Here is a 57,671-nt window from a genome sequence, read left to right as displayed (position 1 = left end):
CCGATGGATCGGTGACGTCGAGCTGGAAAGCAACGGCACGCAGCCCCTTGTTGTGAATAATCTCCGCCGTTTCCTGGGCGGTGGTCAGATCGAGATCCGACGCCACCACCTCCGCACCGCCCCTGGCGAATTGGATGGCGATGGCCCGCCCGATGCCGCTGCCGGCGCCGGTCACCACAACAAGATCTGGTTTACGTGCGGGGAGCAGCCTCATCCCACGACCTCCTTGTTGCGCTTACGCCGCGATGCCACCTTCACCACGGGCGCCACCGTCTCGCTGCCGTAGCGATAGTTGTCCAACCGGAAGTATTTGTTGTGGAAGTACATCTCGCCGAAACCGCCTGGCCGGAAAGGCGAATCACCGTGATTGTCGATGTAGTAAGTGTTGGCCGTCGAACATGCCGGCGAGAGCCACAGGTGATTCTTGTTGCGCTGGTGCATCTTGCGGAAGTAGGCCTGATGCACGTCCTGCTTGACCTCGGCGGTGGTGGCACCGCGTTTCTTGGCCTCCGCGATAACCCGGGCCGCGTGCGCGGTCGTCGATTCGATAAGCATGTGATACGGCCCGAACACATAGCCGTACGGTCCGAGAACAAGGAAGAAGTTAGGGTACTCGGGAATCGAAACACCCTGGTAAGCCTGATAGCGGCTCTCCTGGAAGAATCGTTTCAAGTCCTTGCCGCCTCGCCCGGCGGTCGGGAAGGCCGGCATGTGATCCCAGATCGCGAATCCCGTGGCACAGATCAATACATCTACTTCATGCTCGACGCCGTCCGCGGTCAGCAGACCCTTCTCGGTGATCCGCTGAATCGGTTCGGTCACCAAGTCCACATTGGGCCGGTTGAACGTCTTGAGGTAGGTGTTAGAGAACGACGGACGCTTACAGCCAAATCCGTAATAGGGCAGCAGCTTCTCGCGGGTCACCGGATCGTCGACCTGTGTACGCATCCAGGAGCGAATCCTGTTGGCCATGGCCATCGATGCCGATTCGACGTATTTGGAGTCGAGGTTGAAAACAGCATCCGGAATGTACGCGGTGCTGAGGTTGATCGCGTGGCGAATCCCCTTGGCGACACCAGGGAATCCGAACAGTGCCCGCCAGAACGCGTTGTACTTCAAGTCAGGTTTGGGCCCCACATAGATGGGCGTGCGCTGAAAGACGGTGAGGTGGCCAACCTCCGGGGCGATCTCGGGAACGAGCTGCAGCGAGGTAGCCCCGGTTCCGATGACCGCCACCCTCTTCCCGGCAAGCTGAACATCCTTGTCCCACAGCGCGGTATGCATCAGCACACCCTGATAGGAATCGATACCGTCTATTTCTGGGAGCTTGGGTTGCTCAAGTCCGCCGGTCGCGGCAATCACATGCCGAGCAGTGATGACGGTGTCATCGTCCAGGGTAAGAGCCCAGATATTTTGCGACTCATCAAATTCCTGACGAACGACGCGCGTATTGAACCGGATCTTGCGCCGCAGGTCGTGCTTGTCGACAAGCTCGTTGGCGTACTCCTCGAGTTCATTACCCGGGGTAAAGAACTTCGACCAGGTGGTCTTCTGGTCGTAGGAAAAACTGTAGATAAAGGTCGGGATATCAACGGCCACGCCCGGATACTTGTTCGCGTGCCAGGTGCCGCCGGCGGCCCCCCACTTCTCCAAAATCACGAAATCGTGAACTCCCCTTTTGGTGAGCTCAACACCTGCTCCGATACCGCCGAAACCGGCTCCGATAATCACGACTTCATGGTCGGGAACAACCCGTTCCCGACCGTTGGCTTCGCTACCCCGCGCACGTGTACTAGTCATTCGACGTCCTTGTCAGTCCGACCCAGTGATGTATCGGACCGAAAGTATCACGTATTATGAGTTACGGATACTGCGATTCGGCGTCACGCCACCAGGAAGTCCGGCAGTGGCCGCGGGTCATCGGCGGGCCCCACCTGTCCGTCCCGCTCGACATAGGTCAGGGTCGGGCCATGGTGGACAAGCTGACCGATCGCATCGACGAGGCGCGCGATGTCACCCGCGGTAGTGCCCAGCCCGACGCTTGCGCGTAGCGCTCCACCCGGAGCGCCCAATCTGGCCAGCAGCGGATGCGCGCAGAACCTGCCGTCGCGCACTCCGACTCCATGTTCGGCCGACAGATACGCGGCGGCCACCGACGGCGTGTATCCGGCGACCGTGAAGGACACAATGCCCAGTACATCTCGGCCACCTTCCCAAATGCGAAGAGTGTCAACGCCTTCGATCGCCTCGAGCCCTTCCCGAAGTTGGGCGGTGAGCGCTTCTTCGAGTTGACTTATCTCTCCCAGCGCGTCCAATGCCTCACATGCTGCCGCCACGGCGGCAACGCCGACCACATTGGGAGTGCCCGCCTCATGCCGCTGCGGTCCGACGAGCCACTCGGCCTCGTCGATACTGACATTGCGCACCGCACCCCCGCCCGCCAGATACGGTCGCGCGGCGTCGAGCCAGTCACTTTGTCCGACAAGGACTCCGGCACCAAATGGGGCGTACAGTTTGTGCCCGGAGAACGCGAGGTAATCGATTCCGGCTGCCGCCAGGTCGATGCGACGATGCGGAACCAACTGCGCACCGTCAACGGCGATCCTCGCGCCGTGCCGGTGGGCAACGGCAGCGAGTTCAGCCAATGGCAGCACCTCGCCGGTGACATTCGATGCGCCGGTAACGGCCAGCAGCGCGGCGGGCTGCCGGGAGAGTTCCTCATCCAGCGCGGCGACGGTGTCCGCGACGGTAGCCCGATGTGCTGCCACTCGAGCGCCATATCGCTGCCAGGTCAGCAGGTTTGCATGATGTTCGATATCAAGCACCACCACATTTGGGTGTCGCCGGCTTTCAGAATCCGCCCCACCCGGCACCGCCGAAGCGAGCAGATTAAGCGAGTCGGTGGTGTTGCGGGTAAAGATCACGTGCTGGCCGGGGGCTGCTCCCACGAAACGTCCCACCGTTTCCCGAGCACCCTCGTACACCGCCGTGCACACGCGCGAGGCATATCCGGCGCCACGGTGCACGCTGGCGTAATACGGCAGCAACTCGTTGACGCGGTCCGCGACATCGCCGAGCGCGGGTGCGCTCGCCGCGTAGTCGAAATTGGCGTACCTGATCCAACCACCTTGAGCCAGAGGCACTTTGACGTCTGCCCCGACGACGCGCGCGGCCGGTCGCTCAGCCCCAGATTGTGCGGACACTGACATGTGACATCCCATCTCACCGGACCCGCCCGGCGAGTCCACGCTTGCCACGCCCGGTTGAGCGCGGCCAGGTCGTCACCTGGAGCACCCCACCGTGGAGGAGGGTTGCCGACCAGCTAGCCAGGGCTTGTCGCTGGTTCTCATGACCTGAGGGCAGTGTGCCCACCGGGCACTGCCATCGTCAAGCGCATTGCGCAGGGTGATTTCAAATGCGCGATGTCACGTCGTTGATCCGGTCCGATTTTCCGATCCCCGCGCCGTAGGGCACACTGACTAGCGGAGGGGAGTATTCCTTCGCTGCGGTGTCGTCATCACATCGGCCATTGTCGGACCGGTCGGTGCCGCGGGCCGGTCACGTATCGGCGGAAGAGACCTCCGGCGTTTTGGCGACCGGAGGTTATTCAATGCAGGTATCCCAGCTCGAGTGGATCATCACGCTGGCCGTCACGGTCGCGATCTTGCTGGTCGATGTCGTGGTGATCGGTAGGCGCCCTCATGAGCCCACCGTCCGCGAGACCGCTACTGCCCTGAGCATCTATATAGGGCTCGCCGTGGCCTTCGGTCTGTGGGTGTGGTTCTTCCACGGCAGCCAGTTCGGGCTGGAGTTCTTCGCAGGCTGGCTCACCGAGTACAGCCTGTCGGTCGACAACCTGTTCATCTTCCTGATCATCATGGCCAGCTTCAAAGTTCCCCGTGTCTATCAGCAGGAAGCACTGCTGATCGGCATCATTTTGGCGCTGATCTTCCGCGGCATCTTCATCGCGCTGGGTGCGGTGGCCATCGAGCAGTTCTCCTGGATCTTTTATCTTTTCGGCGCGTTCCTGGTGTACACCGCGATCAACCTGGCCCGGGACACCGAGCACGACGACGACGCCGATAACGCCGTGGTGCAGTTCGCCCGCAAGCACCTGCGGACCACCGATAAGTGGGACGGCCTGCGACTGTGGGTCCGGGATAACAGTGCGAACGGCGCCAGACTCATCACGCCGATGTTCCTGGTGATCGTGGCGCTGGGCACCACCGACCTTCTCTTCGCCCTGGACTCGATCCCCGCGATCTACGGGCTCACCAAGGAGCCCTATCTGGTGTTCACGGCCAACGTGTTCGCCCTTATGGGTCTGCGCCAGCTCTACTTCCTACTGGGCGACATGCTCAAGCGTCTGGTGTACCTGTCTCAGGGACTGGCCTTCATCCTGTTCTTCATCGGCGTCAAACTGATCCTGCACGCGCTACACGAGAACGAGTTGCCCTTCATCAACGGCGGCGAGCCGGTGCACGTACCCGAGATCCCCACGCTGGCAAGCCTTGCGGTGATCGTCGTGACGCTGCTGATCACCACCGGCGCCAGCCTGTACAAGACTCGGCGCACTGCCAAAGAGGACTAGTGCCCAGCGCCTGCACGGTGAACGGCGCGGACCTCCGTGGCAAACTTGGCTGCGACGGGCTCACCGTGCCCGCGGGAGCGCCTCCGCGCGGCGGCGAGCCCAGCCGCAGCCGGACCGATAGGCTCGCTGCCGTACCCCTCCAGGCCCATAGATCCGACGCGGAAATTAACGAGGAGCAGCGTGACCGGCCCCGACGAGTCACCCACTAACCGCACGGGCGAAGAGGCTCCCCAGCCCGCCGTTCAGGAAGCCCCGGGCCATCCGGTGCCACCGCAGTACCTGCTCGGCAGGTCGGCCCCTCCGGCCCGGACACTGATCGACATCCTCTACTCAACGGCCGCGGAGCACCCCGATGCGCCCGCCATCGATGACGGCACCATCCAGCTCACGTATTCAGAGCTGATCGTCGACGTCGAGGCAAGCGTCGAGTGGCTCGGGGCACGCGGAATCGGGCGCGGTGATCGCGTTGGTATCCGAATGCCCTCCGGCAGCTACTCGCTCTACGTGGCGATCCTGGCCACCCTGGCCGCTGGAGCCGCGTACGTTCCGGTGGACGCCGACGATCCGGACGAACGTGCCGCGCTGGTTTTCGGCGAGGCACAAGTGGCCGCGGTGATCACCCCCGACGGTCTCGTTCGTGGACCCGGATCCTCGAGGGGCTGGCGCGCCGCCAAACCCACACCACGCGACGACGCCTGGATCATCTTCACCTCTGGTTCCACCGGCACCCCGAAGGGTGTGGCGGTGACACATCGCAACGCGGCGGCCTTCGTCGATGCGGAAGCGCAGATGTTCTTGCCGGACAATCCGATCGGTCCGGATGATCGGGTACTCGCCGGGCTCTCTGTGGCCTTCGACGCCTCCTGCGAGGAAATGTGGCTCGCCTGGCGCTACGGCGCCTGCCTGGTACCCGCGCCGCGTTCCCTGGTACGTAGCGGTATGGATCTGGGTCCGTGGCTGGTGTCCCGCGATGTCACCGTGGTGTCGACGGTGCCCACATTGGCCGCGTTGTGGCCGGCCGAAGCGCTGGAGGCGGTGCGGTTGCTGATCTTCGGCGGCGAAGCCTGCCCACCGGATCTGGCCGAACGACTGGCCACCGGCGAGGACGGTGCCGCACGCGAAGTGTGGAACACCTACGGCCCCACCGAGGCGACCGTGGTGGCCTGCGCCGCGCGGCTCGACGGAGTGAGCCCCGTCAGCATCGGGTTGCCCCTTCCGGGCTGGGATTTGGCTGTTGTGGATCCGCAAGGCAACCAAGTCGGCTACGGCGAGGTCGGTGAGCTCGTCATCGGCGGCGTCGGACTGGCCAAATACCTCGATCCCGAAAAGGACGCCGAAAAGTACGCTCCGCTGCAGACTCTGGGTTGGTCGCGGGCCTATCGCAGCGGTGATCTGGTGCGCTTGGAGCCCGACGGTCTGTACTTCCAGGGCCGTGCCGACGACCAGGTGAAGGTCGGTGGCCGCCGCATCGAACTCGGTGAGGTGGATGCGGCACTGGTCAATCTGCCCGGTGTGAGTGGTGGCGCGGCCGCGGTGCGCAAGACCGCCAGTGGCACCCCGCTGTTGGTCGGCTACATCGCCAGCGCCGATCCCAACTTCGATATCGCCGCGGCCCGCGCCAGCCTGGCCGAATCGCTTCCCGCCGCGCTGGTGCCGCGACTGGTCAAACTTGACGAGCTGCCCACGCGCACATCGGGAAAGGTCGATCGCAACGCACTGCCCTGGCCACCGCCGGGCGCGGATACCGACGACGACGCAACCGAATTGGGCGGCACCATGGGCTGGCTTGCCGGACTGTGGCGCGACATCCTGGCTGCCTCGATCGACGGACCCGAAGCCGACTTCTTCGCTCTCGGCGGCGGATCGTTGTCCGCCGCACAACTGGTCGCGGCGTTGCGGCAACGCTATCCGCAGGTGACCGTCGCGAACCTGTACGACCAGCCGCGGCTCGGATCGCTGGCCACTTATCTGGATGAGCTCGCCCCTCCCGTCGAGGTCGAACCCCGGATCGTGAAACCGGTGCCCCGGCTCACCGAGTTGGCGCAGTTGGTGGCGACCATCCCACTGACCACCCTCACCGGCCTGCAATGGGCCACATGGCTGGCCCTGGCCAACAACGTGTTCGCAGCATTCAGCAATGTGCCCTGGCTGGTCACGGTCAACTGGTGGGTGCTACTGGCAGCGTTCCTGCTCTTCATCACTCCCCTGGGTCGCATGAGTATCACCGTCATCGGGGCGCGACTGCTGCTCTCCGGGGTCAAGCCGGGGACGTACGAGCGCGGCGGAAGCGTGCACCTGCGCGTGTGGATCGCCGATCGCCTCGCCACCGCGAGCGGTGCCGAAAACCTCTCCGGCGCACCGTGGATGGTGTATTACGCCCGCGCACTAGGCGCCCGGGTAGGCAATGGGGTCGACCTGCATTCGTCACCACCGGTGACGGGCTGGCTGGAACTCGGCGACCGCAGTTCCGTTGAACCCGAGGTCGACTTGTCCGGGCATTGGGTTGACGGCGACAAGTTCCATGTCGGCCCGATCGTCATCGGCGAGGACGCCACTGTCGGGGCCCGCACCACCCTGTTGCCGGGAGCGGTCATCGGTAAGAACGCCGATGTGGCACCGGCTTCCGGTGTCGTCGGACGAGTCAAGAACGGTCAGTACTGGAAGGGCTCACCGGCCGTGAAGTCGGGCAAGGCCCGCCATCCCTGGCCTGATTACCGTCCGCCCCGCGCCGGGCAATGGGTACCGATCTATGGGGTGACGTCAATTCTGCTGGGCGGACTGCCCCTGCTTGCGCTGGCCGCCGGGCTAGGCGTGGTGGCCTTCGGCATCAGGAATACGGCAACGATCTGCCAGGCCGTGGTGCCCGCGCTCATCTGGACGCCGGGGGCGGCGCTGGTCAGCGTGGTTGTGTATGCCGCCATCACCGTTGTGCTGGTGCGGCTGCTGTCGATCGGCGTGCACGAGGGTTATCACCCCGTCCGCAGCCGGCAGGGCTGGCAACTGTGGGCCACCGAGCGCCTCATGGATGCGGCCCGGAACTACCTGTTCCCCATCTATGCCAGCCAACTGACCCCATGGTGGCTGCGCATCCTGGGGGCGAAGATCGGCAAGGACACCGAGATTTCGACGGCCCTGCTGGTGCCGAAGTTCACCGAGGTCGACGACGGTGCGTTTCTGGCCGACGACACTATGGTCGCGTCGTACGAGTTGGGCGGCGGCTGGATCCACATCGCCAAGGCCAGAATCGGCAAGCGCGCATTCCTGGGAAACTCGGGGATCACCCAACCGGGACGCAAGGTTCCCAATGACGCGCTGGTCGCCGTCCTGTCCGCCACTCCGCATAAGGCGAAGTCGGGCTCGTCGTGGATCGGTAGCCCACCAAAGCGGTTGCGAAGAAAGGCCGATGGTGCTGATTCCGCGCTTACCTTCGAGCCACCGTTCCGCCTTAAGGTGATGCGGGGAATCGTGGAGACCTGCCGCATCATCCCGATCATCGTGACGTTCGGGATCGGTGTCGGGGTGCTGCTGGCTCTGCAGACAATCGCCATCCGGTTCAACTTCTGGGTTGCCGGTGCACTGAGCGGCGTGGTGCTGCTGGTCGCCGGTGCCGTGGCTGGTGTGGTGAGCGTCGTGGCCAAGTGGGTTGTGGTCGGGCGCACCAAGGCCGTGGAAAAACCGCTCTGGTCCTCGTTCGTCTGGCTTAACGAGGTCGCCGACACCTTCGTGGAAACCGTTGCCGCCGTGTGGTTCGCACGTGCCGCGTCGGGGACGGTGATGCAGAACTGGTGGCTACGCGGCCTGGGCGCCAAGATCGGCCGCGGAGTGTGGTGCGAGACGTATTGGCTGCCCGAGGCCGATCTGGTGACCCTGGGCAAGGGAGCGACCGTGAACCGCGGCTGCGTGGTGCAGACGCACCTCTTCCACGACCGGATCATGCGGATGGACACCGTGACCCTCGGTGAGGGCGCCACCCTCGGCCCGCACTGCGTGGCACTTCCCGCCGCCGAGCTGGGTGCCGGCGCCACCGTCGGTCCGGCATCACTGGTCGTCCGCGGTGACGTCGTACCCCCGTCGACCAGGTGGCAGGGCAACCCCATTTCTCCATGGGGCAAACTGGATCCGATGGCACCGAAGAAGCCCAAGGGCGGCAAGGTTTCCCCCGGTAAGAATTCCGGGGCCGCATGACCAAACCAGGCAAGAAGGCGGCCAAGCGGCTACCCCCACGGCCTCCCGTCATCGATCCCTATCTGCCACAAAACGGCAACTACGGATATCGGGTGTCACGCTATGAGCTGGAGCTGGAGTACAAGGTCGCCATCAACCGGCTGACCGGTACCGCGACGATCACGGCCGTCACCCTTGCCACCCTCAAGGAATTCACCCTTGACCTTGCCGATGCCCTCGGCGTCTCAAAGGTGACCGTGAACGGCAGGCGTCCAGAGCATTTCGGGCACCGCGCCGGAAAGATCACCATCAAGCTGGTGACCGCCATCCCAGCGGGAGCTGCCATGACCATCGTCATACGGTATGGCGGATCACCTCGGGCCATCAACAGCGTGTGGGGCGACGTCGGATTCGAGGAGCTGTCCAACGGGGTGCTGGTGGCCGGGCAGCCTAACGGCGCGGCATCCTGGTTCCCCTGTGACGACCATCCCAGCTCCAAGGCAAGCTATCGATTCGTCATCAGCAGTGACAGCCCATATTGTGTTGTCTCCAACGGGGAGTTGGTATCCCGTCGAGTCCGGGCCGCGCACACAACCTGGACATACGAACAGCCCGAGCCGATGGCGCCGTATTTGGCGACACTACAGATCGGCGACTACCAGACGATCAAGCTCGCGAAGAACCCGATCTCGATGAATGCCGCGCTGCCCTCACGGCTGCGCGAACGGTTCGAGCATGACTTCGGCAGGCAGCCCCAGATGATGAAGCTGTTCATCAAACAGTTCGGCCCTTACCCGTTCGCGGCCGGGTACACCGTGGTGGTCACCGACGATGATCTCGAGATTCCTCTTGAAGCGCAAGGTATTTCAGTGTTCGGGGCAAACCATTGCGACGGGGAGCGACACTCCGAGCGCCTGGTGGCACACGAGTTGGCGCATCAGTGGTTCGGCAACAGCGTCACCGCCCGCCGCTGGCGCGATATCTGGCTCCACGAAGGGTTTGCCTGTTACGCCGAATGGCTCTGGTCTGAAGAGTCCGGGGGGCCGTCCGCCGATGCCCGCGCCCGCCACTATCACCAAAAACTGAAAGATCTCCCCCAAGATTTGATTCTGGCTGATCCCGGCCCACAGCTTATGTTCGATGATCGCGTGTACAAGCGTGGAGCGCTGACGTTGCACGCGTTGCGATTACGACTCGGTGACACAAAATTCTTCGCACTGCTGCAGGACTGGACCACCCGTTACCGGCACAGCACCGTCATCACCGACGACTTCACCGGCCTAGCGGCCGCCTACTCGGACGAATCGCTCCGGCCATTGTGGACAACGTGGCTGTACGAGAAGCAGCTCCCGGCCTTGGACCGGAAGTGACCGACGCCGGCCCCAGCACCCGCTCCAGCGTCGCACGGATCGGCGTGGCCACTGCTATCAGCGCTATCTGCGGGTACACCGTGCTGTACCTTGCCGCGCGCGAACTGGGCCCCTCCTTGTTTTCGGTGTTCGGAGTCTTCTGGGGCGCATTCGGTCTGGTGACTGGCGCCGCAAACGGGCTGCTGCAGGAGACCACTCGCGAAGTGCGGCTATCGCTGGCGCAGCGCGAACGTTCTCCACTGGACACCACCCTGCCGATCAGGATCGCCTTTGCCTTCGCCATCGCGTCCGCCGTAGGGGTCGTCGGCACCGCACCATTGTGGGCATCGCATGTGTTCACCGAGTTCCGTTGGCTCAGTGTGGCATTGCTTGCCGGCGGACTAGCCGGATTCTGCATGCACGCGACAACCCTAGGCGCGCTGGCGGGATCGAGCCGCTGGACTCAGTACGGCGTTCTGATGGTGACCGATGCAGGAATTCGTCTGGTGGTAGCGGTTGTCACGTTCGCGGCCACCCTCGGTCTCGTCGGCTATCTCTGGGCGACGGTGGCCGGATCGATGTCATGGTTACTACTCACCGCGATCTCCAAGCCGACCCGCGAGGCACTCAAGGTACCCGCACTCGTCGACACCATGGAATTCCTGCGCGGGGCCCGGCATTCGATCGCCGCAGCCGCCGCCAGTGCGGTGTTGGTGATGGGTTTCCCCGTGCTATTGCAGTCGACGGCAGGCGATCTGGGCCCCACCGGCGGGGTGGTGATCCTGGCCGTCACGCTGACCCGTGCACCGCTACTGGTGCCGCTGACTGCGCTGCAGGGCAACCTCATCGCCCACTTCGTCGATGCGCGGGACCGCCGCCTCACTGCACTCATCACGCCGGCCATCATCATCATCGGCGTCGGCGCGGTGGGCATTGCACTCGCGGCGTCCGTCGGCCCGTGGCTACTACGGACGGTGTTCGATCCGGCGTATCAGGCGGGCGGCCCGCTCCTGGGCTGGCTCACCGCCGGTGCGGTGATGATCGCGCTGTTGACGTTGACCGGGGCGGCCACCGTGGCACATGCCCGACACCTCGCGTACTCAGCGGGATGGGTTGGTGCGACAGTGGTCTCGGCGCTGCTGTTGCTGTTGCCGCTCGCTTTGGAGGAACGAACGGTCATCGCGTTGATCGGCGGACCCGTCGTCGGGATCGTGGTGCATCTGGCCGCGCTCGCATTCTGGCGGGACCCAGAAACCACCGACGAGATCATCGACTGAACGACCTCTGAACGAGCGCGTCAGATCCCCGCGGCGTGCTCCAGCTCTACCAGCGCGGCCTCGAGGCCGTCGGCCATCTCGTCGATGTCCGCGGCTACCTCCGGTGTGGTGACGAATCCGAAATCCAGATGCTCCAGATAGGAGAAGCAGGTGATGTTGAGGGCCACGTCCATGACGGGCGGGCCCAGCGGAATCAAAGACTCGAGCTTGGCACCGGCCATGTACAGCGGGAACGATGGACCAGGAACGTTGGAGAGCACCAGGTTGATGGGTGCCAGATTCCGGGATAGCCCGCTGGCGGTGTAGGCCCGCGCCGCCAGCTGCAGCAACCCGGGCGGCGTGGTGTCCGTCAATCCCATGATCTGGTGGGCCGACATCGCCCGCGCCATTTCCTTGGCGCCCTGGGTCCCCTCGTAGATGGCCCTGATCCGCTCGGCCGGGTCATCGATATCGGTCGCCAGGGTCACGGTCATCGAACTGACTTGATTGCCCACCACCCCATCGGTTTCCTCGGTGCGCACCGACACCGGAATCTGCACGATCAATGGCTTATCCGGCAGCTCGTCACGCTTGAGCAGGTAGTCGCGGACCGCGCCGGCAACGATCGCCAGCACCACGTCGTTGACCTTGACCCCGAACGCATCCTTGAGCGCCTTGACCCGCGCCAATTCGAGGCGCGCCCCGGAGACCCGGCGATGCGGTGACACCGGCGCATTGAATCGGGTGTGCGGCGCCTCGAAGTATCCGGGAGATTTGCGTTCCATACCGAAAACCGCCAGCTGCTGGCGGACCGTCTGCTGGACCAACCGGACCACCCGATAGGGCGTCTTGACACCCACGTTGACCAGGGCGCTCAGCAAGATGCGCTCACGACTGGGCAGGCCCAGCCCGACCAACGATCCCACGGTGTCGTCCGGCGCCGGGCGCGGCTCCGGGGCGATGTCGAGCAGAATCTCGCCCAAACCCGCGCCCGAGACGCCATCGACGATGGCGTGATGCATCTTGGTCAGCGTGGCAACGCGCCCGCCCTCAACCCCCTCGATGACCCAGAGCTCCCACAGCGGCCGCGACCGGTCGAGCTTGTAGGACATCAGCCTGCCGACCAGTTCTTCGAGTTCCTTGCGGCCGCCGGGGGCGGGGACGCCGATGCGGCGGATGTGGAAATCAGGGTCGAGTTCCTCGTCCTCCACGAACCACGGACGGTCCAAACCCAGCGGGACATCGGTGACCCGCCATCGCAACTGCGGCATCGACGGCAGCCGCTCCACGATGAGACCGCGCACCCGTTCAAAGCTGTAATCGGGGGCATCGCTGGGGTCGAAGATCGACAGTCCCCCAATGTGCATATGCCAACCCGACGTTTCGGCGTGCCAGAACGCCGCATCTACCCCAGACAGCCGCTGCATGGCCGAAACATTAGTGCCGCCGACCTTCCCTTCTGCCGGAATGGCCGGACTCGTCGGGGCCGGGCGGAGCCGACGTTCACCGGTGGGTTACCGGTGCTACCTTGATCCCAGTGAGCAACACCGGTAACAGCGACGTCTGGCTGGTCATCCCCGCCTACAACGAGGGACCAGTCATCGCCGACGTCATCGCCGCGGCGCTCGGCACCTTCCCCAACATCGTCTGCGTGGACGACGGCAGCGCCGACCGTACCGCCGCACTCGCGCACGGCGCGGGCGCACACGTGGTCCGCCACCCCGTCAATCTCGGCCAGGGCGCGGCGATACAGACCGGGGTCGAATACGCGCGTGCACAGCCCGGGGCTCAGATCTTTGTGACCTTCGACGCCGACGGCCAGCATCAAGTCAAGGACGTGGTGGCCATGGTGGACAGGCTGCGACTGGAACCCCTCGACATCATCGTCGGCACCCGCTTCGGTGCCGGATCGGCACCGGGCCACGTACCCCTCATCAAACGCATCGTGCTGAAAACCGTTGTGCTGCTGAGCCCGCGCACCCGCCGCCTCAACCTGACCGACGCTCACAACGGACTGCGCGTCTTCAACCGGACCGTCGCCAACGGACTCAACATCACCATGAACGGCATGGGCCACGCCAGCGAGTTCATCGCGATGATCGCCGAAAATCATTGGCGGGTGGCCGAACAGCCGGTCGATATTCTGTACACCGAGTATTCGATGGCCAAGGGCCAATCGCTGATCAACGGGGTCAACATCATGTTCGACACCGCGTTCCGCCGGAGGTTGCCGTGATCACCTGGATTCAGCCGCTGCTGATCGTCGCGGTCCTGCTGTTGCTGGTGTATCTCTTGCGTTCGCGCAGCACCGCGCAGGCCAAGGCCTGGGTGAAGCTCGGGTTCGTGGTCTTCGTGGTCGCGGGTATCTACGCCATCCTGCGGCCCAATGACACCACCACGCTGGCGCATTGGCTCGGCTTGGGCCGCGGCACCGACCTGATGCTCTACGCGCTGATCATCGCGTTCGCGTTCACAACACTCAGCACCTACCTGCGTTTCAAGGATTTGGAGCTGCGCTATTCGCGGCTCGCGCGTGCCGTCGCGTTACGCGGCGCCGAGCCCCCGACGGGCGACGTTGCTTCGGAGCTAGCTCCGGAAAAAGTCGACGGTCCTTCCGATTCCGTCCGCTAGCGCCACCTTCGGCTCCCATCCCAACACGCTCTTGGCCAGGCGGACGTCCAGGCAAGACTGACGCAGATCGCCCAGCCGGGGCGGATGAAACTCCGGATCGTCCGGTGCCCCGGCGGCCGCGGCCACCAGCGAATGCAGCTGCCGGTCGCTGGTTTCGACTCCGGTACCGACGTTGAACCGCTGTCCCCCGCCGTCCGGACCGGAGGCGCGCACGAAGGCGTCCACCACGTCGTCGACGAATACGTAGTCCCTGGTGTTTCCGCCGTCCCCGAACACCTTGGTGACGCGACCCGACAGCAGCGCCTGCGCGAAAATGGCGACGACACCCGCCTCGCCGTGCGGATCCTGGCGCGGCCCATAGACATTGGCCGGAGCGATATGTGAGCACTCCAGCCCGTACAGATGCCGGAAGGTGTTGAGGTAGATCTCTCCGGCCACCTTGCCCGCGGCATATGGCGAATGCGGATCGGTGGGGACGGATTCGCCGGTGGGGATCTGCTCGGGAGTGCCGTAGATCGAGCCGCCCGATGAGGTGTGCACGATCTTGCGCACGCCTGCCTTGCGGGCGGCGTCGGCCAGCCGCACCGTACCGACCACATTGACGGAGGAGTCGAACTGCGGATCGGCGACCGAGTGGCGCACATCGATCTGCGCGGCCAGGTGGAAGATCACCTCGGGCGAGAACTCGGCCACAACGGCATCCAGATCTGCCTCAACGATGTCGTCCTTGACGAAGGTGAAGGCGGAATGCGCCTCGGCGGCCTCCAGATTCGACACCTTGCCGGTGGCGAGGTTATCCAGGCCCGTTACCTCGTGCCCGTCCGCCAACAGCCGGTCGACCAGCGTCGATCCGATAAATCCTGCGGCTCCGGTAACCATTGCCCGCACGTGGCGACTCCCTCTTTATTCACATAGCTCGCGGCATTCGGCCCCACCCTACCGACCGTGCCTGATGTTCTTCCCGCAAGCGTTCATCGCTAGTCTCGGGCCCTGATGCCTTTCGCCAGAACCAACCGCGTTGCCGTTGCCGCAGCGGCTCTCATCGTGGTGCACCTCGTGGTGCGCAGCGTGCTGGCGTTCGGCGGAGATTTCTATTGGGATGACCTGATCCTGGTCGGCCGCGCCGGTACACAGGGCCTGTTCTCGCCCTCGTACCTGTTCGATGACCACGATGGACACGTCATGCCCGCAGCGTTCTTGCTGGCCGGCATCCTCACCAAGCTCGCCCCATTAAATTGGTTCTGGCCCGCGCTGAGCCTGGTGATCCTGCAGGCGTTGGCGTCCCTGTCGCTGCTGCGGGCGCTGCGCGTGATCCTGAGCTGGCGGCCCGTGTTACTTGTTCCGCTCACGTTCGCACTGTTCACGCCGCTGGCAATCCCCGGTTTCACCTGGTGGTCGGCCGCGCTGAATTCCCTGCCCATGCTGACCGCGATGTGCTGGTTCGTCGCCGACGCGGTGCTGCTGGATCGCACCGGAAACCGTCGGTACGCCGTGACGGCGATGTGTGCGTTCCTCGGGGGTCTTCTGTTCTTCGAGAAGTCGGTGGTCATTCCCTTCGTCGCGTTCGCGGTGGTGACGCTGCTGGCGTACCTGCGCGGCGACGGGTGGTCGGCGCTGGAGCGGACATGGCGCCGAGGTGCGGTGCTGTGGGGTCCGGCAGGAGCCCTTACCGGGGCATGGATCGCGCTTTACCTGGTGGTGGTGGACCAGAAGCGTTGGAGCACCGATCTGTCGATGACGTGGTCGCTGCTCCAACGCTCATTCACGCACGGGGTGCTTCCCGGATTGGTGGGTGGTCCGTGGCATTGGGATCGTTGGGTGCCCAGCTCCCCGTGGGCCGAGCCATCGTCATTCGTGATCTGGCTGGGGGCATTGGCGCTCGCCGCGACCGTGGCGCTGACCTGTTTCCGCAAGCATCGGCTTGGGCTGGTCTGGCTGACCTTGCTGGGGTATCTGGCGGCCAGTGAGGTGCCGATTTATCTCATGCGTTCGTCGGCATTCACGGCGCTGCTGCTCGCGCAGACCTTGCGGTATCTGCCGGATCTGGTGGTCGTCGCGACGCTGCTGGCGGCGGTGGGTCTCACCGCCCCGAACCGGCCGGGCAGTACGAGCCTGGACAGTTCTGCTAGACGCACCGCCGTGGTCGCGCTGACGCTGGCGTTGTTCGTGGGGAGCAGCCTGGTATCCACGGCCAACTACTTACGCAGCTGGCGCAACAATCCCGCCTCGCCGTACATCGCCACTGTGAAGGAGTCCCTGGCGGCGGTCGCGGACGGGCCGGCGGTGCTGGACCAGGAAGTTGATCCGCTGGTGCTGCAGAATGTGGTGCGACCGGAGAACCTGTTGAGTCATATGTTCGCCCTGGTGCGCCCCCGACCAGAGATCGGTTCCACCACAACGCAGTTACGGATGCTCGATCGCTATGGCCACCTACTCGACGCCCAGGTGACGTGGGTGCGGGCCCTCACCGAAGGCCCGGTTCCCGGATGCGGGTACCTGGTGCAGTCCACGCAGACCATGCCGCTGACGGGGCCGCTGCTCCCCGCAGATTGGATCGTGGAATTGAACTACCTGGCCAATACGGAGGGTGCTGTGTGGGCATCGTTCACCAACGGGCCCAGAATCAAGGTTCCCGTTCGGCCGGGACTCAATCGGGTGTTCATCAGACTCCCAGGTTCGGGTAATTCACTTACCCTGCAACCGATTACCCAGTCATTGTCACTGTGCGTCGCCGTCGGGCCGGTAGGGGCGCTCGCTCCCCGGTAGATTGGGCGCCATGCTCGGAGAACTGGCTTTGACCTGGACCGGACGACTCTCTGCACCCGTCCTGGAAAAGCTGCTCGATCTGCCCGAACCCCAGTTCACTCAGATACAGACGCGCCGCGACATCCCGGTGAGGATGCCCGACGGCGTCAAGCTCGCTACCGACCACTTCCGCCCGCCGGGGCAGGACCCCTTGCCTGCTGTCATCTTCCGCACCCCGTACGACAAGCAGGGCATCATCAGCCAACTCTGGGCAACGTTATTGGCCCGTCAAGGGTTTCAGGTGGTAGTGCAAGACACCCGGGGCCAATTCGGATCCGAAGGCAAATTCGACGCGTTTCGCCAGGAACGGGCGGATGGCCTTGCAACCGCCGCCTGGGTCCGTGAACAGCCGTGGTGCGACGGCACACTCGCTACCGCTGGACCGTCATACCTCGGGCATACGCAATGGGCGGTGGCGCCATACATCGAGCCACCCTTGGCCGCCATGTGCCCGGCAATCACCACCAGCAACTTCACCGAGCTCTTCTATCCGGGCGGGTCGTTCAACCTGCACAATCTGCTGACGTGGTCCGCGGCGGTCGGTTCACCGGAGATCCCGCAGGCGGTCCGCCTGCTGCGGGCGAACGCGCACGGCAAGCGGGTGCGCCGAGCGATGGATCACCTACCTCTCGCCGACGCCGACAATGTCGCGATCGGAAAGCCAGAACCCTTCTGGCGCACGGTGACCGATCACAACGACGACGACTATTGGGACGAGATCAACCACACCGCCCAGCTCGCGACGCTGGGCACACCCGTGAGCATGGTGACCGGCTGGTGGGATCTGCTTCTGGTAGGTCAACTCCGCGATTACGAGGAGCTACAGAAGGCCGACTGCCCCCGGCGTATCACCATCGGCTCGTGGGACCACGCGAAGTCGATCAAGACGGCGATAGCCGACAGCTTTTCTTGGCTGGCAGCACATCTACACGGCGACGCCTCATCAACGCATCGCGCACCGGTACGGGTCTACCTACAGAAGGCCGGTCAATGGCTGGATTTCGATCATTGGCCGCCGAAGAGTTCGACGCCCACACCGTTGTATCTGCAGGCCGATCACGGGCTTGATTGGCAAGCACCACAAGGTGATAGCGCCGTCGACACCTTCACATACGATCCAAAGAACCCGACCCCAGCGGTGGGCGGGCCGCTGCTTGACGCCAGGGTGTCCGGGCAGCGCGACAACGCGTCCATCGAAAGTCGCTCCGATGTGCTGGTCTTCACCACCGCGCCGCTGACAAAAGACCTTGATCTGGTCGGCCCGGTTTCGGCATCGGTGTACGCGACAACCGACAGTGGTCAGGGCGATTTGTTCGTCAGGCTCTGCGATGTTGATCGGAAGGGAGTTTCCCGCAACGTGACTGACGGAATCGTCAAATTAGACGGTGCCGCGCAGTCACCGGTCCAGGTGACCATGCATCCGACCGGTTATCGTTTCGCGCGGGGACATCGGCTGCGGGTCCAGGTCAGTGGGGGTGCGTTTCCGAACCACGCCCGCAACACCGGGTCCGGTGAACCGTTGGCGACCGCCAGCCGCATTGTTCCGATCCACTTCGAGATCCGCCATGCCGAGGGACATCCCTCGGCCGTGACATTGCCGGTGCTAAACGCTTCATGATCACCAAATACCTTTCCGCTCTTTGCCTTACCGGAATCTTGCTCACCGCATGCGGGGGCGGCCAGGCATCGGAGAGCCGCCCGACCCTGATCCACGTCGGCCCAACCGGCGGAGGGGCGGAGACCAAGGTGGTCACAGCGGAAGAAGGCAAGCCCGGCGCTCTTGGACAGCAGGTGCGCGATGGCGACCTCGCGTTTGTGGTGACCCGGGTGGGTGATGCCGGGACCGTTGGCGATGTGGCGAATCCTGCCCTGCAGGCGACCGCCGTCGGCACCTTCGTCGTGGTCCACGTCGAAGTCCTGAACCTCGGACAGACCACGCACTCCTTCCTCGGCGATGAACAAAGGCTCAAGGATGCCACCGGCAAGGAGTACACGCCCGATAGCATGGCAAATATCTTGGCGCGCAACGCCGAACAGCTGGAGCCCGGCGCAGAACTGGGACCCGGCGCGCAGAAGCGGTCAGTACTCGTCTACGACGTACCGGCCGGCACGGTACCCAAGGAGATCGACTTGCACACCGACTACCGATCCAAGGGCGCCAAGGTTCTGCTGGGCTAGCCGGTGGGCGGGAACAACGTGTAGGCGATCTGCGAGGCGATCGTCTTCGGATCGGCATCATGCGAATCAGCCAGTGCCCCAGTGGACCACAGTGAGACAAACCCGTGCACCAATGACCACGCGGCGCGAGCCGCGGTGACCTTGTCGGCCGAGGTCTGCCGTGGCGTCAACGTCTCGATTCCTGCATCCAATGCCGCCCCGGCACGCTCACGCGCCGCGGTCAATTGCGCGTCGGTGGCATCCAGGAGCGCGGGTTCGAACATCACCGAGTAGTGGCCCGGATGACTCAAGGCGAAGTCCACGTAGGCCAGCGCCGCGGCATGGAAGTCCGGGTGCGCGCCGTCTAGCGCCTCGGCCAGTTTGGTGAATCCGTCGGCGGCCAACGCGGTGAACAGTCCGCGACGATCGCCGAAATGATGGGCAGGTGCGGCGTGGGAGACACCCGCTTCGCGAGCTAGTTCCCGTAGTGACAGCTCGGTGGCGCCGCGTCGGGCCACCATGTCGGCCGCGCTGGCCAGGATCGCCGCCCGCAGATCGCCATGGTGATACGACATCGCCTCAGCATAGCGCGAATCTTGACAGTGACAAGTTTGGAGGTATCGTCTATCTAGTCAATGTCAAGATTGGAGATCTGTCATGGCACCGCTCATTGCCCTCCTCGCCGGGACGCTCCTGGCTCGTTTAGTCGGTACGCAGGGGTTGGCTCCCGTCAGTTCGTGGCCGGCCGCCGTGGCGGTCGGCCTCGCCGCGATGTTCACGCTGACCGGGATCGCGCATTTCGTCCCGAAAATGCGTGCCGCGATGATCGCGGTAGTTCCGCCACGGATTCCGGCACCCGGGTTCCTGGTGGCGCTCACCGGAGTCCTCGAGTTACTCGGCGCGATCGGTGTCCTGGTTCCCTCGACGAGTGCGGTGGCAGCGGGGTGCTTGGGAGTGCTGCTGGTGGTGATGTTTCCGGCCAATGTGTATGCCGCCAGTCAGCGGTCGAATCCGCTGTCCACTCCCCTTGGTTGGCGCACCGCCGAACAGCTGCTGTTTCTCGCGGCGACCGCGCTCGTCGTATGGGGCTAGACGAGATGCCAGACCAAGACTGCGGCCAGCACTCCCATCCCATTGAGCGACCAATGCAACGCGATCGGCGCTAAGAGGCTGCCACTACGACGCCGCAGCCAGGTGAAGACAAATCCGGCAAGGGCGGTGGCCACCACCGCGCCGGCCACGCCAGCGATCTGTGCCCAAAGGCCCACCCCGAGCAACTTGGTCAGGCCGACATTGCCGGTGGTCAATCCCAAGGACGTGGCGATGTGCCAGAAGCCGAACAACAGCGACCCGACTGCCGCGACTCCGCGAAAGCCCCAGGCTCGAGCCATCGTGCCGTGCAGAACCCCCCGGAAAGCGAGCTCCTCGGGAATCACGGTCTGCAGCGGGATCAGGACGAAGGAGGCGAGCAACGCACCCGAGACGGTCGTGGCGTAACTGCTGTTGAGGAACATCGGCCGGGTGACCGGCAGCAAGAGACCGATGCCGATCACTGCGCCGACGATGACAACCGCGACGGCTGCGTATTTGGCGCCCGAACGCCAGTGGTCCCGGCCCAACCCGAGCTCAGCCCACGAATGGCCGCGGTAGCGGATCAGTGCCAGCAGCCCGATCGCGGCGACCGGCACCACCACGAAATTGGCCCATGGTGTGGTGAAGTGCGCGATCAGATTCGTGGCCACGAGAACGGCGACCACGACGGCGATATCGATATACGTGCGCACGTCCCGCAATCCGTGCAGGGGCGCAACAGCGGCCGAGGTCTGAGTAGGCATCCGGTTCAGAGTACCGGCGGTGACGTTGGCCCAGGTCAGAGTGTGATCCAGTCGTGACTACCGTCCGGCGGGTCAGCGCACGAGCGACTGTGGCAGTCCCCACAACCCGGCCATGGCCGGAACACGATCCGGCTCACGTAAGTTCTGGAATCGTGCTCACCCTGTTGCTGGCGTTCGCAGGATTCGCCTGCCTGGACGCCCTCAACGTGCTCAACATCGGTGTCGCCACCACCATCGTCTATGTGACCCGGCTGGAACGCCGATCAGCATTTCCCGGCGGCCTCAGCTTCGTCACCGGCCTATTCGTAGCGCTGTTCACCTTTGGGCTGGCGACCGTGCTCGGTGTGCGCTCGCTGACCGATGTCGCCGGCGGCTCGGACATCACCCCGTCCACCCGATACTGGGCGCAACTGATCATCGGCATTCTGTTGATCGCCGTTGCGGCGCTGACCTGGTTCACCGAACCGGTGACGCCACCATGGATTCGCACTGTTGCGCGACGCCATCCCTGGCTTCTCGCGCTTGTGGGTCTCGCATTGGGCTACGCGGAGGCACCCACATCTGTTCCGTATCTGAGCGCGCTGGCGATGCTCGCCTCACGTCACCCGCTGCCGTCGATGTGGCCGCTGCTGTTGGTCGGCTATGGCTTGGTCGCGATTCTTCCCAGCCTGCTGATTCTCGTACTGTCGACACGACGATCCCCCCGCGCGCGGCGGGTGCAGCGAGGTCTGGTGCGAACGGTGACGCGATACGGCCCCACCGCGATTCGGGTCATATTCCTGGGCCTCGGGGGTGTTCTGATTGTCGGCGCGCTGCTGCATCACAGTGCTCTGGGGCTCCGCTGAGCAGCGGCAGGGCTCATACGAAAATCGGCTGACCATTCGCTGTGCTCAACCCCACGATGAGCACAGCGAATGGTCAGCCGAGCACGATCGACCTTGATTAGCCGAACGAACACCCCGGACATTACTGTCAGTAAATAGCCCTTGTCAATGACTTACCCTTCCGATAAGTTTCATACCGCTCAGACACCCGCAGACCTACGATGAGCAGCGCGGCATGTGCGTGTATCGTTGGACTGCGAAGTGAAAGTATGTGAGGGGGTGCTGTGCCAGACTTTTCGCAGCGCTTGAGCCATTTGTTTGCCACTGTGCATCCGGCCGGGCGCGGACCTTATTCCCTCAACGAGGTGGTCACCGCGCTGGGCGAGCGCGGGGTCGAGGTGTCTTCGCCCTATCTGTCGCTCTTGCGCAAAGGCGAACGATCGAACCCGGCGCCGGAGATCGTCGCGGCACTAGCCGAGTTCTTCCAGGTGAGCCCCGCCTACTTCTATGACGCCGACTACGCCGCGTCGGTGAATCGCGATTTGGATTGGCTTGTGCAGCTGCGTGACTCGAAGGTTCGTGAGATCGCGCAGCGCAGCTATGCGCTCTCCGAAAACAGTCGGCAGGCGATCGCCGACATGGTCGATCACTTACGCAAGGTTGAGGGCATACCCGACAAGGAAGCCGGCGCCTCCAAGTCTTCCTGACGTTCCCGGTAGGCGTCGGCGATAGCGAAGATCCATTCCTCGTCACTCGTGCCCGCCGGAGCGCGCAGCCATTCCGCGCTGAATCCCGGAACTGATTGGCCGGTAAGCCAATTCGTCACCGAGTCAATGTGTTCGACCCCATCCACAGGAATCTGCGCGCTGGTGTTCAACGGCACACCACGAGCCTGCGCAAGCAGCGTAAGCCCGTCCTGGATTTGTGTTATCCATTCAAAAGCTAAATCAGTTAGTCGCATTCGCGATGCTTTCGGCGGAAACAATCCCGGAAAGAGCCCAGCGAAACTGTCGTGAAGTGGGCGCAGCCTCCGTACATCTCGGTGCGCCTGTACGCGCAACATCACCGGAGGCCAGAGGAAACCCGCAACCATCAAGACCGCTGCGATACAACCCGACCAGGTCTGGAGCCAAAGCCCGAGCACACTGTCCGTGCCTCCCGTCCCCCGGCTCAGCGGACGCCAAACTCCTCCAAAAGAACTCGCAACAAGCTGAAACATCGCTCCGGTTGCCATCAAGCCAAGCCCTACCCCGAGGGGGGTGCGATCAGCGTGCCGAAACCCGATCCATACCAGTTGAATCGCCACGAACATTATGTAGATGTTGCCAACCACCAAAGCGGCTACAGCCCACGGATCATCCCCCGAAAGGAACGCCTCCGCGAGTGCATATGCATCCCCAGCGCCCATCAGAACCCGGCTGCGGCTCGCCAACACCGCCACCACGACGAGTGCAAGGGTCGCCGTGATTGCGGTTAGACGCAGCCCACGGCGTATCCGCTCCGGAGAAGCATCGCCGGCAATACCGATGACAAAGACCTGCAAGCAGGCGCCAATCGTGATCGCCGCCCAACCACCCGCGCTGGCGGCATGCACAATCGGCGGCAGTGCCGACCACACCGCATCAGTGAATTCCAGGATCCAAAACCACATTAGGACTCCGAAAGCCGTTGCCGCTACAGCCGGAACGGATGTCGGATGTCGCACTACGCGCCAAACTCGGTACAGTACGATCGGCAGAAAACAAACCAGAATCACAGGGCGAACAGCCGCCAGACTCTCCCAGGCTTCGCCGTTAGCGCTCATCGAGAGACACACACCTTCTCTTCCGGACCCACCCACGTTTCGACGCGATGGCGGTACGCATCAGCAATCGCCAATACCCAGACCTCGTCGCTCAGCCCGACGGGAGCATGAAGCCATTCAGAACTGAATTCCGAAACCGACTGACCTACAACCCAATTTGCTACCGCAAGAGCACGTCCAGACTCGTCCTGAGGTACCAAAGCATCGGTTTGGAGCGGCACCTGATTACTCTGCGCTAAGAGGGTTAGTCCATCCTGGATATGCGCACCCCGTTCGAACACCCTGTCCGACAGACATATTCGTGATTCCATGGGAGGGAACAGCTGCGGAAACAAGCGGACGAACTCGTCGTGAAGCGGGCGCAGTCGCCGCTCGTTTCGGCGCGCCTGAATACGCAGCACCACCGGTGGCCAGGAGAACCCCACGACCATGAGTACAGCGCCTACGCATCCGGGCAAGATCTGAAGCAATGGACCGTAGTCTCCACCAATCTGCGCTCCTCCACTTAACGGGCGCAAGACTCCTCCCATGGTTATGGCGACCAACTGCAGCAACGCCGCGGCCGCTAGCAATCCGAGCCCCACTCCGACCGGACTACGGTCTGCATGCCGGAGTCCGACCCAGGCGAGCTGAAGAAGCACCAATACCAAAAACCCGTTACTCACGAGTGCGGCGAAGGTCGCGCCGCGATCTCCGCCATCGAGGAGGACGTTGGTAAGCGTACGTATGTCGGCAGAAGCGGCCAGCATACGGCTCCGACTTACCGCAATCGCAACCACGACAAGAACGAGACCGGTGACGACGAGGGTTACACGCAGCCCACGGCGGATCCAGACCTGCGAGGCGTCACCGCTGATCCCAATTACGAAAATCTGCAAACAAGCGGCCATCCACACCGTCGCCCAGCCACCGATACTCACCGCATGCATATATGGCGGCATCACCGCCCACACCCAGTCGGTGAACAGCAACATCCAAAACCACACTGACACCCCAAACGCTGTAACAGCGATGGCCGGAATCGAAGTCGGATACCGCACCACTCGCCTGATCCGGTACAGCAATACCGGCAGAAAGCAGACGAGCACCATGACGCGCACAATCTGCATCAGCTCCCACAACGACTGTGTAATCACCTCCGCACCGGCAGACGCTCGCGTTCACTTCCCGGTGCGCTTAGGTTCTTGCGGTGCTCCCGATACATATCGGCAATAATGAGCACCCAAGCCTGATCACTCACACCCTCGGTAGGGCGGAGCCATTCACAGCTGAAGCCGGGAACCGGTTGATCAGTAAGCCAATTCGTCACAGCGAAAGCACGTCCCGAAATTTCTTCGGGGATCGGAACGTCAGTTATGGCCGGCACTTGACGGCCCTGCGCCAAAAGAGTGAGCCCATCCTGGATATGTGCCGTCCATTCGAACACCTTGTCCGACAACCTGATTTGCGACTCCATAGGTGGGAAAAGCTGCGGAAACAGGCGGACAAACTCATCGTGAAGCGGACGTAGCCTCCGCTCGTCCCGCCGTGCCCGCGCACGCAGCACCACTGGTGCCCACAGAAAGCCGACCGCCATCAAGGTCACACCAACGCTTCCGCCCACACTCTGGAGCACCAGCCCGTAATTGGCCGAGATCATGTCATGCCCGCCCGTTAGGGGACGCCAGATTCCCCCGAACACCACCGTGATGATCTGGAACGACGACGCGACGGAGAGCAAACCTAAACCAGTGCCGACCGGCGTCGAATCGGCGTGACGAAACCCGGCCCATATCAACTGCACAAGCGCGACAGCCAGGTATCCACTGCTCGCAACCGACGCCACGACCACCCCGCGATCAGTACCGTCGAGGATGGCGTTGAGCGCGGTCTGCAGATCTTTCGCCTGGAGCAGTTCCTGACTATGGCGCGTGGATACGGCGACCACGACAAGAACGATTGTCGTGGCCAAGAGGATGATTCTGCGGCCACGAATCAGCCGCGCCGGAGAGGCAGAACCGCTGATGCCAAGGACAAAGATCTGCGTACAGGCAGCCATCATGGTGAGGATCCACCCCCCTAAGGCGGCTGCACGCAACTGCGCGGGCAACACAGCCCACAGATCGTCGGACAACAGAACCAGCCAGAACCACATGACGATTCCAAAGCAGGTGGCCGCGACCGCCAGCGCAGATGCCGGATATCTCCACAGTCGCCAGATCCTGTACAGCAGAACTGGTAGAAAGCAGAATAAGAAGGCGAGGCGCGCAATCTGCATGACGTGCCAAACCCAGGGGCTGATCACCCCAGTGCGTCGTCCACGTACGGGCTCCACCTTGTACGGGCGCCCCGCCCGGCCCGCATACGGCGAATAAGCAGGCCCGCGAAACGCTCGGCGGCCAGTTCGTCCTCAGGCCAGCATTCATCGCCGTGAGCTAAATCGTCACTACCGCAGCTACGTTGCAGCATGCGCGCCACCAGCTCCGGTGGCACCGACTGAACATGCTCGGCCGCGAATTCGACAATTGGGAGTCCGCGGTGCCCCAGCACCATGTGTCCTAATTCGTGAGCGATCGTGCGATCACGGCCCACAACTCCCTGACCCACCTGCACGAGATCGCGGTCCGGAAAAGATATCCATTGTCCGAACACACCTGCTGACAACGGCGCGTCTTCGATATCCATGACCCGACCGTTGGCCTGAGCCCACGTCCGAGCAATGTCCTCCATCGAGGCTCGCCCAGCAGCGGCCACGGCCAGCACCTGATCGACCGCAGCAACGACCGAGCCATGACTGCTGGCATCGCGCCGCGCAAACCACATGAGCAATGATATTAGCGGCCTTGCGTTGCGCCCACAGCAGAAGTACCCGGCAGCGAAGTGATTTACGTCAAGTACCGGAGAAAGGCGACGAGCGCGGCATTCACAAGTTCGGGGGCATCCAACGTAACCACGTGACCGGCATCGGGAATGACCACCCCGGCGACGCCTTCTGCGATTGCCCACTGCGGCATTGATGTCGCGATGTTTCCGGTGCGATCCATTTCGCCACGCATCAGCAGCAGTGGCAACTGTGTGCGGTAATCGCTATCGGGCTCAACGAACTCGGTGGTCGCGCGCCATATCCTGAGAAACTCGGCCTTCGATATCGCCGCAAACGCCCGGCGCAGGTAGGCACGCGCGGGCTCGGTAACCGCTGAGGCATCCGCCATGACACCCGGCAAGGATCGTGCCGGTATGAGCCGCAGCAGCGGAGCAGCGAGCCGCAAAGATGACCTTTCGATCCAAGACAATGGACCGGTGTTCCAGGTCGAGTCGAGGACACCCAGCGCCCGATAGCCATTCGGCGCCTGCCTGACAAGACGCTGCGCGATGTTGCCGCCCAAAGAAAGTCCGATGAGCACCGGCCGGCTCAGGCCCAGGTGGGCGATCAACGCTTCCACGTCTGATACCAGCACGTCCGCTGTGATGGCGGCGGTATTAGGTCTCGAGGCTCCGTGTCCGCGCAAGTCGAAGAGCACAACGCGAAATCCGGCGGCCCGGAGGACATCGCGCTGGGATTCGAACATGGCATGGTCTGCGCCCGCTCCATGGATGAACACGACCGGAATGCCCGGACCAGTGGTATCGGAGTATCTGAGCACACAACCATCGCGACGAAGACTTCCGTCTAATTCCATAGGGGCCCGAACCACGTACTCCGCATGGAGCTGCCCGGGGGAATCGAACCCCCGACCTATTCATTACGAGTGAATTGCTCTACCGACTGAGCTAGGGCAGCACGCCGGGCGAACCCAGCGACCGAGAGTCTACGGCACCCCTGCCACGACGCCCAATCTCATTCCGAGGGACGAAGAGCCTGCCCCGCCGTCGCGACCAGGGCATCGATCGCGAACTTGGGTTTCACATTGACCGCCAGCGCCTCTCGGCACACCAGAACGGCCTCGATGCATTGCAGAAGCTGTTCGGGGGGCACCCGGTCCACCATCGGCCCGAGCCGGTCGGCCATATCGGGGTGATGCAGCGCCACCCGGCCCTCCTCGGCAGCGCCCACCGAAAGCACCAGGGCGTCTCGGAAGTAGGTGGCCAAATCGATGAGCGTGCGGTCCAGCGCATCACGCGACGCCCTGGTCTGACGCGATTTTTGTTTGCGCTCCAAGTCCTTCAAGACACCCGCTGCTCCGCGCAGCGCTGTCGCCGCACCCTTGCCGGTGCCGCCGGCCCCCAGCGCCGTCCTCAGCTCTTCCTCTTCGGCCTCGTTGCGGGCGGCCGTCTGTTCCTTCGCCTCGGTGTCGGCGCTGCTCACCAACTCCTCGGCCGCCGCATACGCCCGCGTCGGGGTCGCAGCCTCCCGGGCCAGCCCCAATGCTCGGAGCCGCCGGGCACGGGCCTGCTCATCGGTGGCGAGCCTGCGCGCGCGGCCGACATGACCACCGCTCACCGATGCGGCCCACTGCGCCTGCTCGGGATCAATCCCGTCACGGTCCGTCAGCACCTGTGCGATAGCAGTCACCGAGGGGGTGACAAGCGCCACATGACGGCAGCGTGATCGCAAGGTGATCGAGATGTCCTCCGGGTCCACCGAGGGGGCGCACAGCAAGAACACCGTTCGCGGCGGCGGCTCCTCCACAACCTTCAACAGCACGTTGCCGGCGCCCTCGGTCAACCGGTCGGCGTCCTCGATCAGCACCACCAGCCAGCGCCCGGTACTCGGACGGCGCCAGGCCGCCTGCACGATCGCACGCATCTCGTCCACACCGATCGACAATCCCTCGGGAACGACTCTGCGCACGTCAGCATGGGTCCCGGCCATCGTGGTGGTGCAGGCACGGCACTCCCCACAGCCCGCAGCCCCCTCCGATTCACACTGAAGGGCGGCGGCAAAACACAACGCGGCCACCGATCGGCCCGACCCCGGCGGCCCGGTGAACAACCACGCATGGGTCATCCGGCCCACGTCATCCCCACGCGCAGCCAATGCCGCAGATGAGAGCGTGGAAACCACCGCTCCCTGATCCACCAGGCGACCGAAAACCCCGCTCATCGTCACCAACCCTAGCTGCCGGATCAGACTCCCCGAACAGGCCGCATAGGCGTGTGAAACGCTGCCGTCACCGCCGACAGCTACGGTTAACGAGTGACTGGCGCGGAAGGAAGGGCAGACCAGCGCCCACTCGCACGCGCAGCCCGGTATTCACGATGGGTCATGCGTACCCCATGGCCTCTTTTCATCATGGGTATCGCACAGTCGAACCTGGTCGGGGCCCTGTTCGTCTTGGGCTTCCTGCGCTTCGGCCTGCCGCCGAGTGACAGGGTGGAACTGTCAGAGCTTGGCACCGCACGGCTCATCATCCTCGGCGTCTCGCTGTTCATCCTGTTCATTGCCGGCGCCATCGTCAGCACCTACCTGCTGTTACCTGTTCTGCGCTGGCAGTACAGCTCCCCGGACTTCGAATCCGAAGGATCGGAGTCTGTGCGCGTCCGTGCCCTGCAGATGCCCTTCTACCGCACCGTCATCAGCGTCGCGACCTGGCTCGTGGGTGGTGCGATCTTCGTCGCCGTCACCTGGTCATCCACCCATAGCTCGGTACTGGTCGCGGCATTCGCGACCGTGCTGGGCGCCACCACCACCAGCATCATCGGCTACCTGCAGTCCGAGCGCGTCCTGCGCCCGGTAGCCATTCAGGCATTGCGCCGTGGCGTGCCGGAAAATGTCACCGCCCCAGGGGTCATCGTCCGTCAGATACTCACCTGGGCACTGAGCACCGGCGTGCCGATCCTGGCGATCGTGCTCACCGTCGTGGGCCAACGCGCCGGATATCTGAAGTCCAATGCCGACAACCTCACCGGGTCCATCCTGATCCTGGCGATCATCGCGCTGGCGATCGGTCTGATGGGCACGCTGCTGGTGGCCACCTCGATCGCCGACCCGCTGCGCCAATTACGTTGGGCGCTCAGCGAAGTGCAGCGCGGCAACTACAACGCCCACGTGCCCATCTATGACGCGAGCGAGCTCGGACTGCTGCAGGCCGGGTTCAACGACATGGTGCGCGATCTCGGTGAACGGCAGCGCCTACGCGACCTCTTCGGCCGCTACGTCGGTGAGGATGTCGCACGCCGGGCACTCGAGTACGGCACCGAACTCGGCGGTCAAGAACGCAGTGTCGCTGTGCTTTTCGTCGACCTGGTGGGATCTACCCAATTGGCGTCGACACGCGGGCCGGCGGTGGTCGTCAGGGTTCTCAACGAGTTCTTCCGGGTCATCGTCGATACCGTCAACAAGCACGGCGGCTTCGTCAACAAATTCCAGGGTGACGCGGCGCTGGCCATCTTCGGCGCGCCTATCGACCACCCCGATGGCGCCGCGGCGGCGCTGGCAGCCGCCCGCGAGCTGGCCCATGAACTCACCAGCGTGCTGGGCTCCAACGACTTTGGCATCGGGGTCTCGGCGGGACGAGCCATCGCCGGCCACATTGGGGCACAGGCGCGTTTCGAGTACACCGTCATCGGCGATCCCGTGAACGAGGCTGCCCGGCTGACCGAGCTGGCCAAGAATGAACCCGGAAACGTGCTGGCGTCCGCCTCCGCGGTCATGGAGGCACGCGACCAAGAGGCTTTGCGCTGGGACGTCGGCGAAACCGTCGAACTGCGCGGCCGCAACGTATCCACTCAGGTGGCACGCCCGCGCCGCATCTAGGTCGCCTTCTTGGCGGCCTTCTTCGCCGGGGCCTTCTTGGCGGGGGCCTTCTTTGCCGCCTTCGCCGGCGCCTTCTTGACGCGCTTCACCGGGCCCCGCGCCCGACGGTCGGCAAGCAACTCCGAGGCACGCTCATCGGTGATCGACAGCACGTCATCGCCCTTACGCAGGCTGGCGTTGGTCTCACCGTCGGTGACGTACGGGCCGAAGCGGCCATCCTTGATCACCATCGGTTTGCCGGTCGCCGAATCCGCACCGAGCTCACGCAGCGGAGCCGCCGAAGCCGCCTGACCGCCGCGACGTTTCGGCTCGGAGTAGATCTTCAGCGCCTCGTCGAGGGTGATGGTGAACATCTGATCCTCGGTGGCAAGCGATCGAGAATCGGTGCCGCGCTTGAGGTATGGGCCGTACCGCCCGTTCTGGGCGGTGATCTCCTCGCCGTTGGCGGGATCGACACCGACCACGCGCGGCAAGGACAGCAGCTTGAGCGCGTCCTCGAGCGTCACCGTCTCCAACGTCATGGACTTCAGCAGCGAGCCGGTACGCGGCTTGGGCCCCTCCACCTTCTTGGCGCCGCGCTTAGGCTTCGCATCCGCCTCGGCGGCGTCCAGCTGCTCCGGCGGTGCCGGCAACACCTCGGTGACGTAGGGACCGAAACGTCCATCCTTGGCGACGATTTCGTGCCCAGACTCCGGGTCAACACCCAGCGTCCGGCCCTCCTGCGGAATCGCGAACAGCTGCTCTGCCATCTCGACGGTCAGTTCGTCGGGGGTGACGCCGTCCTTGACGTTGGCGCGCTGCGGGGTCGGTTCCCCGTCGTCGCCGGTGATCATTCGCTCCAGGTACGGGCCGTTCTTTCCGACCCGCACATAGATGGGGCGCCCCTGGTCGTCGTCGAACAGCTTGATCGAGTTGACCTCGCGGGCGTCGATCTCCTCGAGGTTCACACCCACCAGGCGCTTGAGTCCGCCGGCGCGGGCGACCGAACCTTCGACACCGTGCTCGCCACCAAAGTAGAAGGCGTTCAACCAGTTTGTGCGCCGTTCGTTGCCGGAGGCGATCTCGTCGAGGTCATCCTCCATCGCCGCGGTGAAGTCGTAGTCGACCAGCCGGCCGAAGTGTTGTTCCAGCAGTCCGATCACCGCGAACGCGGTCCATGAGGGCACCAGCGCACTGCCGCGCTTGTGCACGTAGCCGCGGTCCTGGATGGTCCGGATGATCGACGAGTAGGTCGACGGACGCCCAATACCCAACTCTTCCAACGCCTTGATGAGCGAGGCCTCGGTGTAACGAGCGGGCGGATTGGTGGTGTGTCCGTCTGCGGACAGCTCGGCGACCGTGACGGTCTGGCCCTGCTTGAGCTGCGGGAGACGACGTTCCTCGTCGTCTGCCTCGCCACCGGCCAGCTCATCCACGGTCTCGACGTACGCCGACAAGAAGCCGGGGAAGGTGATGGTGCGGCCACTGGCGGTGAACACCACCTGCTCGCCGGAAGTGGCGGTGCCGGCCAATCGCAGGCTCAGCGTGGTCCCGCGTGCATCTGCCATCTGCGAGGCAACGGTGCGTTGCCAGATCAGCTCGTACAGACGGAATTCGTCATTGTCGATCAGTGAATGCAATTGTCCCGGAGTTTTGAAAGTCTCGCCTGCGGGACGAATAGCCTCGTGCGCTTCCTGCGCATTTTTCACCTTGCGCGTGTATTGCCGCGGCGACGGGTGCACATATTCGCTTCCGTACAACTCCGCTGCTTGACTACGCGCGGCAGTCAATGCCGATTCGGACAGTGTCGTGGAATCGGTACGCATATAAGTGATGTAGCCGTTTTCATACAGCCGCTGCGCAATGCTCATGGTGCGCTCGGAGGAGAACCGCAGCTTGCGGCCGGCTTCCTGCTGCAGCGTCGATGTCATGAACGGCGGGTACGGCTTACGGGTGTACGGCTTTTCCTCGGCGGAGGCGACCGTCAGGGTGGCTTGAGCCAGTCCGGCGACCAGGGCGTTGGCGCGCACCTCGTCGAGAACCAGCACATCGTCGGCCTTCTTGACCTGGCCCAGCGAGTCGAAGTCGCGACCGGAAGCCACGCGCAGCGCGTCAACGCTCAGCAGGCGGGCGTTGAAACGTGGAGGCTTGGCCTCGCTGCCTGCGTCCAGTTCGGCACCCAGATCCCAGTACCCGGCGCTGCGGAACGCCATGCGATCGCGTTCACGCTGAACGATGATCCGGGTGGCCACCGACTGCACGCGCCCGGCGGACAGGTTCCGGCCGACCTTCTTCCACAGCACGGGGCTGACCTCGTAGCCGTAGAGCCGGTCCAGGATGCGGCGGGTCTCCTGTGCGTCGACGAGGTTGTTGTCGAGGTCACGGGGGTCCTGAGCGGCCGCAAGGATGGCTTGTTCGGTGATCTCGTGGAAGACCATGCGCCTGACGGGCACCTTGGGCTTGAGAGTCTCCAGCAGGTGCCAGGCGATGGCCTCACCCTCGCGGTCACCGTCCGTTGCGAGATAGAGCTCGTCAACGTCCTTCAGCAGGCCCTTGAGTTCGGTGACGGTGCCCTTCTTATCGGGGCTGACGATGTAAAGCGGCTCGAAGTCTTCGTCGACATTCACCCCGAGTCGAGCCCAGGGTTCGGACTTGTACTTGGCCGGAACGTCGGCAGCGGCACGGGGCAGGTCCCGGATGTGGCCACGCGAGGACTCGACGACGTATCCGTCGCCGAGGTAGCCAGCGATCTTGCGGGCCTTCGTCGGTGATTCGACGATGACGAGCCGTCGCACTGCTTCGTCTCCTTACCTGCGCATTCAGCCGCATATGTACGGTGTAGGGGCGGTCCACCGTGGTCACAAGATGACACCCCCGCGCCAATTGCGCAAACCTAGCCTTTCATATCGGCTTCGGTATTCCCGATGTCAGGGTGGCTAAAAGTGTGTCCGTGTCGCCGTTAAACCGCTGATAAAACCCGGTTATACCCTCGGCCAAACACGAAATGCATCGGTATCGCCGGGTGGTTCCCCGATGTTTTCGAGCAGCCGCCCCAGCCGGCGTCGCCCACTGATCCGTAACGCCGGATTGGCGCCACGTGTTCCGATCAAGGTCGGGGCAATGCCCACGCGCATCAGCGCGGCCGCCAGCGTCGAATGGGTATCGGGAGCGTGCGGGTCCAGTCCGAGGAGGTACCGATCGGCTTCCGGTGCGCCCGCCGCAAGCACCCAGGCCCGCAATTCACGAGCACCCGGTAACCATTGCGCTGGGACGGTTTTCACCGCGCCCCGAGTCCACTCACGCGCGATCGGGAGCACCGCGGGATCGATGGCGGTACGCACCAGCGGATGGTTCTCGTCGGTGTGACCGACCTCGGCCTGTAAACCGGTTTCGGTGATCATCTCGGCCAGTGCCAGCGCACGCCACGGCTGGTCCACGACCACCGAGATCCGGGCGCCCGCGCCACTGACCACAACCTGGCCCGGTCCGGCCAGCAGCCCTGCCAGATCGGTGACCTCGGGAGGTACCGATTCTGCGGAAAAGAAGGACAGCTGGCTCACAGTCACAGACAGTACTTTCTCCGCGCACCAGTAGGCCCTACCCGCGCGCGGAGAGATTCTTGGAACGAGAAACGCCCCCGGCCATGGCCAGGGGCGTTCCTTCGACGGATGTGGGTCAGACGGCGCGGACGCCGGTAGCCTGGGGGCCCTTGGGGCTCTGGCCTACCTCGAACTCAACCTTCTGGTTCTCTTCCAGGGTACGGAATCCGTTGCCCTGAATCTCCGTGTAGTGGACGAAGACGTCGGCGGAGCCGTCCTCGGGAGCAATGAACCCGAAGCCCTTTTCCGCGTTGAACCACTTCACAGTTCCCTGTGGCATTTCTTGATTTTCCTTCTCTTACACCGGGTGCGACGCGCCGTTCGGTACGTCGGGCCCCGTTCCGACCGCCATACCCCGTGAAGAAGACCCTCGCAGGAACCGCGACCGCAACGTCGATCCTGCGAGTGCAAAACACGAACACAGAAGCTGCGACCGCCCTAAGTAGAGCATGTTTAGAGCGTTGGCGATAGCGGTGAGCCAGATAATTGATAGGAAGTTCGGTGAACAGTGGCGAAACTTCGGCCCCCTTTTGGCCTGCCTTACCCTGGCATTATGGCCGGATGCGGTAGCGAACTCGACACCGTTTTGGCACAAGTGTGCAGGTCACGAGGGGTTTTGCGGTGACCGTCGGTTATGGCCGTGAACTGCTGGATCTCATCGTGGCCGGTACGCCCAGCGGCGAAACTCCGGTGCGGCATATTTGCGATATTCCTGCTCGAAATGCCGAGGTCGCGGTGTGGCCGCAGTGGGTACACCGCGACGCGATCACTGCTTTTGCCGCCCAAGGAGTGACCGATCCGTGGTCGCACCAGGTCGCCGCCGCCTCGCTGGCATTCGCGGGCCGCCATGTGGTGGTAGCCACCGGCACCGCCTCCGGGAAGTCGGTGGCCTATCAATTGCCGATTCTGACCGCTCTGGCCGCAGAGCCGCGGGCCCGTGCGCTCTATCTCGCACCCACCAAGGCGCTCGGCCACGACCAGTTGCGCTCGATACGCGAATTGATCACGGGGATCGACAGTTTCGATCGAGTGCTGCCCTGCGCGTATGACGGCGACAGCTCCAACGAGTTGCGGCGGTTCGCGCGCGAGAGCTCGCGGTGGATCTTCACCAATCCCGACATGATGCACGTGTCACTGCTGCACAACCACACCCGCTGGTCGGCATTCCTGCGCGGATTGCGCTATCTGGTGGTGGACGAATGTCATTACTACCGTGGAGTTTTCGGGTCAAATGTGGCTCTCGTGCTGCAGCGACTGCTGCGCTTGTGCGCACGCTATGGTTCGCATCCAACAGTGGTGTTCGCCAGCGCCACAACCTCTAATCCGGGCGCCGCGGCGCACGCGTTGATCGGTCAGCCGGTCGAAGAAGTCATCGCAGACGGTTCTCCACACGGGATGCGCACGGTGGCGCTCTGGGAACCGCCGCTGCTTCCGATCACCGGAGAGAACGGGGCACCGGTGCGACGCCCGGTAAGCACCGAGGCATCCCGACTGCTCGCCGATTTGGTCCAGGAGGGCGCGCGGACGTTGACATTCGTCCGATCGCGGCGGGGCGCGGAGATGACAGCGCTCGGCGCCGCCCATCGGCTCGCGGAGGTCGATCCGGCACTGGCGTCGCAAGTGGCGGCGTACCGGGCGGGCTATCTGCCGGAGGACCGCCGGGCGCTGGAACAGGCGTTGTCGACGGGCACGTTAACCGGTGCGGCGACCACGAACGCTCTTGAGCTGGGCGTCGATATCGCCGGTTTGGATGCCGTTGTGGTGGCTGGTTTTCCGGGCACCGTGGCCTCATTCTGGCAGCAGGCGGGACGCTCCGGGCGCCGGGGACAGGGGTCGTTGGTGGTACTGGTCGCTCGCGACGATCCGCTGGACACCTACCTGGTTCACCATCCGGGCGCGCTGTTGGACAAGCCGATTGAGGCGGTGGTGATCGATCCGACCAATCCACATGTGCTGCGCCCCCATCTGCTGTGCGCGGCAACTGAATTACCGCTGACAGAGGACGATGTGCGATCCCTGGATGCTGGAGATGTGGTCGCCCAGCTCGTTGACGACGGGCTACTACGCAAGCGGCCCGGCGGATACTTTGCAGCCCCCGGCCTCAACCCGTATGCGGCGGTGGATATCCGTGGATCTATCGGCGGGCAGGTGATGATCCTGGAGGCCGATACCGGGCGAGTGTTGGGAACCGTCGACTCCGGGCGGGCCCCCGCGACAGTTCATCCGGGCGCAGTCTATTTGCATTCCGGTGAGACCTACCTGGTCGATTCGCTCGATTTCGGTGATGGAATCGCTTTGGTGCACAACGCCACTCCAGACTATTCGACGTTCGCCCGGTCGACCATCGATATCGCGATCACCGGCGAGGGCGAGCGGATCGATCTGGGTGACATCCAGATAGGGCTGGTACCGGTGGACGTTACCCACCAGGTGATCGGCTATCTACGCAAGCTGGCGACCGGCGAGATCCTGGACTTCGTCGAGCTCGATATGCCCTCCTCAACGCTGAGTACCAAGGCGGTGATGTACACCATCACCCCGGAAACGTTGGCGGGCATCGACATCGAGGCACTGGCCACGCCCGGCGCCCTGCATGCGGCCGAGCATGCCGCGATAGGCCTGCTGCCGTTGGTGGCCAGCTGTGATCGTGGCGACATCGGCGGAGTGTCCACCGCGCTGCAAGCCGAAACCGGGCTACCAACGGTGTTCGTGTACGACGGCCACCCGGGTGGTGCAGGTTTTGCCGCCCGCGGATATCAGCAGCTCGCGATCTGGCTGGGCGCTACGGCTGACGCCATCGAGGCGTGTGAATGCGAGGCCGGGTGCCCGTCCTGTGTGCAATCACCCAAGTGTGGCAACGGAAACTCCCCACTGGACAAGGCCGCGGCCGTCAAGGTGCTGCGGTTGGTGCTGTCTCGACTACCCGGCTAGAAGGCGCGAGCATACTGCTTGGGAACCACCGGGCTCAGCTCAGCGCCCAGCTCCCGGGCCGCGCGCCGTGGCCAATACGGGTCGCGCAATAGTTCGCGGCCCAGCAACACCGCGGAGGCATCGCCGGCGGCGAGGATCGATTCGGCCTGGTGTGGCTCGGTGATCATGCCGACCGCGGCTGCGGGAAGCGTTGTTTCGGTCTGGATGCGACGAGCGAATCGCACCTGATATCCGGGCCCCGCAGGAATCCGGACATGTGGCACGTTGCCGCCCGTCGACACGTCGATGAGATCCACCCCACGCGCCTGCAGCAGCCTGGCCAGCTCGACGGTCTGGTCGGGCGTCCAGCTGTCTGCCTCCAGCCCGGGCTCCTCGGACACCCAGTCAGTGGCCGACACCCTGACGAAAAGCGGCAGGTGTTCGGGCCAGACCGTACGTACCGCCGCAACAGTGTCCAGGGTGAGCTTCACCCGGCCGGCGAAAGACCCGCCGTACTCATCGGTGCGGGTATTGCTTGCCGGAGAGAGGAATTGGTGCTGAATGTAGCCGTGGGCGGCATGCACCTCAAGCACCTGGAAACCCGCCCGCAACGCGCGCTGCGCGGCAACCACGTAGTCATCGATGATCGCGTTGAGATCAGCGGGCGTGGCCGCCACCGGCGGCTCGAAGTCACCATACGGCGCGTTGGTGGGTCCAATTGTCTCCCAGCTCAATGGATCTGAGGGGTTCAGTGAGAGGTGCCCGACCCATGGTGCGACGGTAGACGCCTTACGTCCGGCATGCCCGAGCTGTACCCCGGGAATCACACCAAACTCCTTGACGGCGCCGACGATGGAGGCCCAAGCCTGCTCTTGGGTGTCGTTCCACAGCCCGGTGTCGTACGGGGAGAGTCGCCCTCGCGCGTTGACGGCGGTTGCCTCGGTGAACACCAGCCCAGCACCACCGACCGCCCGGCTGATCAAGTGCGTGCGGTGCCAATCGTTGGGTGTACCGGTCAAGGGACCGGTGGGGTCGGCCGAGTACTGGCACATCGGCGACATCCAGATCCTGTTGGGAATGGTGATGTCGCGCAGCTGGTACGGCTCGAACAACAGGCTCATGGTGCGAAGGCTCCTCGCGTCGGGTCGACGGCCAGCCTGGCTGGCCCGGCACAATCCAACGCAGACAGGCGCGGGATGCTTCCCGCGCCCTATTTAGCCTGCCTGTTCGGTTGCCGGTCGCTGCTCGACCGCGGAGAGCGCCTCCCGCACGAAGTCGGCGGACAGCACGACCGCCTCAGCGGTATCGCGCGAGACCGCGATGGCCGGGAAAGCGTGCAGCTGCCACGAGTAGCTGTGCACCTTGGCAACCACGCCTGCGGTGGTGAGCTTCTCGGCGAGCTCCAAAGCATCCGGCTCCAGGAACTCGTCCTGCGCGGTGATGAGCAGCGTAGGCGGAAACGCCTCGACAGGCACCGAAATCACCCGCCGCTCGCCAGTGAATTCCACTGGGCCCCTGTCGAATTTGGGTGCGAGCTTGGCGAGCTTGCCCTTGGGTAAATATGCGTCATGGCGGCTGGTGCTGGCCGGATTGGACGCCAGGTCCAGATCCAGCAGCGGCGAATACCCGACATAGGCAACGGGTTTCGGAAGTCCATGGGCGTGCGCATACTCAATGACCTTGCCGCTCAGGTACCCGCCAGCCGAGTCACCGACGATGACCACCCGCGCGTAGTCCTGCAGCAGCACGCGATAGGCCTGCACCGCATCTGCCACCGAGGTACCCACCCCGGCCACCGGCAGCTGCCGGTAGTCGAGCACGTAGACCGGGATCTGAAGCTGGCGCGCCAGCAAGCCAGTGATCTTGCGGTGGGTGGCGGGCCCGCACGCGATGAAGGCGCCACCGTGCAGATACAGGATGGCCGTATCGGAATCACTTGCTTGCGTCCCCGCCGGCACCATCAGATCCGTAGGCCGGTCGGCCAGGGCGATCCGCGTCCGCTGGATGCCGGGTGCATCGGGTCCACGTTGGGCGCCCTGGTCCAGCCATTTGAGCTGGCGAAGACCGGCGTCAAGGATCGGAAACAGGATCAACAGCGGCTTGACGAACAGCAGCACAAACAAAAACGGCAACCGGGCCTTGAGACCCGACTTGGGGTGCAGGGTGACGACCATCCGCTAACGCTACCGCCAGGGGATCGCACACCCGTAACCTCGGTGGGTGCCTGAGACCAAGGGTCGACGTCAAGACCGCCGCACCGCCGTAACGACAGCGGCAATCCTCGACGCGGCCGAAGGACTCTTCGTGGAGCGCGGGTTCCATGCGGTCACCATGGACGCCATCGCCGATACCGCCGATCTCGCGGTTGGTTCGATCTATCACCACTTCAAGAACAAAGAGCGTCTCTATCTCGCACTCGTCGAGCGCGCCTTGCTGGTCAACGAGGAGGCGATGGCAAAGGCCTTCGGCAAGGGGCGCACGCCGATGGAGGAACTGCGCGCTGCCAGTGATGCCTACTGCGATTTCCATCTGCAGAACCCCGGGTACTTCCGCATGATCGCCCTGCGCACTCTCGACGTTCCCCCCGGAGATATGGCCGACGAAGTCGAACGCCGGATCGCCGACAAGGTCGAGTCGCTGGTCGGCGATATCGCTGATGTACTCCGCCGCGCCGACGCCGCAGGTGAGCTGTACTGCACAGATCCGGTCCGGACATCCATCTTTCTGTGGGGCGCATGGAATGGCGTCTTGTCGCTCAATTTGCGTCCTGACAGGCTGCGCCTCGAGCCCGCCGAGATGCAACGCGTCTTGGCCTTGGGGCGCGAAATCATCGAGCGCGGCCTCGCCCGCACCAAAGTCTTGTAGGAGCGTTCAGTTTTGTAGTAGCGTTCGGTTATGGTTCTGGCGGCGGCGATCCAACTCGAAGCAGTCATCGGCGATGTCGCCGCGAACCTGGACAGGTGCTCCACGCTCGCCGATAAAGCCGGCCAATCCGGCGCGCGCATCATCGCGTTACCCGAGTTCTTCACCAGCGGGATCGCCTTCGATCCCTCCTTGAAAAAGGCCACCCTGCCCTTCTCGGGAGAGGCCACCGAACTGCTGTGCTCACTGGCCCGTCGCTACGACGCGCTCGTCGGCGGCTCGTTCCTGTGCCGGGACGGAGACGGGCACGTCCGCAACGCCTACGTCGCAGCGGATGCGACGGGAGTGGTTGGGCGCCACGACAAGGACCTGCCGACCATGTGGGAGAACTCCTTCTACATCGGCGGCCGGGACGACGGGGTGTTCCGTGCGGGCGCGTATGACGTTGGGGCTGCCGTGTGTTGGGAGCTGATGCGCACCCGCACCGCGCAACGCATGCGTTCACGGGTCGACCTGGTGATGACCGGTTCTGGCTGGTGGTCCGTACCTCCATGGCATCCACGCTCGACATTCGAGGGGATGGAACGCCGCAACCACGAGACAGCCCGGGCCGCGGCGGGCACCTTCGCCAAATACGTTGGAGCACCGGTTGTTCACGCTGCACACGTCGGCGATTTGCGCTGCGCTATGCCTTGGATTCCCCTCGAGTACCGGGGGCATTTTGAGGGTTCCGCACTAATCACCGATGGTGCCGGGCATGTCATCGCCGAACGTCGCCCCGAACAGGGCCAGGGCATCCTCCTCGGTGAGATCGACCTCGGACGCCAGGCACCCACGGCCGAGATTCCCGACCGCTTCTGGCTGCATCCCCGCGGCGCACTCCCCACCGCCGCATGGCATTACCAACGGTGGCATGGCCGGCGGTGGTATCGCAGAAACATGGTCAGCGCATGAACCTCGTCGTCCGCATCGGCCTACTCGAGCTGGCATTCGGGGCAATGATGGGGTGGGCGGTGGCCGCCAACTTCCTTGCCCCGCAACTGCTCAAGCGCATCGGTGTAACGAACGGCCGCAGGTTTCTCCAGGCCCATCTGGACTACATCATGATGGGAATACTCCTGATCGCGGTGGGGCTCGCCGTGCCGGGAATGCCCGGCTGGCTGGCCGCCGTCGTGGTCTTTGGCGCGCTGCTGAACCCAACCCTGTTTCTACCGATGGCGTTCAAGGAGGATGTTACGTCCACCGCGGTTTTCAAGGCTGTCACGTTCGCCTCATTCGTGGCAACCAGTGGCGGTCTGGCTTTGGTTGCAGTCCAATAGGATTGGCAGCCGCAGCCCGTTTCAGGCCGTCTTCGTGGCCCTTATCGTGTACGTAAGGGGCATGACACCCGACCGCTCGCTCAGCGCCCATTCACCTCCGGGCCGCGGCGTCATATGGCCGGGAAGTGCCTCCCAGGGAACACTATCGTGCTCGGTCAGGAGATCGATGCGCAGACCGCTGGTGATCAGAGCCGTCACGATCTCGCCGAGAGAGTGGTTCCATTCGTAGGTCGTTGAAGCCTGAATGACCTTGTCCGTTGGGACGTATGTTTGACCGTCGTCCCATTCCAACGGTTCTTCGTGCTCGAAGTACGGGTGTCGCAGACGCAACTCGTCACCAACGGAATCATCCATCGACCACAAGATCGGATGACCTTCGCGGATCACTAGAGCCCCACCGGGAGCAAGGAGCGCCGAGACCACCTCCGCCCATGCGTCAACGCGAGGAAGCCAGCACAGCGCCCCAATCCCGGTGTAGACGAGGTCGAAGCTATTGCACGGCAGTACTTTTGCTGCATCGTGAACGTCTGCCTCTACGAAGGTCACGACATCACCCGTCTCGGCGGCCAGTGTCCGAGCCTCCCGGATAGCGTCCTGTGAGAAATCCAGGCCCGTCGCGACGGCACCCAAGCGGGCCAACGAAATCGTGTCCGTCCCAATATGGCACTGCAGGTGCACGGTGTTCTTGCCGACGATGTCACCGAGCACCGGCAGGTCGAAACTGACGACATCCGAGAGCAACGAGCCGTTGTCGACGAACTCCTGCACCTGATACCCCGAGCCATCACGTGCCGCGTGAATTGCGGCTCGCTCGTTCCAGTTGGCCCGATTCGCACCCAACCAACCAGCTCTGTCACTCATGGCTGCCATCCTATTGGCGCGTACAACCTATTTAGCTGTACGGACAATGATCAGGTCGGCAATCTATTAAACCGTTGCGCTAGTGGGCTCGTCCGGTTGCGGGCCACGTTCGGGCTCATCTCTAAACGTGGCGCGTTTCCGGGTGGGGAGTTTCTGCGGCCACCAGAACCAGGGCCCCAGGAGCCTGGCCAACGGCATGACCAGGAACAGCCGGACGATCATCATGTCGAAGATCAGGCCGATGCAGATAGTGGACCCCGCCTGGCCGATGTTGACGACATCGCTGGAGAGCATAGCCAGCATAGTGCCGGCGAGCACGAATGCCGCGGTGACGGCGACGTTGCCTGAGCCTGCGATGGTACGAATCAGACCGGTGCGTATTCCGGCAGAGAGCTCTTCGCGGTATCGGGAGAGCAATAGCAGGTTGTAGTCGCAGCCCACCCCCACTAGCACGATGAACGCAATAGGCAGCGTCAGCCAATGCAATTCGATACCGATCAAGGTCTCCCAGATGAATGCCGCCAAGCCAAGGGAGCCCAGGAAAGACAGCACCACAGTGATCAGGACAATCACCGAACCGGCCAGGGTACGGGTGATCACCATGACGATCAGGAACACCAGACCGAACGTCGCCAACATCATCGTCAAGATGTCGTTCATGGAGAATGCCTGCACATCACGGTAATTCGCGGATGCACCGGCTACCAGCAGATCGACATTGGACAGCGATGTCCCCTTGATCGCCTCGTGGGCGGCGGACTCGGCGCGCTGAATCTGATCAATGCCCTGGGGACTCATCGCTTCGCCCTCGTGGTAGATCAGAATCCGTGCACCCTTGCCGTCAGAGGTCATCATGAACTTCAACCCTGTCTGAAAGTCCTTAGTTTTGAACGACTCCGGCGGCATGAAGAAGAAGTCGTCATTCTTGGCGTTGTCGAAGGCCTTACCCATATCGACCATCGGGTCGATCATGGGCTCCAGCTGGGCGATGGTGGCGTGGAAGAGGCTTTGCATCGTCAGGGTCAGCTGCTGCATGACAGCCATGTTCTGCACCATGGCATTGAGCTGCGTGATCATCTGCGGAGTGGCCGCATCAACCATGCTCAGCCCGTCTACCATCGGGCCCAGTTGCGAGGTCGCTTCGTCAATGTTGTCGACCGATTCATTCAACGAGCGCATGGCCCAACAGATCGGAATGTCGAAACAGTGAGGCTCCCAATACAAATAGTTACGTATCGGGCGGAAGAAGTCATCGAAGTTGGACAGGTTGTCACGGGTCTTCTCCATCGCGGCCTTCAGACCCCGGGAAGCCTCCACGGACATCTGCGTACCCGCGGACAACTGGCCGGTGATGTTCGCCATGTTCTTGCTCAACTCCATCATGTCCCCCATCCGGGCGGCCATGGTGTCGATGTCGGTTACGCGGTCTTTCAGGAACCCCAGATTCTGACCGATCTTGGTTCCCATCGAACCCATCGCATACGGCAGCGAGGCGTGTTCCAGCGGCCGGCCATTCGGCCGGGTAATGCTTTGCACCATCGAAATACCCGGCGTACGAACAATGTTCTTCGCGATCCGGTCCAAACTGATCATGTCGGTGGTGTTGCGCATGTCGTGATCGGCCTTGATGTACAAGGTGTCGATCGAGAGCTGACTCGGCTGGAAATGCCGGTCTGCGGCGTCATAGCCGCGAGACGACTCGACGCTCTTGGGAGCGTAATCGCGATCGTTGTAGCTCACCGTATAGTTGGCCAGGTTCGCGATACACAGTGGAATCACCAGCGCTGCAACCGCAATCATCGCGACAGGCCACTTGGCGATCGCCGTGCCCAGCTTGCGCCAGACCGGGCTGGTCTTGGCCGGCTCGGAGAGCCAGGGGATCTTGCTACCCAGTGTCAATAGGGCCGGCCCCAGCGTGAGCGCCGCGATGACGGCGACGACCATTGCCACAAAACACGGTGGCCCCAACGTCCGGAAGTAGTCGAGGGTCGTCAGGCTCAGGCACAGGCACGCACCCGATATCGCAATGCCCGATCCCAGAACAACGTGGGCCACGCTGCGCACCGAGGTGTAGTAGGCGGACTCCCGGTCCTCCCCCGCACGCCGGGCCTCCTGAAAACGGCCCAGATAAAAGATCCCGTAATCGGTGGCGACACCGAGAACCAACGACACGGCCATGTTCATCGCGAACGACGAGATCCCGATGACGTGGTTTTCGACCAGAAGGGAGACCACGCCACGGGCCGTGGCCAGTGTGATCAACACACCGATCAACGGGATGATCGCCCGAGTAAACGAGCGGTAGGCGATGAGCAGCATCGCGATGATCACCACGATGGTGACGATCGTCAGCGTGACCATGCTCTCGTCGGCGGCATTGAGAGTGTCCGAGGCCAAAGGCGCCGGCCCACTCACATAGACCGTGAGCCCCTCGGGCTTGTCCTTGTCCAGCTTCTCGATGATGCCGCGGATGGCCTTGATCGACCTGTTCGAGTCGGCGTCACCCAAATCTCCGGCAGGACGCACCGTCAGCGTTGCGGCCTGCGCGTCGGCGCTCTGCTGACCCGACCTGGTGACGGGATCGCCCCACAGATTCATGAGCGACTGCACGTGCTCTTTGTCGTCGAGTAGACGGCGAACCATCTCGTCGTAGTAGCGGTGGTCCTGCTCGCCGAGCGTGCGGCCCTGAGCCTCCAGGACAACTACCGCCATGCTGGTGTAGTCGGACTCTTCGAAGTCCTGCCCCTGCGTGATGGCAGCGGCCGACGAGGGTGCGTCACGGGGAATCATCGCCTTGGCATTGGCCGCGGTCGTTTCTTCCAGGGTGGGCACGAAAATATTGAGGGCTGCGGCCGCCAGCACCCAGAAGATCACCACCGGAATAGCCAGCACGCGGAGCAATCGCGCAGGCCCAGGGCGCTTCTCGGGTTCCTGCGCCACCGGCGGTGCGGGCGCTACCAGTACCGGACCGGTCGTCGCGTCCTCCGGCGGCTGCTGACCCGACGTCATGCTGCCGTCACCGTGCACGCGACCGCGGCACTGGCATGGTTGACGACCTGTTCCTCGCGGACCTCGCCGTTGACCCGGATGCGGCAGCCCAGCGAGTCCCCGTCCACCTGGGCGACCAGGCTCAGCGACGCGGCCGACGACATCGTGGTTTCAGAGACCGACCACGGCAATGCGGTCAGCACGACGTCGACGGGTTCGCTGTTGAGGTTGGCATAGGACACCTTCCCGCTGGTTCCCAAATTGCCGAACACCTCGTAAGTGACGTTCTTGGGATTGATCTGAACAACCGTGGCCGGAATCGGACGGGTGGTCGGCGGATGGCTGATTGCCTGCGACTTCTCCCGAATCCGATTAACTCCGAAGCCAACGACCACGATGACGATGAGCGCCACCAAAGGCATCCACAACGTGCCGAGAAGTCGACCGGCACGGCCTCGCGACTGTTTGTGCCGACTCATAGCTGAGTACCCCTGACCTGGACGGGATGGATAGCGGACACGCGATCCTCCTTGCCGCTCGTGTCGTTGTTACCTTCGGTAACATAGCTCTTGTTACCAAAAGTAACAAGTCGGCTAGGCTGTTGAACTATGGAGGCAGCTTTGACGTCCGGCGTGGGCTCGCGTCGTCCGTGGGCAGAGCGCCACGCGCACCTGCTGGACACCGCCGAGCAGTTGTTCTTCGAGCGCGGCTTCGCCGCAGTGTCGTTGAGCGATATCGCCCAGGCCGCAGGCGTCACCAAACCCATTGCCTACCGTCACTTCACAACCAAAGACGGCGCATATCTGGCGTGCGCGCGGCGCGCACAGGCTGATTTCGCGCAGACGCTGATACAGCGGGTAGATCCCACGCTGACCGTGCGCGACCAGTTCGCCACCGCCGCCGACGTGTTCTTCGAGCTCTTGGAGACTCATCCCGAGCGGTGGGAACTTATTTACGGCAGCGCCGCGGTGTTGCCTGCCGAGTCACGTGAAGAACTCTCCGCCTTGCGGTTGGACAACATCGAGACGACCTATGCGCTGATCACCAAGGACCATCCCGACGTACCCAAGCTTTTCGCCGAAGGACTCTCGCACGCCATGTCCGGTGCAGCCGAACGCCTCGGGCATTGGTGGCAGTCCCGCCCCGACCTGGACCGCCAACACATGATCGACATCTACGTCGAAATCTTCTATGCCGCCGTGGCCCCCTATCTCGATTCACCGCCATCAACAGACAAACGCTGATCAGTACCGCCGTCACCCGTCGCCGGTGACCGGGCCTGCACGGGCCGCCGCCCGGGCCGGACCCACACCGAACCGGCCAAACATCGCCGGAACACTCACCCCGACAACAACATCGAGATCCTCAACTACGCAGCTGTTGACAGTGGCGCCCATCCTCCGGGCAACAACGGCAACCTTGTCGCAGGCGGAAGCCGCGCCGTACAGCGCACGCTGTGCACCAGCCAGCGCAGATAGATCAGCGGCGGCCTGCGCGCGATGCCGCGCCACCACCGCCGAGCCCACCGCGGCGCCTCCTGCGGTCAGCGCCAGCAGCACGACAATCATCGCCACCGCGACGATGGTCGCCGAGCCTTCCTCAGCCCTCGGGTTCCATCGCGGAAACCGACTCGGCGGCAATCGTGATGGCGGGCAACAACCGGCTTCTCGCGGTAACCCGCGCCACCACGTAATCACCGTCTCGCCGAACCTCGACCACTGCGCCTCGAGGAGCAAGGCGGTGTGCGACCCGTCTCCCACCGCCTTCGTCACCGCGGGCGACCAACCGTGCCACCTCACGCGAGGCGTCCACACAACGCACCTGCATCGACACCGCTTGAATACCCGCAGAACACAACACGAGTACGGCCACCAATGCTGCGATACCGAACGCGGCTTCGACGGTAACCGCTCCGGTGTCGCCGGCTAGACGGCGGTGTTGAGCGCGCGCGTGATGATGTTGGTAAGCGCACTGACAATCGAGTCCCCGGTGACCACCGTGTAGAGGATCGCTCCGAAGGCCGCCGCCGCGATCGTCCCGATCGCGTATTCGACGGTGGACATGCCGTCCTCTGACTCGACGACCACCACCATCCGCCGACGTAGCGTCGTCAAGATGTTGCGTATCAATGGATTCCCTCCCTATTAACCCCGCGGTCGGTCCGCGGGTCACAGCACGCCACTACTGAACACATCCCGCGCCAAACCCATGACGACAGGCACAATGCCCAGACAGACGAAGGCCGGCAGAAAGCACAGACCCAGCGGCGCCCCGATAAGCACACCGGCCCGTTCCGCAGTGGCCACTGCCGAATCCAGCGCATCCCTGCGACACTGAGTGGCCAACGAGGCGATGCCATCAGCCATCACCGCACCGGAGTCGGCTGATCGCCGCGCCAGCCTGGTCAGCGTCTGCCGCTGCTCATATCCCGGATCATCCGACGGTCCCGGGTCAGCCCAGGCCGCAGACGCCGGGGCCCCCAAGGCGAGCATCTCACCTGCGCGATTCAGGATGCGGGCCAGTTCCGACGGCGCGCACGACGACACCACTAACGCGGCGGTTGCGACCGGCATCCCCGATCGAAGACACACGCTGAGCACATCAAGACTGAATGCCATTCCCAATAAACCTTTTTCAGCCACGCGGCGATCAGCAGAGACAATTGCGTCGGCACGCGACAGCCTGACCCGAGCACGCAACGCTCCCGGCGCGGTCACAATCGCCGCGGCCAGCATCAGCAGCGCTGCGGTCATCGCAATGCCTTCCCCGTAATAGCGTCGGACCACAGCAGACCTGCACACGCCAGTGCCACCCCAACGACGAGCAGCACGCCACCGAACCCACCTGAGCTCAGCACGGCGAGCGGTTTGGCTCCGATCATCTGCCCCAACCCGATTCCCGCTGCCGGCAGACCGGTGAGCACTGCCGCGGTCGCGCGAGGCCCGGCAAGCCCGGCGTTAACACGTGAGGTAAATCGTTGCCGCTCTTGCAGGTCCGTCCTACATGCGTCAAGCAGATCGGCAACCGCGAGACCGTGCCGTTGGGCCAGTGCCCAGCCGCTGCCGATCCGATCCCACTGGCCCGCCAATGGCCCCAGTCTCGGCATCGCCGGATCCAGTTTCACCCCGAGACGTGCGCGTGCGGCCATTGCCGCGAACACCTCCCCGACCGTTCCGCCAAGCTCCGCCGCAGTGATTTCGAATGCGCGCACCGGATGCGCGCCAACCCTCAGCTCGCCGACGAGCACATCAAGGCCGGACTCCAAAACAGCCAGTTCCTTCGACTGGACCTTCAGCCGGGAGCGGCGACTCCACCACATGCACAGGGTTCCACCCACCACCCCCACCGCGATCACCACCGACAGAGGCAACAACCACAGGGCCGCCAGCACCAGCACTCCCACAGGGGCTGCCGCCAGTTTCCAGTTCCACCGCCGCGAGGAAGCCCTCCGCCGTAGGCGTGAATACCTTTGCGGTGCAACAAGTAACGCAACAGAGAGCAGCAGTAGGGCCTGCGGTGTCATGTAACACCCCGCGTGATCAATGCATCGAATCGCTCCGCGCCGGAACGAGGTCCACCATCTAGATTCCATGCGGGTATCACCCGCGCTATCCCGTCGTCGGCCTTGCACACCACCGCGATCTCAGTCAGTTTCCGAGTGTTTCCAAACCGCCTGATGTGACATACGCACTGATCACGTTATCTGTAGCTAAATCGGATCGATGTGCGAAACATTGAGCTCCATCTGCAGCTATACCATCAAGTACATGTCCCTTATGAGGGGGCCGAGCAATACAATCGCGGCAAGCACGCCGTTACGGCGTGTTGCTTGCGCAGGCAGCTTTGTTATGCGAAATTCGCATGGTGAACCTACAAGAGCGGCTGCGCAAGGCTGTGGTCGATCATGGGCCGTCGTTAGCGACGTTGCGCCTGGACCTGGAAGTCGTAATTCCCAAGGTCGGGCAGATGTGGCAGGAGTGGTTCACCGATCCGCGGGACATTCATGGTCAGGCGTTTTGCACGGATGTTCGGCAGATGATTTTGAGGATGCGCGAGTTACGTCCGCCGATTCCTGGGGACACTTTGTTGACGACGAGGGGCAGTGGACTGTCAGTGCGGATCGGCGATTGCCATGGCATGGATTTCCGGTCGAGGCGTTGGCCTTCAAGGGTTTTGCATGGCGAACGAGTGCGGGTTGTGACCAGTCCAGGCGGCGGCGAGCTGCCTCTGCTTCGGCCGAAGGCCGCAATCGGTGGTCAGTTGGCTTTGGACGAGGAGTTGCCGGAGCCGTTGTTTCCGGCGCCGATTGTGACTGCAGCGGGTGCACCGGATATCTTCGCGCTGTGGTGGCCGACCGAGGATGGATGGGGATTGTCGGAGGCGGTGTTGGCGTTCGTGGTGGACGTCGACAGTGCCTCACGAGTACAGATTTTGGCAACGGAGCCGCTTCCGCCAGTAACGCTGTCGCCTTTGATGTCTCAGGGGCCGCGCGAGCAACGTCCGGTCGACGACTTCGGCGAGTACGAGCCGCCGATGTTCGGCACGGGCGAGGATCCGGACGAGCCGGCGTAACTGGTTGGTTCGTCGGGGGGCGAGGTATTTGTCAGTGGGTGGTTGTTGAATCGGGGTCGCGATGAAGTCGACCGTGGATGTGTATGGATTGAGGGTCAATCAGGCCCGGGTCATGCGTTCCATGACTGCGACTGCTGTCATGGAAGCGTTGGGGTGGAAACATTCTCGGCTTAACCGGTTGGAGAAGTCGACTACTACGGCATTACAGGTGCAGGATTTTGAGCATCTAGTTGAAGTGTTGCGGTTTCCTGCCAGGTTTTTCACTACCGCGCCGGCCTCGCGGGTGCATCAAGGCGATCTGCTGTTCAGGGCGCCGCGATCGATCACGGCCACTGAACGCGAGTATCTGGCTCAGTTCGCAGCGTTGACCGGGGATTTCCTTGATGAGCTGAACGCACGTACGCAGTTGCCTCCGGTGAAGTTGCCGATACAGCCGCTGGATACCCCTGTCGTGCGGGCTGCTGAAACTGTGCGGCGCAGTTGGGGTTTGGATCCGCATGCGCCGATTGAGTATCTGACTCATGAAATTGAGCGCAGCGGTGTTGTGGTTGTGGTGCGCCGTTTGTTGACTTCATCGTCGCGGCGCATCCTTGGCGATAGCGACTCCACCGGCAAGCTCGATAAGCATCTGGGCTATTCGGTTCGGGTCGGAGAGTTCAACACTCGCCCATTAATAATTGTGCGACAGTCCAATTCATGGGAACGTACCCGATGGACACTGGCACATGAGATAGGTCATTTGACATTGCACGCCTCAGGTAATGTCACCGAAACCTGTGAGGAGCAGGCCTCACAGTTCGCCTCCGAGCTTTTAGCGCCAGCGGCAATGCTGGCCAAAGAGGTACCACGATCGCCGTCGCTAGCCGAGCTGTTGCCAGTGAAAGCCAAATGGGGTTTATCGCTGGGAGCCTTGCTCAGGCATCTGCACACCGCCGAGCTGTTGTCCGAGCCGAAGTTCGACGCACTGCGCCGCCAGCTATATACCCGAGCCAACCCCGAGACAGGCACAACCTGGGGACGGGTAGAGCCAGGATGGGATGACCGCGAGGTAGAGCGGCCCCGCCTGATCAGCAAGTGGCTGGAGATGGCGTTCTCGGCACGGTCAGCAGCCATGCTGGCGCCTTACGGTCTGCCGTGGCCCCAAGACTTGTTGGAGGACTTTATGGCCGGGCAGCGGCCAGCCCCCCAGGCGACGGTTGCTCCATCCATGCCGGACACTCTGCGGCCAGCGGTGCGAACGTTTCCGGCAGCGGTGGCGCAGGTGGGCGGCAACAATGTCATTGCGTTTTCGTCGAGAAGCCGCCGCGGCTAACCACGAATAGGGGTGGTGGCCGGTGGCACGTGTGCAGCGGGTGATCTTTCCCGATGGGTCGCTTACCCACACGGTGGTCGGTGCTGATCACCTGCCAATTGCGCCGGCGGCCCAGTATTTGACGTTTCTGCGCGACAGCGCGGCGTCGCCGAATACGGTGCGCGCGTATGCGGCGGGGTTGGCCGCATGGTTCACGGTGCTAGAACACACCGGCGATGCGTGGGATGACTTTCCCACCACCTTGTTCGGGGCGTACCTGCGGTATCTGCGCACCGGGGATCTGCCCGGTGCTACGCGCATCGGGCAGCCAGCGGCCAAGTTGGTGGCCTCCTCGCTGCAGCCGAGGGCTGCTGCGGTGTTGTCGATGTACCGGTTTCACGCCGACGCCGGCACCACCGACGTGCCTTACCAGCGGTTGTTCACCCAGCGCGGCCGGTGGCGCCGCTACCGACGCTATGTGGGTTTCCTTGACGGGGTAGGTCCGCGCGCGCAGACCGATCATCCGATCTACCCGGTGCGCGCCCCTAACCGCTCCACCACGCCGGTGTTATCCCCCGGACAGGTCGCCACGATCTTGGATGGCTGCACCGTACAGCGCGACGGAGACTGGCTGCACGGACCGGCCGCGCTACGCAACCGGCTGTTCTTCGCGACTCTTGCCGAAACCGGGATGCGCCTGGGCGAAGCGTTATCGCTGCGGCACAGCGATTTTCATATCGGTGCCGGCGCCACCCCGTGGATCGAGATCGTCGAACGCCAAGATCATCCGCACGGCGCCCGCGTCAAAACCGGGTCACGACGGCTATACATCGGCGATGACCTGGAAGCCCTGTATTCGGAGTACGTGTGGCAGCTGGTGTCGATGAACGCCGATATCCTCGTGGAGGATCTGGAGCATCATTTTGTGTTCGTGAATCTGCAACGCGGGAAACTGTTTTCCCCGATGCGCCAAGAAAACGTGTACGACAAAGTGCGGGCACTGCGCAAAGCCCACGCGAGCCTGCCGCCCGATTGGACCCCGCACTGGCTACGGCACACCCATGCCACCGCACTGCTGCTTAACGGGGTACCTGAGCATGTCGTGATGCGCCGCCTCGGGCACGCCGACGTGCAAACCACCCTGTCCATCTACGGGTGGGTGACCCAGGATGCGGCGATGCGTTCGCTGGCCGGATGGAAAAACTACGTCGCCGGATGGAAAGGCTTACACGATGGCCAACCATGACGATCACCCCGCCGCCCACACCACGCCACCGCGTCAAGGCAGGTGGGCGGCGCAATGGGCGCTGGTGCCGTTGCCGTGGCAACGGCCCATCTACCGCATCGCATCCGAACCGACTGACCGCGTGTTCAAACCCAACAGCTACTACCTGCACCAGCGCGGCGGCGCCGACGAGCACGACTTCACCCCCGCCGGCACCCCGGCCAGGTTCGCCGACGAAATCGCCTGGTGGGTTTGGGTATGCCACACGGAGGGACTGCGCCGGATTGACCCGTCGATGCTGCGGTGGGCCGTCGGGGCGGTCAGTGCCGCCAACACCGAATACCGCAGCCAACAGGGCCGCACGCCAACAAGTGTCGCCGATATACCCGCCGAGATGATCGTGCGGCAGGCGATGGTGCTCTTCGAACGGCGCAACGGCCGGCTGCCCGCCCCGGGCACCCGCCGCAACGTCACCGGCCTCATCGAGCACCTGCACCTGTACATCTGCGTACGCTGCACCGACAACGACTGGTGGAGCGCCAACACCTGGGATATGTGCGCCGACCCACGTATACCCCAACGCGAACACGAACCACGACACGAGCAAACCATCAAACTGGCTGGCATCGAACCGGCCTGGCTGCGCGAAGGGGTCCGGTTCTGGCTGCGCATCAGCCTGGACGCCGAACTGTTGCGCTGGTCCTCCGCGATCGGCCGCGCCCAAACCATGGGGCGGCTATTTGGGCGATTCGTCAACGATCGCGGCTACAGCGACCCGCCCCTGTCTTCCGACCCGGCGCAGCTGCGCCTGATTTTCGCCGCGTTCACCGAATACCTGAAAACCCCTGCCGCAGCCTCAGATCCAAACAAACCCCTAACACCGAACACGATCGATGCCACCCAGTCGATCGTGCAATCCTTCTACACCTTCATGGTCGACCACGGCCCCGAAGCCGCCGCAGCCACCGGTGATCGGCGATGGGAAAGCCTCAGTGCCGCCCACCTACGGCTGTGGGGACCGAAGTTTCATGCCCGCCGTACCCGCAACACCCGCGAGCTGACCTGGTACAGCACCGCCGATTTGCAGCAGATGCTGTCCTACCTCGACGTGCTGGCCGCCCAGCGCGGCGCGCGGGTACCCGTGACGCATCCGGACGGCACGGTGTCACTGGTCAAAGGTCTCGGTGATCCGCAGGCGGCGCGAATCTGGCTGCTGCAGGCCCTGACCGGGCGGCGCGCCTCGGAAATCCTGATGCTCGACCACAATCCACTTGCGGTGATCCCCGGGGCTGAGCGGCCCACTGAGTCCGATGACCCCGATACCTTCGTGGCCAAACTGCGCTATCAGCAGACCAAAGTCGACGGCGTGGCACCCTCCATCCTGGTCGAGCAAGCCGTGGTCAATGTCATTCGCGAACAACAACGCTGGCTCACCGACGCCCACCCGCACCTGTCGCCGAAGTACCTGTTCATCGGTGTCAAACAAAGTCTGGCCGGGCGCCGGCCCCGCCCCTATGCCACCTACCGTGCCTCGCTACGCAAACTCGACGACCTGCATGGACTAACCGATTCGGTAGGGAATCCGTTGCAGTTCACCCAAACCCACCGGCTTCGGCACACCCGGGCCACCGAGCTACTCAACGACGGTGTGCCGATCCACGTGGTGCAGCGCTACCTGGGACACAAAAGCCCCGAGATGACCATGCGCTACGCCGCCACCCTGGCTGCCACCGCCGAAGCTGAATTCCTCAAGCACAAGAAGATCGGTGCTCACGGCGTCGACATCGGGATCAGTCCCGCCGACATCCTGGACATGACCCAGCTGTCGGCACGTACCGACCGTGTCCTACCCAACGGCGTCTGTCTACTGCCGCCGCTGAAATCGTGCGACAAAGGCAACGCCTGTCTATCGTGCGGACACTTCGCCACCGACGCCACCCACATCGCCGAGCTCAAAGACCAGTACGCCAAGACCACCGCCTTGATCGAGCTGCGCCGCAACCAACACCGGCAGCGCACTGGCCGCGAACTGACCGACGACAACGTGTGGATCGCCGCACGCCTGCGTGAACTACATTCGCTGCAAGCAATCCTGGACCGCCTCACCAACGAGCAGAGCCTCGCCCATGAGGCCATTGCCGGGGCCGGGACCGCCAACCGCATCCCGATAGAACCGGTAGCCACCCGCGGCGCCCACGACTCCGCCCTTCGCAAAGCCGAACCCCAACGGCCGACATGACCGTAATGCCAGCAGCGCAACGGGCCCTCGATGCTCACACCCGAAAACGCCGCGAACACGCTGACGCACGCATCCAGCAAGCCATCAAACGGCTACGCCGACGCGGCGCAGCCATCAACATCAGCACCGTAGCCCGCGAAGCGGGAGTCTCACGCAGTGTGATTCACCGCCGCCCGGAACTACGTCAACAAATCAACGCGCTACAACTACTGGAAGCCGTCCCCGACGAACCGGCGCCCCTAACACCCACAGACATCGAAAGCAGCATTATCGCCGCACTACGCACCCGCCTGAAAGCCAAAGAAGCGCACATCGCCGACCTTAAAGGTCAACTCCGTGAGAAAGAGACCATCATCGCCACCCTGCACGGAGAACTCGCCTGCCGTCCACTAGCAGATTGAAGTTGCTGGATCTCAACTCGACAAGATGAGAACGAGGGGCCAATGTTGCCACCGAATCTGCGTCATTGCCCGACTGGGAGCGCACCGATCGCGGGCCGGCGAAAACCAGACGGTGCGAAGTGATGGCGCTTTGGTTTCGCGTCGTTCCGATCGCTCTGCGGTAGGTAGATGGCCGGTTAGATCCTTTCGGCCTGCGGTGCCTTCCAGGCGCCGTTGAGCGCCTCCTCCTTGGGCCAGTACAGCCGCAGGATCATCTGGAACGGCCCGTCCGGCGCGGGCAGCCAGTTGGTCCCCTCGTCGGCGCCGGGCGACTGGTTCTGCACATGGATCGTGATGCCACCGTCTGGATCGTGAATCAGGTGCGGCAACATCGGCGAGTTGATGAGGTATCGGTTGATGGGGTTGGCCACCAGCAGGCTCTGCGGCATCTTGTACATGGTGATCGACCAGAACGAGTTCACCGGCGGCAGCTGCCCGGGCGCGAACCGCAACGTGTACTTATCTGCCCCGGTCAGCGGCGCACCGGCGGAGTCGGTGGCGATCACCGGGTACATGGCTTCCTGTGCCACGTTGCCGTAGATGCCCAGCACCGAGCCGGCCATCCGGTAGAGGTATTTGTTGCCGAGCTCCGCGTGGGTGCCGAACAGCTGCCCGGAGGTCACCTCGCCGGTATTGAGCTTCTCCTTCTGGAACGTGGTCAGCTCTGCCCAGGCGTCGGCCATGCCGTCCTTGACAGCCCGCAGGGTCTCCGGGCTCATGGTGTCGGGGTTGAAGTCGCCGTCAAGTCCGATGCCGATGGTCGCGAACTTCTCCCGCAGTTGCTTCTCGTCGGGCAGCACGGGCGCCGTCTTCAACACGAAGTTGAGGATCTGGAAGAACCTCGGCGAGGTCTTCTGCTCGTCGGGGGTCAGCGGGGCGATGAAGTTCATCGCGGGAGCTGTTGCGGCGGGCTTGTTTTCGAAGGCCGACAGCGGTTCGACGACGTAGCCGGCCTGGATCTTCTTGACGTTGTCGATGTCAGCGGGGTCGAGCAGCTGGGTGCGGTAGATCACCAGCGAGAAGTCGGTGTCCGAGCGGATCACCTCGTTGATCCCGGCGGGTTTGTCGCCCTTCCAGCTCGGGCCGGCCAGCAGGTACTTCCCGCCGCCGTTGCCGGTGGTGCGACTGCCCACGTAGGCGTAGTCGTAGGTGTAGCCGTCGAAGAACTGCAACGAGTAGTAGCGTCCGGCCTCGATCGGTGGCACCGTCAGCACGAGAGGCTCAGCTCGCAGATCAGCACCCAGCATCGTGTACGGGGTGTCGGAGTTGGGGGTCTGGATCGTGGTGTCCGCAGGGGTGAAGACCCGCGCGATGCTGTGGGGATGGTTCCAGTCACCCTTGTACTGCGGGTTGGCTTTGTCCACGAAGTACGAGTGCTGGATGCGGTAGTTGTCGACCATCGGGAAGCCGTACGCGTAGGCCTCCTTGGCGATCTCGCGCACCTGCTGCGGCGTCGGCGCCCCTCTCGAAGCCGCGGGTGATTCGTCGGACTTGCCGCCGCAGCCGGCGGTCGCGGCCATCAGCAGCACAGCCAGCCCTGAAACCCAGACCTTCATTCGTTTCCCTCCATGGTGAGTCTGTTCAATCTCGCTCGTCAGCAGGGCTGCCCGGGCGGGGTGAAGTAGGGGACGTCTTCGACTGTGTAGCACGGGATCTCGCCCGGCACGTACGGCACGTGCTGGGCCGCGATCGCGGTGCTCACGGCGACGTCACCGGCGATGTTGGTGCAGCCGGCGGCCGAGAAATGCCTACCCCCGGCGCTGGCGCACACGTCCGCCGAAGCGGCAGGCGCCGCGACGACCGGCGCGAGGGCCAGCGGGGCGGCGACCAACGCTGCGGCCGCCAGCAAGGTGGTGGTGCGATTCTTCACAAGTCTCCTGTGGTTGATCGTCGCCGCGGCCCACCACCATCGGCCGGTCACAACGAGTCGTGGTCCCCCGACCGGGCACCACTCTGCAGCATCCGGCACCCATTCGTCTTGACTCCGCTGGACAGCTTCTTGATGATGCTGGACATGCAGCTAGTCCCCGGATCGTCGCTCACCGGGTTCGCGCCGCTGGTCCGCGCTCATGGCGGGGACCCGGACGCGCTACTGGCCGTGGCCGGCATCGACCCTGTCGACGCGGGACACGACGACCGATTCATTCCGCTGCGCAGCGCCATCACCGCGGTCGAAGCGCCGCCATGGTGCTCGACGTGCCCGACTTCGGGCGCCAACTCGGCCGGCGGCAAAGCATCGACATCCTCGGCCCCGTCGCCGTGGCCGCCCGCACCGCCGCCACGGTCGCCGTGGCGTTCGACGTCCTGCTCACCTACATGGACTCCCACAGCCCCGGCATCACCGCGCGCGTCACCGATCACGCCGATCCGGCGCTGCGGCGGTTCGAGTACGGGTTCCTGCTGCACCCGCCGCCCCCGCAGGCCCAGGCCCTCGAACTGGCCCTCGGTCTGACCCTGCAGGTGCTGCGATTGTTCCTGGGCGGCGCCTATCGGCCGGTGGCCGTGCACATTCCGCACCCGCCGCTGGAGGCCGGCGCCGACTACCGCGTCTACTTCGGTTGCACACCCCACTTCACCGAGCCGGTCGCCGGGTTCACCCTGCGCGCCAAGGATTTGGAGCGCCCGCTCTACCACGATCCGCTCGCGCACCGGCTCGCGCTCACCTACCTGTCCGAGGCCCACGGCCGGCGAACCCAGGACGTCGCCGACACCGTCCGCAGCGTGGTGCGCCAGCTGCTGCCTACCGGGGAACTGTCGGCCACGCTGGTCGCCCGCCAGTTCGGCATCCACCCCAAAACGTTGCAGCGGCGCCTCGCCGCGAAAGGCACCACCTTCCCGGAACTGGTCGACCTAACCCGCCGCGAGCTGGCCCACCGGCTGCTCACCGGAACTGACCTGCCCGTGTCCCAGGTAGCCCGTCAGCTGGGATACGCCGAGCACAGCGTGTTCACCCGCGCCTGCAGGCGCTGGTTCGGGTTGGCGCCGACGGGGTACCGCGACAGACCCGACTCGACCGCTGGAATCCGCGACGATGCACCGGACCCACGGCGAGGACTCCGGATGTGACACGGGCAACCCCCGACGACAAGCTGCCTCCGCGAGAACTCGTGGCACGTGAGGCGCCCTCGAGATAGATGGTGCTGGGGCGCGCATCCAGTAGGCGATTAGCCGTGCTCCGCATCTCCACAAACCACCGAATCCACGCGTGACTGCAATCCTCGACAAGTCCACCGGGGGCACGTGGCGTTGAAGGTGCCCGCAAGCCTTGAACCTCCCAACGGTAACGAGTCCCGT

52 protein-coding genes, 1 tRNA gene and 1 riboswitch (1 of these 54 running past the window's edge) are annotated in these 57,671 nt (G+C 63.7%); of the genes, 24 read left to right on the top strand and 29 right to left on the bottom strand.

The features are described from left to right. The 3 genes from AOT83_RS01775 to AOT83_RS01765 all read right to left on the bottom strand — a co-directional run. A protein-coding gene (locus AOT83_RS01775; protein ID WP_030095844.1) for an SDR family NAD(P)-dependent oxidoreductase crosses the window boundary here: on the bottom strand, positions 1-214 show its 5' portion. 746 nt of this gene lie to the left of the window's left edge; the window shows 214 of its 960 coding nt (coding positions 1-214); it begins with the start codon at positions 212-214; its stop codon lies off the left edge, out of view. Continuing rightward, entirely contained in the window at positions 211-1,800 is a 1,590-nt protein-coding gene (locus tag AOT83_RS01770) for an NAD(P)/FAD-dependent oxidoreductase (RefSeq protein WP_030095845.1), read from the bottom strand. Before AOT83_RS01770 ends, AOT83_RS01775 begins: the two co-directional genes overlap by 4 nt. Before the next feature lie 83 nt (positions 1,801-1,883). Beyond that, complete coding sequence (locus tag AOT83_RS01765; protein WP_057965724.1) at positions 1,884-3,209, bottom strand: aminotransferase class V-fold PLP-dependent enzyme; 1,326 nt, start codon at positions 3,207-3,209, stop codon at positions 1,884-1,886. Positions 3,210-3,241: 32 nt separating this feature from the next. Next, a riboswitch (SAM riboswitch) is annotated at positions 3,242-3,354 on the bottom strand. A 256-nt stretch (positions 3,355-3,610) separates the two neighbouring features. On the opposite strand from AOT83_RS01765, the gene AOT83_RS01760 reads away from it, so the two are divergent. The 4 genes from AOT83_RS01760 (at position 3,611) to AOT83_RS01740 (ending at position 11,381) form a co-directional block, all read left to right on the top strand. Then, a complete protein-coding gene (locus AOT83_RS01760) occupies positions 3,611-4,591 on the top strand; it encodes a TerC family protein (RefSeq protein ID WP_030095847.1) in 981 nt (326 codons plus the stop codon). A gap of 180 nt (positions 4,592-4,771) precedes the next feature. Then, the gene (locus AOT83_RS01750; RefSeq protein WP_057965722.1) at positions 4,772-8,776 is read left to right on the top strand and encodes a Pls/PosA family non-ribosomal peptide synthetase; all 4,005 of its coding nucleotides are present in this window, start codon (positions 4,772-4,774) and stop codon (positions 8,774-8,776) included. Further along, the gene (locus tag AOT83_RS01745) at positions 8,773-10,125 is read left to right on the top strand and encodes a M1 family metallopeptidase (RefSeq protein ID WP_030095849.1); all 1,353 of its coding nucleotides are present in this window, start codon (positions 8,773-8,775) and stop codon (positions 10,123-10,125) included. The genes AOT83_RS01750 and AOT83_RS01745 overlap by 4 nt, the downstream gene beginning before the upstream one ends. Continuing rightward, positions 10,122-11,381: a hypothetical protein gene (locus AOT83_RS01740; protein ID WP_057965721.1), complete on the top strand. Its 1,260-nt coding sequence runs from the start codon at positions 10,122-10,124 to the stop codon at positions 11,379-11,381. Before AOT83_RS01745 ends, AOT83_RS01740 begins: the two co-directional genes overlap by 4 nt. A gap of 20 nt (positions 11,382-11,401) precedes the next feature. Here the strand turns inward: AOT83_RS01740 and AOT83_RS01735 are convergent, their stop codons facing one another. Beyond that, complete coding sequence (locus AOT83_RS01735; protein WP_030095851.1) at positions 11,402-12,787, bottom strand: wax ester/triacylglycerol synthase family O-acyltransferase; 1,386 nt, start codon at positions 12,785-12,787, stop codon at positions 11,402-11,404. Positions 12,788-12,897: 110 nt separating this feature from the next. Here AOT83_RS01735 and AOT83_RS01730 point away from each other — a divergent pair, with 110 nt between their 5' ends. Together AOT83_RS01730 and AOT83_RS01725 are read left to right on the top strand one after the other, a co-directional pair. Next, positions 12,898-13,596, top strand: a complete 699-nt coding sequence (locus tag AOT83_RS01730) for a glycosyltransferase family 2 protein (protein WP_030095852.1) — start codon at positions 12,898-12,900, stop codon at positions 13,594-13,596. Further along, complete coding sequence (locus tag AOT83_RS01725) at positions 13,593-13,991, top strand: DUF2304 domain-containing protein (RefSeq protein ID WP_078313574.1); 399 nt, start codon at positions 13,593-13,595, stop codon at positions 13,989-13,991. The genes AOT83_RS01730 and AOT83_RS01725 overlap by 4 nt, the downstream gene beginning before the upstream one ends. On the opposite strand, the gene AOT83_RS01720 is transcribed toward AOT83_RS01725, so the two are convergent. Further along, positions 13,947-14,879: an NAD-dependent epimerase/dehydratase family protein gene (locus AOT83_RS01720; protein ID WP_030095854.1), complete on the bottom strand. Its 933-nt coding sequence runs from the start codon at positions 14,877-14,879 to the stop codon at positions 13,947-13,949. The genes AOT83_RS01725 and AOT83_RS01720 overlap by 45 nt on opposite strands. Positions 14,880-14,984: 105 nt before the next feature. On the opposite strand from AOT83_RS01720, the gene AOT83_RS01715 reads away from it, so the two are divergent. Genes AOT83_RS01715 through AOT83_RS01705 form a run of 3 tightly spaced genes read left to right on the top strand, consistent with a single transcriptional unit; the run spans position 14,985 to position 18,974 of the window. Then, positions 14,985-16,757, top strand: coding sequence for a hypothetical protein (locus AOT83_RS01715; RefSeq protein ID WP_057965720.1), 1,773 nt, complete (start codon positions 14,985-14,987; stop codon positions 16,755-16,757). Between the two features lie 10 nt (positions 16,758-16,767). After that, a complete protein-coding gene (locus AOT83_RS01710; RefSeq protein ID WP_057965719.1) occupies positions 16,768-18,414 on the top strand; it encodes a CocE/NonD family hydrolase in 1,647 nt (548 codons plus the stop codon). Next, positions 18,411-18,974 (top strand): DUF4352 domain-containing protein, encoded by a 564-nt coding sequence (locus AOT83_RS01705; RefSeq protein WP_057965718.1) that lies wholly within the window; start codon positions 18,411-18,413, stop codon positions 18,972-18,974. The genes AOT83_RS01710 and AOT83_RS01705 overlap by 4 nt, the downstream gene beginning before the upstream one ends. On the opposite strand, the gene AOT83_RS01700 is transcribed toward AOT83_RS01705, so the two are convergent. Then, the gene (locus AOT83_RS01700) at positions 18,971-19,528 is read right to left on the bottom strand and encodes a TetR/AcrR family transcriptional regulator (RefSeq protein WP_057965717.1); all 558 of its coding nucleotides are present in this window, start codon (positions 19,526-19,528) and stop codon (positions 18,971-18,973) included. The genes AOT83_RS01705 and AOT83_RS01700 overlap by 4 nt on opposite strands. Before the next feature lie 82 nt (positions 19,529-19,610). Between AOT83_RS01700 and AOT83_RS01695 the strand changes: the two genes are divergently transcribed. Then, positions 19,611-20,045: a hypothetical protein gene (locus AOT83_RS01695; RefSeq protein WP_057965716.1), complete on the top strand. Its 435-nt coding sequence runs from the start codon at positions 19,611-19,613 to the stop codon at positions 20,043-20,045. Here the strand turns inward: AOT83_RS01695 and AOT83_RS01690 are convergent. Then, on the bottom strand, positions 20,042-20,737 hold the full coding sequence (locus AOT83_RS01690) for a CPBP family intramembrane glutamic endopeptidase (RefSeq protein ID WP_030095860.1): 696 nt from the start codon (positions 20,735-20,737) through the stop codon (positions 20,042-20,044). The genes AOT83_RS01695 and AOT83_RS01690 overlap by 4 nt on opposite strands. 203 nt (positions 20,738-20,940) lie before the next feature. On the opposite strand from AOT83_RS01690, the gene AOT83_RS01685 reads away from it, so the two are divergent. Both AOT83_RS01685 and AOT83_RS01680 read left to right on the top strand, forming a co-directional pair. Further along, positions 20,941-21,633, top strand: coding sequence for a GAP family protein (locus AOT83_RS01685; RefSeq protein ID WP_030095861.1), 693 nt, complete (start codon positions 20,941-20,943; stop codon positions 21,631-21,633). A 263-nt stretch (positions 21,634-21,896) separates the two neighbouring features. Continuing rightward, positions 21,897-22,319 carry a helix-turn-helix transcriptional regulator gene (locus AOT83_RS01680; RefSeq protein ID WP_030095862.1) on the top strand — a complete coding sequence of 141 codons (423 nt, stop codon included), beginning with the start codon at positions 21,897-21,899 and terminating at the stop codon, positions 22,317-22,319. On the opposite strand, the gene AOT83_RS01675 is transcribed toward AOT83_RS01680, so the two are convergent. The 7 genes from AOT83_RS01675 to AOT83_RS01645 form a co-directional block, all read right to left on the bottom strand. Beyond that, a complete protein-coding gene (locus AOT83_RS01675; protein WP_234797661.1) occupies positions 22,259-23,263 on the bottom strand; it encodes a hypothetical protein in 1,005 nt (334 codons plus the stop codon). The two genes, AOT83_RS01680 and AOT83_RS01675, sit on opposite strands and share 61 nt — an antisense overlap. A 149-nt stretch (positions 23,264-23,412) precedes the next feature. After that, a complete protein-coding gene (locus AOT83_RS01670; RefSeq protein ID WP_070943110.1) occupies positions 23,413-24,552 on the bottom strand; it encodes a hypothetical protein in 1,140 nt (379 codons plus the stop codon). Continuing rightward, on the bottom strand, positions 24,549-25,673 hold the full coding sequence (locus AOT83_RS01665) for a hypothetical protein (RefSeq protein ID WP_057965737.1): 1,125 nt from the start codon (positions 25,671-25,673) through the stop codon (positions 24,549-24,551). The genes AOT83_RS01670 and AOT83_RS01665 overlap by 4 nt, the downstream gene beginning before the upstream one ends. A 23-nt stretch (positions 25,674-25,696) precedes the next feature. After that, the gene (locus AOT83_RS01660) at positions 25,697-26,218 is read right to left on the bottom strand and encodes a hypothetical protein (protein ID WP_057965714.1); all 522 of its coding nucleotides are present in this window, start codon (positions 26,216-26,218) and stop codon (positions 25,697-25,699) included. Positions 26,219-26,280: 62 nt separating this feature from the next. Further along, a complete protein-coding gene (locus tag AOT83_RS01655; RefSeq protein WP_198530419.1) occupies positions 26,281-27,039 on the bottom strand; it encodes an alpha/beta hydrolase in 759 nt (252 codons plus the stop codon). A gap of 61 nt (positions 27,040-27,100) precedes the next feature. After that, positions 27,101-27,176 (bottom strand) — tRNA-Thr (locus AOT83_RS01650). A 57-nt stretch (positions 27,177-27,233) separates the two neighbouring features. Beyond that, on the bottom strand, positions 27,234-28,439 hold the full coding sequence (locus tag AOT83_RS01645; RefSeq protein ID WP_030095866.1) for a DNA polymerase III subunit delta': 1,206 nt from the start codon (positions 28,437-28,439) through the stop codon (positions 27,234-27,236). A 162-nt stretch (positions 28,440-28,601) separates the two neighbouring features. Here AOT83_RS01645 and AOT83_RS01640 point away from each other — a divergent pair, with 162 nt between their 5' ends. Then, positions 28,602-30,092 (top strand): adenylate/guanylate cyclase domain-containing protein, encoded by a 1,491-nt coding sequence (locus AOT83_RS01640; RefSeq protein WP_044104857.1) that lies wholly within the window; start codon positions 28,602-28,604, stop codon positions 30,090-30,092. Here AOT83_RS01640 and topA read toward each other — a convergent pair. The 3 genes from topA to AOT83_RS01625 all read right to left on the bottom strand — a co-directional run bounded on the left by topA (position 30,089) and on the right by AOT83_RS01625 (position 33,950). Next, complete coding sequence (gene topA / locus AOT83_RS01635; protein WP_030095868.1) at positions 30,089-32,866, bottom strand: type I DNA topoisomerase; 2,778 nt, start codon at positions 32,864-32,866, stop codon at positions 30,089-30,091. The two genes, AOT83_RS01640 and topA, sit on opposite strands and share 4 nt — an antisense overlap. A gap of 186 nt (positions 32,867-33,052) precedes the next feature. After that, a complete protein-coding gene (locus AOT83_RS01630) occupies positions 33,053-33,631 on the bottom strand; it encodes a hypothetical protein (protein ID WP_030095869.1) in 579 nt (192 codons plus the stop codon). A gap of 115 nt (positions 33,632-33,746) precedes the next feature. Beyond that, on the bottom strand, positions 33,747-33,950 hold the full coding sequence (locus AOT83_RS01625) for a cold-shock protein (RefSeq protein WP_005064941.1): 204 nt from the start codon (positions 33,948-33,950) through the stop codon (positions 33,747-33,749). A gap of 341 nt (positions 33,951-34,291) precedes the next feature. On the opposite strand from AOT83_RS01625, the gene AOT83_RS01620 reads away from it, so the two are divergent. Then, positions 34,292-36,601, top strand: coding sequence for a DEAD/DEAH box helicase (locus AOT83_RS01620; RefSeq protein ID WP_057965712.1), 2,310 nt, complete (start codon positions 34,292-34,294; stop codon positions 36,599-36,601). On the opposite strand, the gene AOT83_RS01615 is transcribed toward AOT83_RS01620, so the two are convergent. Together AOT83_RS01615 and AOT83_RS01610 are read right to left on the bottom strand one after the other, a co-directional pair. Further along, complete coding sequence (locus AOT83_RS01615) at positions 36,598-37,701, bottom strand: NADH:flavin oxidoreductase/NADH oxidase (RefSeq protein WP_057965711.1); 1,104 nt, start codon at positions 37,699-37,701, stop codon at positions 36,598-36,600. The two genes, AOT83_RS01620 and AOT83_RS01615, sit on opposite strands and share 4 nt — an antisense overlap. Before the next feature lie 93 nt (positions 37,702-37,794). Continuing rightward, positions 37,795-38,754, bottom strand: a complete 960-nt coding sequence (locus tag AOT83_RS01610) for an alpha/beta hydrolase (protein ID WP_057965710.1) — start codon at positions 38,752-38,754, stop codon at positions 37,795-37,797. Between the two features lie 46 nt (positions 38,755-38,800). On the opposite strand from AOT83_RS01610, the gene AOT83_RS01605 reads away from it, so the two are divergent. Genes AOT83_RS01605 through AOT83_RS01595 form a run of 3 tightly spaced genes read left to right on the top strand, consistent with a single transcriptional unit; the run spans position 38,801 to position 40,761 of the window. Beyond that, complete coding sequence (locus AOT83_RS01605; protein ID WP_057965709.1) at positions 38,801-39,445, top strand: TetR/AcrR family transcriptional regulator; 645 nt, start codon at positions 38,801-38,803, stop codon at positions 39,443-39,445. Positions 39,446-39,475: 30 nt separating this feature from the next. Further along, on the top strand, positions 39,476-40,396 hold the full coding sequence (locus tag AOT83_RS01600) for a carbon-nitrogen hydrolase family protein (protein WP_057965708.1): 921 nt from the start codon (positions 39,476-39,478) through the stop codon (positions 40,394-40,396). Continuing rightward, a complete protein-coding gene (locus AOT83_RS01595) occupies positions 40,393-40,761 on the top strand; it encodes a hypothetical protein (RefSeq protein ID WP_057965707.1) in 369 nt (122 codons plus the stop codon). The genes AOT83_RS01600 and AOT83_RS01595 overlap by 4 nt, the downstream gene beginning before the upstream one ends. A gap of 21 nt (positions 40,762-40,782) precedes the next feature. Here the strand turns inward: AOT83_RS01595 and AOT83_RS01590 are convergent, their stop codons facing one another. From AOT83_RS01590 to AOT83_RS01580, 3 genes are all read right to left on the bottom strand, one after another. Next, complete coding sequence (locus AOT83_RS01590; protein WP_057965706.1) at positions 40,783-41,622, bottom strand: class I SAM-dependent methyltransferase; 840 nt, start codon at positions 41,620-41,622, stop codon at positions 40,783-40,785. Between the two features lie 66 nt (positions 41,623-41,688). After that, on the bottom strand, positions 41,689-44,631 hold the full coding sequence (locus tag AOT83_RS01585) for an RND family transporter (RefSeq protein ID WP_057965705.1): 2,943 nt from the start codon (positions 44,629-44,631) through the stop codon (positions 41,689-41,691). Further along, a complete protein-coding gene (locus AOT83_RS01580) occupies positions 44,628-45,089 on the bottom strand; it encodes an MmpS family transport accessory protein (protein WP_030095879.1) in 462 nt (153 codons plus the stop codon). The genes AOT83_RS01585 and AOT83_RS01580 overlap by 4 nt, the downstream gene beginning before the upstream one ends. Positions 45,090-45,218: 129 nt before the next feature. Between AOT83_RS01580 and AOT83_RS01575 the strand changes: the two genes are divergently transcribed. Next, the gene (locus AOT83_RS01575) at positions 45,219-45,854 is read left to right on the top strand and encodes a TetR/AcrR family transcriptional regulator (RefSeq protein ID WP_030095880.1); all 636 of its coding nucleotides are present in this window, start codon (positions 45,219-45,221) and stop codon (positions 45,852-45,854) included. Between the two features lie 12 nt (positions 45,855-45,866). On the opposite strand, the gene AOT83_RS01570 is transcribed toward AOT83_RS01575, so the two are convergent. From AOT83_RS01570 to AOT83_RS01555, 5 genes are read right to left on the bottom strand one after another with little or no spacing between them, the layout of a single operon-like run. Further along, positions 45,867-46,250, bottom strand: a complete 384-nt coding sequence (locus AOT83_RS01570; protein WP_165592863.1) for an Rv3654c family TadE-like protein — start codon at positions 46,248-46,250, stop codon at positions 45,867-45,869. Beyond that, on the bottom strand, positions 46,210-46,494 hold the full coding sequence (locus AOT83_RS01565; protein WP_198530420.1) for a TadE family type IV pilus minor pilin: 285 nt from the start codon (positions 46,492-46,494) through the stop codon (positions 46,210-46,212). The genes AOT83_RS01570 and AOT83_RS01565 overlap by 41 nt, the downstream gene beginning before the upstream one ends. A 41-nt stretch (positions 46,495-46,535) precedes the next feature. Then, positions 46,536-46,727: a DUF4244 domain-containing protein gene (locus tag AOT83_RS26595; protein ID WP_030095883.1), complete on the bottom strand. Its 192-nt coding sequence runs from the start codon at positions 46,725-46,727 to the stop codon at positions 46,536-46,538. Between the two features lie 51 nt (positions 46,728-46,778). Further along, a complete protein-coding gene (locus AOT83_RS01560) occupies positions 46,779-47,363 on the bottom strand; it encodes a type II secretion system F family protein (protein ID WP_057965702.1) in 585 nt (194 codons plus the stop codon). Then, positions 47,360-48,133, bottom strand: a complete 774-nt coding sequence (locus AOT83_RS01555; protein ID WP_057965701.1) for a type II secretion system F family protein — start codon at positions 48,131-48,133, stop codon at positions 47,360-47,362. The genes AOT83_RS01560 and AOT83_RS01555 overlap by 4 nt, the downstream gene beginning before the upstream one ends. 299 nt (positions 48,134-48,432) lie before the next feature. On the opposite strand from AOT83_RS01555, the gene AOT83_RS01550 reads away from it, so the two are divergent. From AOT83_RS01550 to AOT83_RS01530, 5 genes are all read left to right on the top strand, one after another. Next, positions 48,433-49,182 carry a hypothetical protein gene (locus AOT83_RS01550; RefSeq protein WP_232783340.1) on the top strand — a complete coding sequence of 250 codons (750 nt, stop codon included), beginning with the start codon at positions 48,433-48,435 and terminating at the stop codon, positions 49,180-49,182. A gap of 61 nt (positions 49,183-49,243) precedes the next feature. Continuing rightward, entirely contained in the window at positions 49,244-50,494 is a 1,251-nt protein-coding gene (locus tag AOT83_RS01545; protein ID WP_057965700.1) for an ImmA/IrrE family metallo-endopeptidase, read from the top strand. Positions 50,495-50,516: 22 nt separating this feature from the next. Then, positions 50,517-51,719 (top strand): tyrosine-type recombinase/integrase, encoded by a 1,203-nt coding sequence (locus tag AOT83_RS01540; protein ID WP_057965699.1) that lies wholly within the window; start codon positions 50,517-50,519, stop codon positions 51,717-51,719. Beyond that, the gene (locus AOT83_RS01535) at positions 51,706-53,937 is read left to right on the top strand and encodes a tyrosine-type recombinase/integrase (RefSeq protein WP_057965698.1); all 2,232 of its coding nucleotides are present in this window, start codon (positions 51,706-51,708) and stop codon (positions 53,935-53,937) included. The genes AOT83_RS01540 and AOT83_RS01535 overlap by 14 nt, the downstream gene beginning before the upstream one ends. A gap of 5 nt (positions 53,938-53,942) precedes the next feature. Further along, a complete protein-coding gene (locus AOT83_RS01530) occupies positions 53,943-54,338 on the top strand; it encodes a DUF6262 family protein (protein ID WP_232783339.1) in 396 nt (131 codons plus the stop codon). Between the two features lie 176 nt (positions 54,339-54,514). On the opposite strand, the gene AOT83_RS01525 is transcribed toward AOT83_RS01530, so the two are convergent. Further along, on the bottom strand, positions 54,515-55,933 hold the full coding sequence (locus AOT83_RS01525) for a DUF1254 domain-containing protein (RefSeq protein WP_057965696.1): 1,419 nt from the start codon (positions 55,931-55,933) through the stop codon (positions 54,515-54,517). Between the two features lie 38 nt (positions 55,934-55,971). Continuing rightward, the gene (locus AOT83_RS01520; RefSeq protein WP_078313447.1) at positions 55,972-56,247 is read right to left on the bottom strand and encodes a hypothetical protein; all 276 of its coding nucleotides are present in this window, start codon (positions 56,245-56,247) and stop codon (positions 55,972-55,974) included. A gap of 326 nt (positions 56,248-56,573) precedes the next feature. On the opposite strand from AOT83_RS01520, the gene AOT83_RS01515 reads away from it, so the two are divergent. Then, positions 56,574-57,443, top strand: coding sequence for an AraC family transcriptional regulator (locus tag AOT83_RS01515; protein ID WP_232783338.1), 870 nt, complete (start codon positions 56,574-56,576; stop codon positions 57,441-57,443). Positions 57,444-57,671: the final 228 nt, after the last annotated feature.

This window comes from Mycobacteroides sp. H001, assembly GCF_001440005.1.
Taxonomy (GTDB): Bacteria; Actinomycetota; Actinomycetes; order Mycobacteriales; family Mycobacteriaceae; genus Mycobacterium; species Mycobacterium gwanakae.
Note: the sequence above shows the minus strand (reverse complement) of the source record. Positions and strands in the feature narration are given on the sequence as shown.

What these genes read in the sequence shown, in the direction of transcription:
- AOT83_RS01770 (WP_030095845.1), bottom strand. Translation starts at nt 1,800, where the DNA reads ATGACTAGTACACGTGCGCGGGGTAGCGAAGCCAACGGTCGGGAACGG.
- AOT83_RS01765 (WP_057965724.1), bottom strand. Translation starts at nt 3,209, where the DNA reads ATGTCAGTGTCCGCACAATCTGGGGCTGAGCGACCGGCCGCGCGCGTC.
- AOT83_RS01760 (WP_030095847.1), top strand. Translation starts at nt 3,611, where the DNA reads ATGCAGGTATCCCAGCTCGAGTGGATCATCACGCTGGCCGTCACGGTC.
- AOT83_RS01745 (WP_030095849.1), top strand. Translation starts at nt 8,773, where the DNA reads ATGACCAAACCAGGCAAGAAGGCGGCCAAGCGGCTACCCCCACGGCCT.
- AOT83_RS01735 (WP_030095851.1), bottom strand. Translation starts at nt 12,787, where the DNA reads ATGCAGCGGCTGTCTGGGGTAGATGCGGCGTTCTGGCACGCCGAAACG.
- AOT83_RS01715 (WP_057965720.1), top strand. Translation starts at nt 14,985, where the DNA reads ATGCCTTTCGCCAGAACCAACCGCGTTGCCGTTGCCGCAGCGGCTCTC.
- AOT83_RS01710 (WP_057965719.1), top strand. Translation starts at nt 16,768, where the DNA reads ATGCTCGGAGAACTGGCTTTGACCTGGACCGGACGACTCTCTGCACCC.
- AOT83_RS01705 (WP_057965718.1), top strand. Translation starts at nt 18,411, where the DNA reads ATGATCACCAAATACCTTTCCGCTCTTTGCCTTACCGGAATCTTGCTC.
- AOT83_RS01700 (WP_057965717.1), bottom strand. Translation starts at nt 19,528, where the DNA reads ATGTCGTATCACCATGGCGATCTGCGGGCGGCGATCCTGGCCAGCGCG.
- AOT83_RS01695 (WP_057965716.1), top strand. Translation starts at nt 19,611, where the DNA reads ATGGCACCGCTCATTGCCCTCCTCGCCGGGACGCTCCTGGCTCGTTTA.
- AOT83_RS01675 (WP_234797661.1), bottom strand. Translation starts at nt 23,263, where the DNA reads ATGTGGTTTTGGATCCTGGAATTCACTGATGCGGTGTGGTCGGCACTG.
- AOT83_RS01665 (WP_057965737.1), bottom strand. Translation starts at nt 25,673, where the DNA reads ATGCAGATTGCGCGCCTCGCCTTCTTATTCTGCTTTCTACCAGTTCTG.
- AOT83_RS01660 (WP_057965714.1), bottom strand. Translation starts at nt 26,218, where the DNA reads ATGTGGTTTGCGCGGCGCGATGCCAGCAGTCATGGCTCGGTCGTTGCT.
- AOT83_RS01645 (WP_030095866.1), bottom strand. Translation starts at nt 28,439, where the DNA reads ATGAGCGGGGTTTTCGGTCGCCTGGTGGATCAGGGAGCGGTGGTTTCC.
- AOT83_RS01640 (WP_044104857.1), top strand. Translation starts at nt 28,602, where the DNA reads ATGCGTACCCCATGGCCTCTTTTCATCATGGGTATCGCACAGTCGAAC.
- AOT83_RS01625 (WP_005064941.1), bottom strand. Translation starts at nt 33,950, where the DNA reads ATGCCACAGGGAACTGTGAAGTGGTTCAACGCGGAAAAGGGCTTCGGG.
- AOT83_RS01615 (WP_057965711.1), bottom strand. Translation starts at nt 37,701, where the DNA reads ATGAGCCTGTTGTTCGAGCCGTACCAGCTGCGCGACATCACCATTCCC.
- AOT83_RS01610 (WP_057965710.1), bottom strand. Translation starts at nt 38,754, where the DNA reads ATGGTCGTCACCCTGCACCCCAAGTCGGGTCTCAAGGCCCGGTTGCCG.
- AOT83_RS01600 (WP_057965708.1), top strand. Translation starts at nt 39,476, where the DNA reads ATGGTTCTGGCGGCGGCGATCCAACTCGAAGCAGTCATCGGCGATGTC.
- AOT83_RS01595 (WP_057965707.1), top strand. Translation starts at nt 40,393, where the DNA reads ATGAACCTCGTCGTCCGCATCGGCCTACTCGAGCTGGCATTCGGGGCA.
- AOT83_RS01590 (WP_057965706.1), bottom strand. Translation starts at nt 41,622, where the DNA reads ATGAGTGACAGAGCTGGTTGGTTGGGTGCGAATCGGGCCAACTGGAAC.
- AOT83_RS01585 (WP_057965705.1), bottom strand. Translation starts at nt 44,631, where the DNA reads ATGACGTCGGGTCAGCAGCCGCCGGAGGACGCGACGACCGGTCCGGTA.
- AOT83_RS01580 (WP_030095879.1), bottom strand. Translation starts at nt 45,089, where the DNA reads ATGAGTCGGCACAAACAGTCGCGAGGCCGTGCCGGTCGACTTCTCGGC.
- AOT83_RS01575 (WP_030095880.1), top strand. Translation starts at nt 45,219, where the DNA reads ATGGAGGCAGCTTTGACGTCCGGCGTGGGCTCGCGTCGTCCGTGGGCA.
- AOT83_RS01560 (WP_057965702.1), bottom strand. Translation starts at nt 47,363, where the DNA reads ATGACCGCAGCGCTGCTGATGCTGGCCGCGGCGATTGTGACCGCGCCG.
- AOT83_RS01555 (WP_057965701.1), bottom strand. Translation starts at nt 48,133, where the DNA reads ATGACACCGCAGGCCCTACTGCTGCTCTCTGTTGCGTTACTTGTTGCA.
- AOT83_RS01545 (WP_057965700.1), top strand. Translation starts at nt 49,244, where the DNA reads ATGAAGTCGACCGTGGATGTGTATGGATTGAGGGTCAATCAGGCCCGG.
- AOT83_RS01535 (WP_057965698.1), top strand. Translation starts at nt 51,706, where the DNA reads ATGGCCAACCATGACGATCACCCCGCCGCCCACACCACGCCACCGCGT.
- AOT83_RS01530 (WP_232783339.1), top strand. Translation starts at nt 53,943, where the DNA reads ATGCCAGCAGCGCAACGGGCCCTCGATGCTCACACCCGAAAACGCCGC.
- AOT83_RS01525 (WP_057965696.1), bottom strand. Translation starts at nt 55,933, where the DNA reads ATGAAGGTCTGGGTTTCAGGGCTGGCTGTGCTGCTGATGGCCGCGACC.